Source organism: Micromonospora sp. NPDC023633 (genome assembly GCF_040640035.1).
Classification (GTDB): Bacteria; Actinomycetota; Actinomycetes; order Mycobacteriales; family Micromonosporaceae; genus Micromonospora.
Genome location: NZ_JBFABB010000056.1, coordinates 1 through 46,671 on the forward strand (window position 1 = coordinate 1; position 46,671 = coordinate 46,671).

Consider the following 46,671-nt stretch of genomic DNA (forward strand, 5'->3'; position numbering starts at 1 on the left):
CCCGGGGCCGGGTGGATGTCGAGCGGCTGCGCGCGAGCTTGGCGGCGCTTCCGCTGCCTCGCGCGGCCGACGGTCGGCTGGTTCTGGCGGTAGACGTCACCTGTTGGCTGCGGCCGGACGCGCACACCTCCGCGGAGCGGATCCTGTGCCACACCTACGGCCGCGGCAAGGACCAGCACGTCAACCCCGATCGGTACGACTACCGGCGGGCCGCCTGGGATGCGGTCCACTTCCCCCGGCTGCTCGATCGGTTCTGGCAGAACCTTGGCGGTGTGAGGGCTGGAACGTTCAGTACGCGGGCTGCGTCGAGCCTCAGCGCCGTCTCGCTCCACACGCTCACTTCGCCATCCGGGGGACCATCCCCCAGGACATCCTGCGCACCGTTGCGGCGGCGACGTACCACCAGGTGTGGTGGCCCTCGGTCGATGACCAGCAGTACACCGCCGACCGGCTACCGGTATGGGACGAGGACGCCTCGGCGTGGGTCGACCCGGACACCCACCGGCCGTTGACCACCTGGGCCGAAGCGCTCGACGCAATCGACGAGGACCCGGAGGCGGAACCGGTGCACGTGGTCCGCTTTGGCGCCCAGGTCGACGCGCGCGGCGTCATGCCCGGCACCGAGGACGCGGAACGCACCATCCGGTACGTCACGAAGTACATTACCAAGCACACCGGCGACTGCCACAAGATCACGAGCGGCCGGCAGCGTGCTCACCTCGACCGGCTGTGGCAGGAACTGCGCATCACCCCGTGCACCGACCGATGCGCGAACTGGCTGCTCTACGGCGTCCAGCCGAAAAAGGCACACGCCAAGCTCAGGCCGGGCCGCTGCAAGGGCAAGGTGCACCAGCGGGACACCCTCGGCATCGGCGGACGGCGCATCCTCATCTCTCGCGACTGGTCGGGCAAGACGCTGACCGACCACAAGCACGACGTACGGGCCTGGGTGCGGGCGTTGCTCGGCGTGACCGTCGGCCTGGATGGCGTCGACGACCAGGGCGCCGCCGTCGAACCGGTCCGGCACGCCTGGGAACTCGCCCGGCCCGACGATCCCGACGTGCCTGCCATGGCGCACCGGCTCCTGCGATCGATCAGCGAACGCGCCCGGTGGCGCTCCGAACTGCTCGCCGCGAAGGACCGGGCCGCACAGCCGCCGCCGAACCCATCACCGGACGGACCGACGCACGACACGGGGGAGGGGCAGCAATGAAGACGGTCGACGAGCTGTGGACGATCCGGGAGGTGTCGGCGTACCTGCGGGTGCCCGCCGAGACGCTGTACCGCTGGCGCAAGGTCAAGTACGGTCCGCCGGCGGCCCGGGTCGGTCGGCACCTGCGGTACGAGCCGGACACGGTTCGGGCATGGGTACGCGAGCAGGCGGCGGCCTGATGGGGCACGTAGAGGACCGCTGGTACAAGGTGATCCGGCATCCTGGCGGCCGGAAGGAGCGGATCAAGTCGGATCTGTTCGGCAAGGGGATGCGCTACCGGGTTCGGTACATCGGCCCGGACGGCAGGGAACGCAGCCAGTCCTTCCCGGACCGGGCCAAGCGCGACGCTGACGCCTTCCTCGTCTCTACGGAGACGGACAAGCTCCGGGGCTCGTACGTCGACCGTCCGCCGGCCGGATCACCTTCGCCGAGTACGCCGAGAGCTGGTTGCGTACGCGCTCCTTCGACGAGTCGACTCGGGAGAGCACGGAGTTCCGGGTACGGAAGCACCTGCTGCCGTTCTTCGGCTCTCGGCAACTGGCGTCGATCAAGCCGGGGCACATCCGGGAGTGGGATGCCGGGATGGTTGGCAAGCTGGCCCCGGCGACACGGGCCGTCGTCTTCGCTCACCTGCGGACCATCCTCGGCGCGGCCGTCGACGACGAGCGCATCGCCAAGAACCCCTGCTCGGCCGCCTCGGTCAAGCCACCCCGGCCGGTACAACGTCGTGTCGTTCCGTGGCGGGCCGACGAAGTTTCGGCAATCCGCGGTGGCCTCGCTGAGCGGTACCGCCCGATGGTCGACCTAGGCGCCGGCTGCGGGATGCGACAGGGCGAGATCTTCGGGCTCGGCGTCGAGGACGTCGACTTCGTGTCGGGCTGGGTTCACGTCGTTCGGCAAGTCAAGGTGGTCCGCTCCCGGCTGGTCTTCGGCCTGCCCAAGAACGATCGGGACCGTCGAGTCCCGCTGCCGGACTCGGTGGCACAGTCGCTCAAAGAGCACGCCGACAAGTACTCTCCGCTGTCGATCACTCTGCCGTGGGAAGACCCGTTCAGCGACGAGCGGGTGACGGTGCCACTGATCTTCACCACCACCCGGCGGGGTGCGATCAAGCGGGCCACCTTCGACGGGAAGAGCTGGCGTCCTGCGGTCGAAGCTGCCGGCATCGTCCCGACCCGGGCGACCGGGATGCACGCGCTGCGCCACTTCTACGCCTCGGCGCTGCTCGACGCGGGGGAGAGCATCAAGGCCCTTGCTTCGTACCTCGGGCACTCCGACCCCGGCTTCACGCTGCGGGTCTACACCCACCTGATGCCGGCCAGCGAAGAACGCACCCGCAACGCGATCGACAATCTGTTCGGGCCCGCTGCTGGGGTTTTGGGATCGCGCCCGTGACACAGCCGTCCCCGTAAGGCCAAACTCATCCGTGGAGTTCGTGTCGTAGTTGCCCGGCCCGGTGTCGTTCTCGGGACGGGTGACCTTGCTTCGTTAGGGCGTCGAACGCTGATCGATCACCCGAAGGGAGAAAGTTCATGCCCAATCTGCCGGACGGGTGGGTGCAGGTGTGGTTTCCCATGCCGCCTGGCAGCAATGCGACGAGCGGGGGGATGGGGGCGGAACTAGTAGCACCGGATCGGGTGCGGCTGCCGTGGGCGCCGTGGGGTGCGTTCGACGCCGCGAAGCACGACATCCTTCGTGTTGAGCGTGACCGCGACGGCCAGTGGTGGGTCAAGGAGAAGGTCACGGCATCGGGCTACTGCGCGATTCGCATCTGGGCCCCTGATGACAACTTTCTCGAACACTTCGAGAAAGTTGTCCTGGCTGACTTCGCCCCACTGCAGGTGAGCGGGACGGGCATGTTCGGACTTGTCGTCCTCGATGTTCCACCGACAGCGGATCTGTCACGGGTGCGGTGGCTTCTACGCGACGGTGAACACGCTGGCCGCTGGACCGTCGACGAGCTGTGTGTCACCGCGGCGTGGCAGGCAGCCGCCCCATGATCACGTGTTCGTCTGGAATCGGCCGTACCGGTGATCACTGGGCCCGGTGTCGCCACTGGGGTGGTGCCTCGTCGGTCGACTGGGTCTACGACTCCCTGACGGCCTGGCGACGGCCTGCAGCGGTTGTCGCATGTTTCCTCCCCTGGTCACCGGGGGTGCGGTGATCCTAATCCGGCGTACAGGTCGACTCGTCCGTCGCCACCAGGTCGCAGCCTCGATCAAGGCTGCGACCTGGTTGTATGTCGGGCTGTCTATGGGCGTCGGCGGTCATCATTGGTTGGCGTTCGACGCCCTGAAAACGCCCTGACGCCCTGGGGACGCCCTGATCTTGAGTCTGAAGCGTCAGTTTGGAAGAGCGTGCTCACCCGGCCGTGATGCCCGAAACGCCTGCGGGCAGCGGCAGAGCCGGATGCCGCTCGTGCCTCCTCATGACCGCTGGGCACCACGGTTACTGGCCGGTGGATGGCCCGGCCGATCCGATCCCATGCACGGTAGCTTCGGCGACCCGAGCACGGGCCGGCCGGACAGCGGGGCCGTGCGCTCGGTCCTAGTGTCCGTGCATGACCCTGACGCAGTATTTCGTCGCCATGAGCATCGATGGGTACATCGCCGAACCCGCCGAACAGCTTGACTGGCTCTCCCAGTTCAGCAACCTGGAGGGCAAACGGCGGCGCTATGAGCGGTTCTTCGATCAGGTAGGTGCCATCGCGATGGGGGCGCGGTCGTACGAGTTCATCTATCGCCATAACGCTCCCTGGTTCTATGGCGATCGGCCTACCTGGGTCTTCACCCATCGCAAACTGCCGTACCACGACGGCGCTGACCTACGCTTCACCGACAGCGACGTAACCGAGGTACACCCGCAGCTGGTCGAGGCGGCCAGGGGAAAGAACGTCTGGATTCTCGGCGGTGCGGAGCTTGCGACCCAGTTCGTGCAGGCCGACCTCGTCGACGAGCTTCACATCGGCGTCGCACCAGTCCTGGTCGGCTCCGGCACCCGACTGCTGCACGCAGAGGCGTACACGCCGTGGGCCTTGGCAGAGATCAACCAGTACGGGTCATTCCTCGCGTTGCGCTACGTCGCGCCCGGCCGTGACTCCTGACCGCCCGGGTTCAGCCGCGTCGCGCAGTGGTAGGCCATCCGTCTCTCGGCGGAAGGTGCCGCCAGTCTCCCCCCCCCATCCCCCGGATAGGTGCCAAAGACTGCGGCGCCCGGTCGGGGTCAAGGGTGGCCGTAGGCCATCGGCGTGCCGACGCGCAGCGCCCTTGACGCCGGGCGGGTGGCGTAGAGGATCGGGCACCCGGGGGATGGGTCACGCCCTGGTCCTCGTCGTCATCGAACCGCGGGCGGTGCCCACGAGAGTCCAGGGGCAAGCAGCTCCGCTGCGCGACAGCCGATCGCCCCAACCTCGACGGGGAGCAACCCCGACGGCGATCGTCCCGCCTCAGGATCCCGTCCATAACGCCGTCCGGTTGCTCACGCGCGTTAATGTGTCCCGTGATCGTATGGCTCAACGGCACCCACGGTGCGGGCAAGACGACGACCAGCGTCCTCGTGCAGCAACTGATCCCGGGTTCACGGGTCTTCGACGCCGAGAAGGTCGGCGAGACACTCATGGACATCACGCCGGGGCTGCCTGAAACTGACAACTTCCAGCACTGGCCGCCGTGGCGGCAGCTCGTCGTCGAGACCGCTCGCCACGTGCTCGACTACACCGGCGGCACTCTGGTGATGCCCATGACTGTCCTAGTCGAGCAGTACTGGCGCGAAATCAGTACGGGCCTCGCCCAACATGACATCCCGGTAAGGCACTTCGTCCTCCACGCTGACGAAGACACCCTCCGCGGCCGTATCGAGGGGGAACACCCCGTTCCGTCTCCGTTCCGTCTCAAGTACCTCGAGCCCTACGCCGAGGCGGCCCGCACGTGGCTGCATGCCGAGGCCGAGGTCGTCGACACCACGCACCTCACTCCCGCCCAGGCCGCCCTGCAGATCGTCCTCCGAGCTACCGGGGGAAGCTCAGCCGACGCCGGTGAGCGTCACGACCGGCCCACCAGCGAGATGGTCGAGGAGAACCGGCGGCTGCGCAAGTAAGTCGCTGAGCTGCGGCGGGCGAACGAGATCCTGAAAGCGGCGAGCGCGTATTTCGCGGCGGAGCTCGACCCGACCCGGCGACGGTCATGACGTTCATTTATGAACACCGTGACCAGTTCGCGGTCGCGCTCCTGCTACGGTCCTGAACATCGGCGCCTCGACGTACTACGCGTGGGTCAAGCAGGTCGAACAGCCCTGCGACCGTGACGTGGTCGACCTGGGGTTGCTGTCCAACATTCACGAGATCTGGGAGGCGTCCGGGCATACCTACGGCGCGGACCGGGTGCATCGGCAGCTGTGCCGTGACGGCATTCGGGTGGGTCGCAAGCGGGTGGAACGGCTGATGGCGGCGCAGGGCTGGCAGGGTGCGTTCCTGCGCCGAGGCTGGCGGGGCGGGGCCGCGGTGACCACGGAGGACGGGCCTTTCATGTCTTCCGTGCTTCCGGTGGCCGGGTTCGCCATCATCGAAGCAGCGACGCTGGCCGAGGCCATCGACATCGTGTCGCGTACGCCTTGCGCCGTTGCGTATGGCGTGGTCGAGGTGTGGCCGCTTCAGGAGCCGCAGTAGGCGACGTTCGCCCGGCGTGCGAGTGCACCGCCGCCAGCGTTCCCCGGCGGCGTGGGGGATTCGACTTGTGGGGCGTGTCCTGGTTTCAGGTCTGTTCGGCGGGTCGTCGATGAGGATGGGCCTGGCGGAACCCGGGTCCTAGGATCGGGCCATGGGAAGGACCGACCGCGCCAGCCGGGTGATCGCGGCACCACCGGCGACCGTCTACGGTGCCCTGCTCGACCGGGAGTCGCTGGAGGCATGGCTGCCGCCGGACGGCATGCGCGGGCGGGTCGAGCGGTGGGATCCTCGGCCTGGTGGCGGGTTCCGGATGGTCCTCACCTACCTCGACTCCGCCGACAGTCCCGGCAAGACGTCAGCGGCGACCGATGTCGTCGACGTGGGGTTCGCCGCCCTGGTGCCACCGGAGCGCGTGGTGCAGCGGGCCGTGTTCGAGGCCGACGACCCGTCGTACGCGGGCACCATGACGATGACCTGGCACTTCGCCGCCACCGACGGGGGGACCGAGGTGACCGTCACCGCCACGGACGTGCCACCCGGCATCGACCAGGCGGTCCACGAGGCCGGGATCGCCTCCTCGCTGGCCAACCTGGCGTCGTACGTCGAAGCGGCTGACTGACCCCCGCCCGTGATCTCCGCTGTGGAATCATGGTCGGCATGTCGAGTACCCGAAAGGCCCATGCCGCGTAGACGGCCTGTGCAACTCCGTACCGGCCGGCTCCGGCACCGGCCGCTGAGCATGAAATCCCGGGGCCTCCCACAGGCGGCCCCGCGCATCCCCGGGCTGTCGACGCGGGGCATGCGAGCAATTGAGCAGCTCGAACGTGTCCGGCTGCGGGATCGGGCTGTGTCTGATGCGCTGCGGACCTGGTCCTGGTTCGTCCGCCATCCTGATCACCCGCAATGGGATCCGGCGATGCGCTGCGGGATCACGGAGTGCTGTCCGAGCCCCCAAGGGGCGCGCCGGGTGCTGGAACTGGCGGTCTCTGTCCTGCCAGCCGCGGACGCCCGAACGCTGCGAGGGCAGATCGCTGCCTTCGACAGGTTGACGTGAGGCGCTTGCCGACACCCCCTGGCGCGGTGCGGGCCCGCCCTGCCCGGCAGTTCTCGTGGCCCACCGCTCCTGCACCGAGGCAGCCGCCGCACCCGGCCGGCTGCCCCCGACAGGCACCACGCGGATGGCCGCCCCCCCCGTTACTGTCGCGGCATGGTGAATCCGACCCCGCTGGCGTCGGGCCGAGACGCTGACGTCTTCGTCGTCGACGATCGACGCGTCCTTCGCCGCTACCGCGCAGGTGGGGACGTGGCGGCCGAGGCCGCGATCATGGCGTACGTGGCGAGTCTGGGTTTCCCCGTGCCCCGGGTGCACCAGGCGCGGGGGGCCGACCTCGTGCTGGAGCGACTGGACGGGCCCACCATGCTGTCGGCATTCCTCGCCGGTGAGCTCGGTGCCGTGGAGGTGGCCGGCTGCCTGGCGGATCTGCACCGCCGACTCCACGCGTTGCCGCCCCGGCTCAGCGAGTGCGAGGACGACCGGATCCTGCACCTCGACCTGCACCCGGAGAACGTCATGCTGACCTCGCGCGGGCCGGTCGTCATCGACTGGCGCAACGCCACCGAGGGACCGGCGGACCTCGATGTCGCGTTCTCCGCGGTCATCCTCGCCCAGGTCGCCGTCGAGGAGGCGCATCCTCTGGCGTCGTCGGCCGCGACGCTGTTGGCTGCCTTCATCAATTGCGTCGGCGGCGATCCGCTTATCGCGCTGGACCAGGCCGTGGCGATCCGGCGCAACGATCCGGGGCTGACCGCCGGCGAGCGGGAGCGGCTCGGCGCCGCTGCCGCACTCATCACCGGTCACCGGTGAAGCCGCGAGACGAGAGGGGCCGTCGGGCCGGCGGCACTGGTCTCGCACCGTTCACCGAGGTCTCCTGGGCCCGAGTTGCGTGACGCTGTCTGTGCTGTCCGCGCGTAGGGTCGCCCGGTGACCGCGTACGAGATCGCCGCCGAACTGCCGTCCATCGACGTGCTGCGGGACCGCTGCAAGGCGCTCGCCGTGCTGGAGTGCGTCGTGGACGGTGGTGAGCCCTACTACGCCTACGACCGCGCCTGGGGTGCGGAACCCGCATTCGGCGACGGGGAGGGGCAGTTCGTCGCCACCGCCGTGCTGTGGCGGCTCACCGGTGACGACCGCTGGCACGCCGGCGAAGGCATCGCGTTCCCCGCGCCTCGCGGACCGTACGACGACACCGACCCCGACGGTTCTGGCCTGCTCGAGATACTGCTCGACGACATCGCCGAGCGGTACGTCGCGTTCGCCGAGGACTACTACGACGTCGAGCTGGATCCGACGGCGGTCGAGCGGATCGTCGCCCAACTTCCACTCACCGGCCCCGTCGTGCAGGCCCTCAATCCGGCCGTGACCGTCGCAGGGCTGCACGAGGCCGTGACCGCGATCGGATACCCGGTCGCAACGGCCTGACCGGACCCAATGGCCCGCCGCACCCGGCCGGTCGATCGCGCAGTCGTGGTGCCCGCACAACAGGCGTCACGGCTTCCTCACCCACCACACCTACGTGGTCGACGAGCCGGGGTGGGGCGATCCTTTCGGGCACGGCATGTCGGGTCGGGCACCCGCCCGCGCGCCTAGCGTTGCGGCACGGAACAGGGAAGGGGAACCGGGTGCTGGAGCGGCTCAACGAGGCCATGGAGCACATCGAGCGGCACCTCGATCAGCCGATCGAGGTGACCGAGCTGGCGCGGATCGCGGTGACGTCGGAGTACCACCTCCGCCGGCTCTTCTCCGCGCTGGCGGGCGTCGGGCTGTCCGAGTACATCCGCCGGCGGCGGCTCACCGTCGCGGGCGCGGAGGTGCTCGCGGGGAAGCGGACGCTGCTCGACGTCGCGGTCCGCTACGGCTACGGCTCCACCGAGGCGTTCGCCCGGGCGTTCCACGCCATGCACGGCGTGGGCCCCGGCGAGGCCCGGCGTACGGGGGCGACGTTGCGCTCCCAGCCCCGGATGTCCTTCCGACTCGTCGTCGAAGGGAGCAGCAGCATGCGATACCGGATCGTGCAGAAGGACGGGTTCCGGCTGGTGGGCCGCAAGGCCCGCGTACCGCTCGTGCACGAGGGGATGAACCCGGCGATCGTCGCCTTCGTCAAGGGCATCCCGCCGGAGACGGTACGCCGGATCGAGGCCCTGTCCGACCAGGAGCCGCAGGGCATCGTCAACGTCAGCGCCAACGTGGCGGACAGCCGCGCGGAGGGCACCGAGCTGGACTACTGGTACGGCGTGGTGACGGGCGCGGACGCGCCGGAGGACCTGGACGCGCTGGCCGTGCCGGCGGGCGCCTGGGCGGTCTTCGAGACCTCCGGGGCGTTCCCGCAGGCGGTGCAGTACCTGTGGCGGGACGTGTTCACCCAGTGGTTCCCGTCCAACCCGTACCGCAGCCGGCCGGGACCGGAGATCTCGCGTACCCGCCTGTCGGCGGACGGCACGGAGGCGGACGCCGAACTCTGGATCCCGGTGGAGCCCGTCACCGGCTGACACCGTGGGGGCTCGGCCGAGAACCGGCAGGGCCCCCACCCTATGTAGAGTTTCGATATAGTACCTGCCGTGCGCATCACCATTCCGGTCGCGCGGGTGCTCGCGGCGCTGCTGGCCGAACCCGACGTCGAGCGCTACGGGCTGGATCTGATCGCCATGACGGGCCTGCCCAGCGGCACCCTCTACCCGGTGCTGCACCGGCTCTGCTCGGCCGGGTGGCTCACCGCCGAGTGGGAGGCGGTCGACCCGTCCAGCGTGGGCCGGCCGGCGCGACGCTACTACCGGCTCACGGCGCAGGGTGTCTCCGCCGCCCGGCGCGCGCTCGCGGAGCTGCGGGCCCTGACCCCCGACGCCCGTCCGTCCGGGGGCGCCATCGAGCCCACCGGGGCGCCGGCATGGTGAGCCGTCGCGTGGCCGAGGTGCTGCTCGCGGTCGCGCGACGCCGCTGGCCGAGGGAGCTCCGCGCCGACCTGGGTCGGGAGTGGGCCGCCGAGCTGCAGGTCCTCGCCGAGCGGAGGCAGCGGGTGCGGATGCTGCGCTTCGCCGCCAGCCTGGCCGTCCGCCGCTCCGGCGTCGCCGCCGACCGCGCGCCGATCGCCCGCCGACTGCTCCGGACCGCCCTTCCGCTCCTGCTCGCCCCGTCGGTCTGCGTCGGGGTGGTGCTCGTCAGCCTGGTCACGATGAACGCCGTGGTCGAGTGGCTGAGCCGGCGGTTCGCGTGGGCGTTCGACCTGCAACTGCCGATCGCCACCGTCCTGACCCTCTGTGGAGCGGTGGGGCTGGCCGCGCTCGCGCAACGGCTGGCCCGGGGCGCGCCCGCCGGAGGGTGGCGCGTGCCCTTCGGCATCGTGGTCCCCGTCGCGCTGACCGTCGCGGCCGCCGGGTACGCCGTGCTCGACGGCGTCGACGCGCTGGCCCGCGTCGCGCCCGGGCTGACGCTCTGGCTCGCCGCCCTGGCACTGGTGCTGCGCGCGACGACGAGGCTGGCCGGGCGCGGCCGGGTCCGACTCGCGTGGTGCGTCGGCGTGCTCGGCGCGATCGTCGTCGCCGACCTGGCGACGATCGTCGCCGTGCTGAGCCAGGTTCCGGCGGGCACGGGGACCGTCCTCGACGGGGTGTCGGATGGCGTGGATCCCGCCTTCGCCCCGCTGTGGCTCCTCGCCTGCTACACCGACTCGGCGCTCGGGCTGCCCGGTCCGACCGAACAGGAGATCTTCCTGATCACCGACGCGGTCCTGCTGGAGCCGCTGCTCTACCTTGCCTGCGCCCCCTACGCGCTGGCCTGGGCGATTCGCGCCGCCCGGGGCCGGCCGGAGCCGGTCGCCGACCATGTCCTCCCCGAGCCGGTCATTCGCCCGTCCTGACCCGATCGCGGGCCGGGCGACCGGTCCGAACGGCCGGCACCGCCATGCTTCGCCCGGCCCGTCCGTCACACCGCCCCTGCGCAGATCTCGTCCAGCACGTCGCGTTGGAAGGCGCGGGCCTCGGGACCGCTCGGCGGCGGCCCGCCGGCCCGCGCCGCGATCGACCGTGCGATCAGGTCGGCGGCCCCGCCGTCGCCGGTCGGCCCGGCGGTCGCGTGGGGCGGCCGGCCGTCGGCGACCAGCCGGCGGCCGGCGTCGACCTTCGACAGCCAGACCCCGTGGCGGACCTTGACCAGCGACCGGCAGGCGCCGAGCACCGCGTCCTCGGCCCCCGGGGCGGGAGCGTCGCCGGGCGGGGTCGGCAGGGCCAGCCACCAGCGCAGCGCGTCGGTCAGCAGGCGGCGCAGGTCGGCGGGGGAGAGGTCGGCGAAGGCCTCGGCGGCCGGCGGCCCGAGCAGGGCGTGCCCGCACTGGTGCAGGATGCTGCGGTCCAGGCCGTACCAGAACAGGCCGTCCTCGGCGGGGCGCTCGGCGGCGGCCCAGGTCGCCCGGAACGGCATCCGCGCCCCCGTGTTCAGTTCGACCTCGAACCCGGGTTCCGGCGTGCCGGAGCGGGCGACCGCCCGGCGGTACACGACCAGCTCCAGCCCGCGCGCGGGGCAGGGCAGCGCCTCGTGCCGCAGCCGCGCCACCAGCTCCCGCCTCCGCCCGAGGTCGAGGGCGTCGGCACAGACCAGCGCGACGTCGACGTCGCTGCGCCCCGGCTGGTACGCGCCCAGCCCGACCGAGCCGGCCGCGTACGCGCCGTCGAGGTCGTCGCCGAGGACGTCGCGGGCGGCGGCGACCAGGTCGGCGAGGTAGCGGCGCAGGGGCGGGTCGAACTCGGTCATCGGATCCGTCCCGGCGGGGCGGGAGCCACGCGGTCGGATGTCGTCCTGAACGCCCATCCGGCGACCCTAACCCGCCCCCGACCGGCGGGGCGCCGCGCACCCCGGCAGCCCTGTTTTCCCAGTTCCAGCACCTGGCGGCGGGAGCACGTCTACTGTGGAGAACGTCGGCGACTTGTGGTGTTCCGGTGGCGGCCGGGTGGTTCCCGGTGCACAGTGATCCCATGAGCGACAGCGGAAGCGGTGGGCACTTCTACTGGTGCACCCGACACCACCGGGTCGAGACCGATGCCGACGTGTGCCCCGCCAGGCACGTTCTCGGGCCGTACGCCTCAGCCGCCGACGCGGAGAACGCCCTGCAGACCGTGCGGGAGCGCAACGACGCGTGGGAGGCCGAGGACGCCCGCTGGGCCGGGGAGGACAGATAGGCGGCGCGGGATGGCCCGCGCCGAGGTGATCGGTGCTCCGCGAGGGCGAGAGCACTCCCCAGGAAGGGAACCCAGATGGCCGAAGCACAGCAGGCCACCACCCGCCCGGCCGCCAGCCGCACCACGACCGCCCGGAAGACCGCCGCGGCGGAGCGGACCGCGGGTACGACGCGGACCGCGCGCCCGTCGACCGCGACCACGGCGGCGAAGAAGGCGCCGGCCAGGAAGGCGACCGGCGGTGCGGGCCGGGCTCCGGCGAAGAAGACCACCGCCGCGAAGGCCCCCGCGAAGAAGGCGGCGACCAGGACCGCCGCCGTGGCGAAGAAGACGACGGCCGCGGCGAAGAAGGCGACCGCCACCGCCGCGAAGAAGGCCCCCGCCGCGGCGAAGCGGACGACGGTGGCGGCCAAGAGCACGGCGGCGAAGAAGACGACCTCGGCGAAGACGCCCGCCCGGCAGGCGGCGACGAAGGCCGCCACCACGGCGAGGAAGACCACCGCGCCGGCGAAGAAGGCCCCCGCCAGGACCACCACCGCCGCCCGCCAGGCCACCTCGACGACGAAGAAGACCGTCACGGCGGCGAAGGCCCCGGCGAAGAAGACCACCACGGCGGCGAAGGCCCCCGCGAAGAAGGCCGCCACGACGGCGAAGGCCCCCGCGAAGAAGGCCGCCACGACGGCGAAGAAGGCCACCGCCAAGAAGACGACGCCGGCCAGGAAGACGGCCGCGACCCGGCCCACCGGCGGCGCCCGCAAGGCCGCCGCGACGAAGGCCCCCGCCAGGAAGGCCACCGCGACCTCCTCGGCCACCACCCGCAAGGCGGCGGCGAAGAAGGCCCCGGCGAAGAAGGCGACCGTCGTCAAGGCGCCGGCCAGGAAGGTCACCGCCCGCAAGGCGCCCGCCCCGACGGCCGCGGCCCGGGCCACCGCTCCCCGGGGCGTCCGGGCGAGCGCGCGCAGGGCGACCGGCTGACCGCGGCGCGGGCGGCTGGCGCTCGCCGGGAAGCGGATCATCCGCCACACTGTCAGGATTGACCCCGTGGTGATCCGACGCGTACTCGCACCCCGCATCGCCTTCGGCGCGCTGCGCCGCGAACTGGGCCTGCCCGAGGGGTTCCCGGCCGCGGCGCAGCGCGAGGCCGACGCCGCGGCGGCCACGCCGCCCCGGCCCGTCGCCGACCGCACCGACGTCCCGTTCGTCACCGTCGACCCCGCCGAGTCGCGCGACCTCGACCAGGCGATGCACCTCGCCCGCCGCCCCGGCGGCGGCTACCGGGTGTCGTACGCGATCGCCGACGTCGCCTCCCACGTGCGCCCCGGCGGCGCGCTGGAGGAGGAGACCTGGCGGCGCGGGCAGACCGTCTACCTGCCCGACGGCACCGTGCCGTTGCACCCCGCGACCCTCAGCGAGGGCGCGGCGAGCCTCCTGCCGGACGTCGACCGGGCCGCCGTGGTGTGGACCGTCGACCTGGACTCCGACGGCGGCACCGTCGGGGTCACGCTGGAACGCGCGCTGGTCCGCAGCCGGGCCAAGCTGGACTACGTCGGTGTCCAGGCGTCCGCCGACGCCGGCCGGCTGCCCGACCCGATCGCCCTGCTGCCCGAGATCGGGGCGCTGCTCACCACCCGCGGCCTGCGCCGGGGAGCGATCAACCTGCCGCTGCCCGAGCAGGACGTCGAGGCCGACGGCGACGGCTGGCGGCTGGTGCTGCGCGGGCCGGTGCCGATGGAGGAGCACAACGCCCAGATCTCGCTGCTGACCGGGATGGCCGCCGCCGACATCATGCTGGCCGGGGGGATCGGTCTGCTGCGTACGATGCCGGCGCCGAAGCCCGAGGCGGTGGCGCGGCTGCGGGCCGCCGCCGCCCCGCTGGGCGTGCACTGGCCGGACGGGGCCGGCCCCGGCGAGGTGATCGCCGGCCTGGACCCCTCGCAGCCCCGGGCCGCCGCCTTCGTCGACCAGGCCGCCGAGTTGATGCGCGGCGCCACGTACACGGCCTTCGACGGCGCGCCGCCCGAGCAGCGGGAGCACGGCGGGGTCGCGGCCGCGTACGCCCATGTCACCGCGCCGCTGCGACGACTGGCCGACCGCTACGCCACGGAGGTCTGCCTGGCCCTGCACGAGGGCCGGACGGTGCCCGACTGGGCCCGCGCGGCGCTGCCCCGGCTGCCGGAGGTGATGGCCACGACCGACCGGACGGCCTCGGCGGCCACCCGGGGCGCGATCGAGCTGGCCGAGGCGGTGCTGCTCCAGCACCGGGTGGGGGAGACCTTCGACGCGGCGGTGCTGGACGTCGACGCGCCCGCGGACGGCAAGGCCCGACCGGGCCGGCGACCCGGCGGCACGGTGGCGTTGGACGACCCGCCGGTGCGCGCCCGCTGCCTCGGCGAACTGCCGCTCGGCGAGCGGGTCCGGGTCCGGCTGGTCACCGCCGACCCGGTCGCCCGCGCGGTGGCCTTCGAGCGGGCCTGACGCCGCCGGGGCCCGCGCGTCGAGCGGGCCTGACGCCGCCGGCGCCCGCGCGGCCCGGTCCGCTGGCAGCGGGGATTGTCACAGCGCCCGCCGCTGCTGCCGGTGCCGCCGGTTTGCGAGGATGGCCGCATGGCTTACGACGCGAGCACGCTGCCCGACGTGTCCGGGCTGACCGTCGGCATCATCGGCGGCACCGGCGACCAGGGGCGGGGCCTCGCCTACCGGTTCGCCCGGGCCGGCCAGTCCGTGCTGATCGGGTCCCGCTCCGCCGAGCGGGCCGCGCAGTCCGCCGAGGAGATCGCGGCCCTGCCCGGCGTACCCGCCGGGGCCCGGGTGGCCGGCGCCGGCAACGAGGAGGTGGCCCGGCGCAGCGACGTGGTCGTCATCGCGGTGCCGTGGGACGGGCACGCCGCCACCGTCGCCGCGCTCGCCGAGCCGCTCGCCGGCAAGATCGTCGTCGACTGCGTCAACCCACTGGGCTTCGACAAGCAGGGCCCCTACGCGCTCACGGTCGCCGAGGGCAGCGCCGTGCAGCAGGCCGCCGCGCTGCTGCCCGACTCCCGGGTCTGCGCCGCGTTCAACCACGTCAGCGCGCCGCTGCTGGCCGACCCGGAGGTCGACCGGATCGACCTCGACGTGCTGATCTGCACCGAGGACCGGGAGCTGGTCGGCGTGGTCGCCGCGCTCGCCGCGCGGATCCCCGGCATGCGCGGCATCTACGCCGGGCGGCTGCGCAACGCCCACCAGATCGAGGCGTTCACCGCCAACCTGATCGCCATCAACAAGCGCTACAAGGCGCACGCCGGCATCCGCGTCACCGACCTCTGACGGCGGGCCGCGTCCGCCGCTTCAGATCTTGGTAGGAACAGGCCCCTGGAGGGACCGTTTCCTACCAAGATCTGTTCGCGGGTCCGAGCGGGAGGCGGCCCACCGGCGTCAGAAGGTGTGCTCCGCGGCGGGGAAGTCGCCGCCCCGGACCTCGTCGGCGAACCGTCGGGTCGCGTCGGTCAGGGCACCCGCCAGGTCGGCGTAGCGCTTCACGAAGCGCGGCGCCTTGCCGGTACGCAGGCCGGCCATGTCCTGCCAGACCAGCACCTGGGCGTCGGTGTCCGCGCCGGCGCCGATGCCCACGGTCGGGATCGGCAGCTCCGCCGTGATCCGCTTGGCCACCTGCCCCGGCACCATCTCCAGCACCACGGCGAACGCGCCCGCCTCGGCCACGGCCCGCGCGTCGGCGATCACGTCGTCGGCCGTGTCGCCGCGCCCCTGCACCCGGTAGCCGCCGATGGCGTGCTCGCTCTGCGGGGTGAAGCCGATGTGCGCCATCACCGGGATGCCCGCGCCGGTGATCGCGGCGATCTGCGCCGCGCAGCGCCGGCCGCCCTCCAGCTTCACCGCGTGGCAGCCGCCCTCCTTCATGAACCGCACGGCCGTGCGCAGCGCCTGCGTCGGGCCCTCCTCGTAGGAGCCGAACGGCAGGTCGCCGACGACCAGCGCGTGCCGGGTCGCCCGGACCACCGCGCGGACCAGCGGGAGCAGCTCCTCGGCGGTCACCGGCACCGTCGTCTCGTAGCCGAAGACGTTGTTCGCCGCCGAGTCGCCGACCAGCAGCACCGGGATCCCGGCCTGGTCGAAGATCGAGGCCGTGTACTGGTCGTACGAGGTGAGCATCGGCCACCGCTCGCCGCGCTCCTTGGCGGCGACCAGGTCGCGGGTGCGGACCCGCCGGGTGGCCGGGCCGCCGTAGAGGGCGGTCACCTCGGACGGGGTGGACTCCACCATGACTCTCTCCTTCCTCGAGGCCGCGTGCGCGGTCCCCGGGTTCCGCCGCGATCGTCGCACCCGACGACCGGCCCGCGGCAGAGCGCAGTGGAGGATGTCACTCCCGGGCCGCCACCGGCCCGGGAGCGACCCGGTTCAGCCGTCCTCGCGCCACCGGTTCGTGATCGGCAGCCGCCGGTCCCGCCCGAAGGCCTTCATCGAGATCTTCGTGCCCGGCGCGGACTGGCGACGCTTGTACTCGGCGGTATCCACCATCCGCAGCACCCGGTCGACGACGGCCGGGTCGTGGCCGGACGCCACCAGCCCGTCCCGGCCCAGGTCACCGTCGACGTAGCCGATCAGGATCGGGTCCAGCACGTCGTAGTCGGGCAGCGTGTCGCTGTCCAGCTGGCCCGGGCTCAGCTCGGCGCTCGGCGGCTTGCCGATCGAGTTCTCCGGGATGGGCGGGGTCTCGCCCCGGCGGGCGGCGTCGGCGTTGCGCCACTTCGCCAGCCGCCAGACCAGCGTCTTCCAGACGTCCTTGACCGGGTTGAAGCCGCCGACCGAGTCGCCGTAGAGGGTGGAGTAGCCGACCGCCAGCTCGCTCTTGTTGCCGGTGGTCAGCACCAGGTGCCCCTCCTGGTTCGACAGCGCCATCAGGATCACCCCGCGTACCCGCGCCTGGAGGTTCTCCACGGAGACCCCGGAGAGCGACATGTTCGCCAGAAAGGTGTCCACCATCGGCTGGATCGGCTCGACCCGGTAGTCCAGCCCGGTCCGCTTCGCCAGGTCGGCCGCGTCCTCCCGGCTGTGCTCGGAGGAGTGCTGGCTGGGCAGGGACACGCCGACCACCCGGTCCGGCCCGAGCGCGTCGACGGCCAGCGCGGCCACCACCGCCGAGTCGATGCCGCCGGAGAGGCCCAGCACCACCGAGGGGAACCGGTTCTTGTTGACGTAGTCGCGCAGGCCGAGCACGAGCGCCTGCCACACCTCGGCCTCGTCGGCGACCGGGGCGATCGTCCCGCCGGTGGCGGCGGGCCCGGCGGGCGCCGGCGGCAGGTCCCCGGCCTCGGCGCGGACCACCCGCATCCCGTCCGCCAGCACCTGCTCCGGGCCGGCCGCCTCGCCGGCCGGGGGCAGCTCCACGTCGTGCACCAGCAGGTGCTCGACGAACTGCGGGGCCCGGGCGAGCAGCGCGCCGTCGGCGCTCACGATCATCGAGTCGCCCTCGAAGACCAGCTCGTCCTGCCCGCCCACCATGTTGACGTACGCGATGGTCGCCCCGGCCTCGGCGGCCCGGCGGCGGACCAGCGGCAGCCGGACGTCGTCCTTGTTCAGCTCGTACGGCGAGCCGTTGATGTTCAGGACCAGACCGACCCCGGCCTGGCGGGCGGCGGCGAACGGGCCGCCGGCCTGCCAGAGGTCCTCGCAGATGGTCAGCGCCACGTCCACCCCGCCGACGCGGACGACAGTCAGCGCGTCGCCGGGGAGAAAGTAGCGGTCCTCGTCGAAGACGCCGTAGTTGGGCAGGTGGTGCTTGAAGTAGGTGGCGACGATCCCGCCGTGGTGCAGCAGGGCCGCCGCGTTGCGGGCCCCGCGCCCGGGCTCGGCGTCGCCGCTGACCTGCGGGGGGCCGTCGGCGTCCAGGTAGCCGACCAGCACCGCCACCGAGCCCAGCCCGTCGGCGTCGAGGTCGGCGGCGAGACGTTCCAGCGCGGCCTTCGACGCGGCGACGAAGGACCGGCGGAAGACCAGGTCCTCGACCGGATAGCCGGTCAGCATCATCTCCGGGAACGCGACGATCTGGGCGCCGCTGTCGGCGGCGCGGCGGGTCCAGTCACGGACCAGGCCGGAGTTGCCGGCGAGGTCGCCGACGGTCGGGTTGACCTGGCACAGGGCGAGACGCAGGGTGGGCATGTGCTCATCTTGCCCCAGCCGTGCGGGCCCGACACGGCGGGCGGGGCGAGATGCGGGAGCCGCGGGACAGGGCGGGACGCCCGCCGGCCGGTCGCGTAACGTCGGCGTAACGAGGCCGGTGGAGACTGGTCGGTCAGGCCGGGTGAACCCGGTCGCAGGTGCGCAACGGTGTCGCGAGGGGTGGAAGTGGACCGTCAGCAGGAGTTCGTCCTCCGTACGCTGGAAGAGCGGGACATCCGGTTCGTCCGGCTGTGGTTCACCGACGTGCTGGGCACGCTCAAGAGCGTGTCGGTGGCCCCCGCCGAGCTGGAGGCGGCCTTCGAGGAGGGCATCGGGTTCGACGGCTCGGCGATCGAGGGCTTCGCCCGGGTCTTCGAGTCCGACATGGTGGCCATGCCCGACCCGACCACCTTCCAGGTCTTCCCGTTCGAGGGCGGGGTCAGCGGCGAGAGCGCCCGGATGTTCTGCGACATCCTGCTCCCCGACGGCGGTCCGTCCTGGGCCGACCCGCGGCACGTGCTGCGCCGGGCGCTGTCCAAGGCCGCCGAGAAGGGCTTCACCTTCTACACCCACCCCGAGATCGAGTTCTTCCTGCTGGAGAACGGCCCGCTGGACGGCTCGGTGCCGATCCCGGTCGACACCGGCGGCTACTTCGAACACACCACCCACGCCGTGGCGCGCGACTTCCGCCGGCAGGCCGTGCTGGCGCTGGAGCGGATCGGCATCTCGGTGGAGTTCAGCCACCACGAGGTGGCCCCCGGCCAGCAGGAGATCGACCTGCGCTACGCCGACGCGCTCACCACGGCCGACAACATCATGACCTTCCGGCACGTGGTCAAGGAGGTGGCGCTCTCCACCGGCGTGCAGGCCACCTTCATGCCGAAGCCGTTCACCGACCAGCCGGGCAGCGGCATGCACACCCACCTGTCGCTGTTCGAGGGGGAGCGCAACGCGTTCCACGACGCCGGCGACCCGATGAAGCTGTCCAAGGTGGCCCGGGCGTTCATCGCCGGGCTGCTGGTGCACGCCCGGGAGTACACGGCCGTCACCAACCAGTGGGTCAACTCCTACAAGCGGCTGTTCCCGCAGGCGCTGCCCGACCGGGTCACCGAGAGCCCCGCGTACGTCTGCTGGGGTCACCTCAACCGGTCCGCGCTGGTCCGGGTCCCCGCCTACGGCAAGCCGAACTCGGCCCGGGTGGAGGTCCGCTCGCCGGACTCAGCGGCCAATCCCTACCTGGCCTTCGCGGTGCTGCTCGGCGCCGGAATGAAGGGCATCGAGGAGGGCTACGAGCTGCCGCCGGGCGCCGAGGACGACGTGTGGTCGCTGACCAGCGCCGAGCGGCGGGCGATGGGCTACGAGCCGCTGCCGGAGAACCTGTCCGAGGCGATCGACGTGATGGCCGGCTCCGAGCTGGTCGCCGAGGTGCTCGGCGAGCACGTCTTCGACTTCTTCCTGCGCAACAAGCGGGCCGAGTGGGAGCAGTACCGTCGCGAGGTCACCCCCTACGAGCGGCAGCGCTACCTGTCGCTGTAGGGCGAGGGCTGCCGTGCTGGCGCCGTGCCGCTATCGTCTCGGTCACCGCGCCGGCATTCCCGCCGGGCGCAGAGTTCGGGAGGCAGTCGGTGCTGGAAGACCTGCTCAGCGGAGCCTGGCAGAGCGTGGTGTTCGGGGTCGTCGGGGTGGGCCTGATGGCGGCCGGGTTCGGGCTGGTCGACCTGCTCACCCCGGGCAAGCTGCGGGAGCTGATCTGGGTGCGGCGCAACGGCAACGCCGCGCTGCTGCTCGCCGCCAACCAGATCGGCATCGCCGGGATCGTGTTCACCGCGATCCTGACCAGCTACAGCGACTTCGCCAAGGGGCTCGCCTCGACTCTCGTCTTCGGCCTGGTCGGGCTGGCCATCATGGCGCTGGCGTTCCTCGTGCTGGACCTGCTCACCCCGGGCAAGCTCGGCGAGATCATCTGCTCGGACGAGCCGCACCCGGCGGCGCGGGTCAGCGCCGCCACGCACTTCGGCGCGGCGCTGATCGTCTGCGCCTGCATCGCCTGACCTTCTCCGTCACACCCCCGTCGTAGGTTGCGGGGGTGAACCGGACGGACCGTCTCTACGCCCTGGTCGAGGAGCTGCGCGCCGTGTCGCCACGGCCGCGCAGCGCCCGCTGGCTCGCCGACCGCTTCGAGGTGAGCACCCGCACCATCGAGCGGGACATCGGCGCCCTCCAGGAATCGGGGGTGCCGATCTGGGCCGAGCCGGGCCGCACCGGCGGCTACGCGCTCGACCGGGCACGCACCCTGCCGCCGGTCAACCTCACCCCCGTCGAGGCGGTCGCCATGGCGGTGGCGTTGCACCGGATGCGCGGCACGCCGTTCGCCGCCGCGGCCGGCACCGCCCTGCGCAAGCTGATCTCCGTGATGCCCGCCGCCGACGCCACCGAGGCGCACCGGCTGGCCGCGCGGGTGCACCTGATCGGCGACGGGCCGGTGACGCCCGTCCCGGCCGCCGTCGCCGACGCGGTGCGCGCGCGACGCGTGCTGCGCATCCGGTACGCCGACCGCGCGGGCGCCGGCTCGCTGCGTGACGTGGAGCCGCTGGGCTACCTCGGCAACCCCCGGCACTGGTACCTGCTGGGCTGGTGCCGGCTGCGTGACGGCATCCGCGCCTTCCGCACCGACCGGATCACCGCGGTCACCACCCTGGCCGAGCGGGTGCCGGAGCGCGAGCTGGCCGCCGACGACCTCGACATCCCCCGGCACCGGGTCCGCCGGCTCAGCCTGATCTGAAACGGGACAGCGCGCCCGTCCCGCGCCCGGCATGCTGTCCCTCCTGGACGCTTCCGCAGGAGGTCGCCGCGTGCCCGACGCGCTCAGCTACGCCGACGCCGTACGCCTGCTCGGCGGGGAGAAGAGCAGGGTCGTCGACTGGTTCGACAAGCTGACCGGGGGAGCGCTGCTGGCCGCCGCGGTGCCGGTGCCGGCGGTGCTGGGGATCTTCGACGCGAAGGCGGAGTTCGTCCGGCTCGGCCACGAGATGGTGGCCCAGATCGGCGAGCGGCGCTCCGGGCTGTCGAGGTACGGCCGTACGCAGCGGCTGGAGGCGGCGCACGCGGTGATCGCGGTGACCGCCTTCTTCGAGGCGCTGAACGAGATCGACCTGCCGATCGACATCGGCCGGGCGCAGATCACCAAAGCCGAACAACTGCGGCTCGCCGGTGCCACCACGATCGACGTCAGGTTCCTCGTCGAGTCGTACTTCACCACCGTCGCACCGGTCCCTGGCCCGCACCTGCCCTACCCGGCGCTCCAGCAGGCGGTGAAGGTCTTCCACGAACGGCTCGCCACTCAGCTCGTGCACTTCCTCGGCGCTCTGCACGTGTGGGAGGCGGCGCACGAGGGGCTGTGGCAAAGGACCGAGCGGGCGTTGCGGAACTCGCCCGACGTCGCCGCGAAGCGGTATCGGGACCTGCTGATCCGCCTTGCGGCGGACTTCCCCGAGGTGGCGTTCTGGCTCGGCCTGCACGAGCACGAGGCGACCCGGAACGAGGTGCGGTTGCTCGCCGTGGGCCTGGCGGAGCTGCGCGAGGCGCTCGCGGCCATCTCCACCGGCGGTCCGCCCGACGCGCGCCGAGCCGGCCTGGCCAGGTCGTACGCCGGTCTGCTGGACGCGCCGATCGTCGATTCCGGGGAGGTTCCCCCGGGACTGCGGGTGCCGACGCTCGGCGAGGCGTACGTCGCCCCGCCGTACCGCGTCGCGGCCCTCGGCGTCGATGCCCGACCGAGCGACGAGGCGTGGTGGAACGGCCAGGACGTGCGCGAGGACCTCTCCCGGTTCCTCACCGGCCACCTCACCTCACCGGGCGCCACCCGGGCGCCGCTGCTGGTGCTGGGCCAGCCCGGCTCGGGCAAGTCGGTGCTGACCCGCGTCGTCGCCGCCCACCTGCCGGCGGCCGACTTCCTGGTGGTCCGGGTGGTGCTGCGCGACGTCCACGCGGCCGGTGACCTCCAGGACCAGATCGAGCAGGCGATCCGCGACGACACCGGGGAACGGATCGACTGGCCGGCGCTGGCGCGCTCGGCGGGCGACGCGCTCCCGGTCGTGCTGCTCGACGGGTTCGACGAGCTGCTCCAGGCCACCGGGGTCAGCCAGACCGACTACCTGCGGCGGGTGGCCGCGTTCCAGCGCCGGGAGGCCGACCAGGACCGGCCGGTGGCGGTGCTGGTGACCAGCCGGACCAGCGTCGCCGACCGCGCCCAGCCGCCACCCGGCACGGTCGCGGTCCGGCTGGAGCCCTTCGACGACGCGCGGGTCGGGGCCTGGGTGGAGACCTGGAACCGGGTCAACGCCGCCGCCTTCCCGGCGCTCGGCGTGCGTCCGCTGGACCGGGCGACGGTGCTGTCGCACCGTGAGCTGGCGGAGCAGCCGCTGCTGCTGCTGATGCTGGCGCTCTACGACGTCGAGGGCAACGCCCTGCGGCACGCCGGGGAGCTGCGCCGGGGCGAGCTCTACGAGCGGCTGCTGCGCCGCTTCGCCCGCCGGGAGGTGGTCAAGCAGCGTGCCGGCCTGCCGGAGCGGGAACTTCACCGGGCGGTCGAGGAGGAGCTGCGCCGGCTCGCCGTGGTCGCGTTCGCGATGTTCAACCGGGGCGCGCAGTGGGTCACCTCGACCGAACTCGACGCCGATCTGGCCGCGCTGCCCCTGGGCGGGGTGCCGCCGGCCGAGCGTGCCGGGCTGCGGACCCCGCTGGCCGCGGCCGAGGTGGTGCTCGGCCGGTTCTTCTTCATCCACCGGTCCCGGGCCTCGCCGGACGAGGGCCGGCGCGAGACGTACGAGTTCCTGCACGCCACCTTCGGTGAACACCTGGTGGCCCGGCTCACCGCGCAGGTGGTGGACGACCTCGTCGCGCGGGACGCCGCCGCCAGCCTCTCCTGGGGCGGCGAGCCGGTCGACGACGACCTCCTGCACGCCCTGCTCTCGTACGCCGTGCTGAGCACCCGGACCACCGTGCTCGCCTTCCTCGGCGAGTGGCTGGCCGGGCAGGACGCCGCGCACCGGGCCGCCTGGGCGAGCCTGCTGCTACGGCTGTTCCGGGCCGTCCCGTACGCCGCCGGGGCCCGCCGGTTCGACGACTACCGCCCACGGCGGCTGCGGGTGCCCGCGCGGTACGCCACCTACGGCGCCAACCTGCTGCTGCTCGCCCTGGCGGCAGGCGGTTCGGTGACCGGGCGGGAGCTGTTCCCGGAGGCCGTCGACCCGGTGGACGAGTGGCGGGCCCAGGTGGGGCTCTGGCGTGCCCAGCTCGGCCCCGGGGAGTGGGACAGCCTCAGCGACCTGTTGGCGCTGGAACGCCTCGGCGACGGCGTGGACCGGGACGTCCGGATCTGGTGCGACGACCGGTTCGCCGCGCCGCCCGACCTGGACGTGCGGTGGTCGCTCGGCCTGCCGCCGGAACGGGCGAGGAGCAACGGTCTGCCGCGCGAGCTGCTCGCCCGACTGCGGCGCACCGCCCACCTGACCTGCGACGCCGACGCCGCCGTGGTGGTGCACGCCCTGGAGCCGATGTTCGACAAGCTCCCGACGGCGCTCGCCGCGTTCCACGAGGTGGGCGGCAGCGCCCCCACCTCGGCGGCGCGGGTGCTGCTCGACGCCTGGCTCCTGCCGTTGCGCCCGGCGAGCCGGCAGGAGCGGGAGGGCGTGTACCTGCGCGGCGTGCGACTGGTGGGCGGCCTGACGGGCGTGGTCCCCGACTGGGACCGGGCCGCGTTCCTGCGGCTCCTGCTCGACCGGCTCGCGCAGGACCGCGAGGCGTCCGCCGGCCTGGTCGCCGGCGTGCTGGCCGAGTGCGACACCGGGCTGCTCCGGGACCGCGAGGTGTCGGCCGCGCTGGTGCGCTGCGTACGGGCGACGCTGGGCGCGGGTGAGGAGTCCGACCTGGCCCTCGCCCAGACCGTCGACCACGTCTTCGACGCGCAGCTGCCGGCCGAGGAGCGGCTCGACGACGTCGGCGCGGAGGTGCTGGCCCGCCTGCACGAGCACGGCGTCCTGTCCCTGCCGGTCTCGGCCGCGGAGTTCGTCGACTTCGACCGCCGCTACGGCAGGCGGCGCCCGGACCTCGTGCCACGGCTCCGCCGGCTGGTCTGGAATGCCGCCGAACTGCCTGGGAAACACCGACAGGACGGTGTCGCGGGCGGGGCCGAGGCTGACTCCTGACGCGCCGGCCGGCCGGCCGGCGCGTGGAACGGGAGGCCACACATGACCATCGACAACGCCGTCACCTGGTTCGAGATCGGCACCGAGCGGCCGGACGAGGCCCAGCGGTTCTACGGCGACCTGTTCGGCTGGAGCTTCACCGAGGAGGGCAGCGCTCAGGCCCCGTACCGGACGACCGAGGGCGGCGCCGGGGCGGGGATCGGCGGGGCGGTCCGGGGGACCGGCGGGACGAGCCCGAACTACGCGGTCTTCTACGTGCAGGTGGCCGACGTGGCGGAGACCTGCCGGCGGGCGGAGGCGGCCGGTGGGAAGGTGCTGGTGCCGCGCAGGGAGAACGACAACGGGCTGACCCTGGCCCACCTGCTCGACCCGGCCGGCAACCACTTCGGCGTCTTCGCCCCGCCACCCGCCGGCGCGTGACCCGTCGCCCCGTCGCCCCGTCGGCGGGCGGCGCGTCGCCGGTTGACCGTCCTGTCCGCCGGCGCGTGGCCGGTTGCCCGTCCTGTCCGCTGGCGCGTGGCCGACTGACCGTTTCGTTCCCGGGTGTGGCGGTGTCCGCGGTTCCGGGCACCGCCACACCCGGCGGGTCGGGGGTTCGGGTCAGCCAGCCGTCACTTGCCGGCCGGCCCGGCCGGTCCGCCGTGGCCGCCCCGACCGCCCGGGCCGGGCAGGACGCCGGCATCGGCGGCGGCCGTGACGGCGTCGGCCTGCTCCTGGGTGAGCTTGCCGTCCTCGACGGCCTGCGCCAGGCGCTCCTTCATCGCGGCCTGCCGGTCGGCGGTATCGCCCTTGTCGCCCCGCGCGGGCCGGTCCGCCGGCTTGTGCTCCGCGCGCAGCTTCTCCAGCGCGGCCGTCACCTTGTCGGCGTCGAGACCCAGCTCCTGGGCCAGCTTCTCGGCGAACTCCGCCTGCCGGTCGGCCCGCTGCTGCTGGCGGTCGCCGTCCTCGGAGGCGCTGGTGCTGGCGCCCGGCGTCGGGGTGTCGCCGTCCGCGGCGAACGCGACCGTCGGGGCCGCGAGGCCCACGCCGAGCACGCCGGCCGCGGCCAGCCCGGCCAGCAGGTGCTTCTTCCTCGTGGTGCGGGACATGTCGTCCTCCAGCTCGTCGGTGGGTGGTGCGATGACCTCACCGACGGTGACCGCCCGGGCTGGGGGGAAGCCGTGGCGACCCTGTCAGCGAGCTGGCAATCCGGGCCCTCCGGCCGGGCAAACGGGTTGCACCGGGGCGCGCGGGCGGCGAGGGTATGCGGGCGGCAGCGCCCCGCCGGGGCGGAGCAGGTGACGGAAGGTGACCCCTCTTGACGACGTCCGCGAAGATCCGGGAAGTCCCGCTGACCGGGGCGGGCGCCGGCCCTTACGGCATCACGGTCGGCCCCGACGGCGCGCTCTGGCTGACGCTGGTCCATGCCGGCGGGATCGCGCGGGTGGGTACGGACGGCGACGTGCGCACCTGGTCGGTGGCGGCCGACAGCCGGCCGTTGATCATCACTCCCGGCCCCGACGGCGCCCTCTGGTTCACCCGCTCCGGCGACGACCGGATCGGCCGGATCACCACCGACGGCGAGCTGGGCGCCGTCGAGCTTCCGGCCGGAACCGGCCCCTGCGGCATCGCCGCCGGTCCCGACGGTGCCCTCTGGTACGCGGCGATGGGCGCCGACGCGATCGGTCGGGTCACCGTCGACGGGGAGCAGACGCGGTTCCCGCTGCCGGTGAGCGGCGGCTTCGCCTCGATGGTCGCCGCCGGGCCCGACGAGGCCGTCTGGTTCACGCTCAACCGGGCGAACGCGGTGGGCCGGATCGGCATGGACGGCGCGGTGACCCTGCACGCGCTGCCGACCGAGGGGGCCGCTCCGGTCGGCATCGCCGCCGGCGTCGACGGGGCTCTCTGGTTCGTCGAGATCGGCGCCGGTCAGCTCGGCCGGATCACCCCGGACGGGCGGATCACCGAGTACCCGCTGCCGGACCGGTCCGCCCGGCCGCACGCGATCGTCGCCGACCCGACCGGCGGCTGCTGGTACACCGAGTGGGGCGGCAACCGCATCGGCCACGTCACCCCCGACGGCGCGATCACCAACCACGACCTCCCGACCCCGGCCTCCGAGCCCCACGGTCTCACGGTCGCCCCCGACGCCACGGTCTGGGCCGCCCTGGAAACGGGCGCCCTGGCCCACCTCACCCCCTGACCACCCCGCCGGCCCTCCACTCAGCCTCTCCACCGGGTCGATCATGAGGTTGGCGGTGCGAAATGTCGGTGTCGCTGCCGCTAACCCCATGATCAACCCGGTGGACGCGAGGGCGAGCGCGGGGGCGGGCCCGCGCGGGCGGGTCAGCGGACGGCGGGGGTGATCTCCAGGGTGGCGGTGGTCGTGTCGAGGGTGGCCTCGGTGCCCACCGGGACGGTGAGCTGGCCGGGGCCGTGACCGATCGGGAGGCCGCCGAGGACGGGGACGCCGAGGTCGCCGAGGCGCTCGGCGAGCACGTCGGCGACGCCGACCGACCACCCGTCCGCGCAGCCGGTGAACTGGCCCACCGCCACCCCGGCCAGCCCGTCCAGCGCCCCGGCGCGGCGGAGCTGGGTGAGCATCCGGTCCACCTTGTAGGGCGGCTCCTGCACGTCCTCGACGAGCAGGACCGCGCCGGTCAGGTCCGGCATGTCCGGGGTGCCCAGGGACGCCGCGATCAGGCAGAGGTTGCCGCCCAGCAGCGGACCGGTGGCCCGGCCGGGCACGCGAACCCCGAAGGTCTCCTCCTCGGCGACGGCGGTCACCGTGACCGGTTCGGTGGTCATCAGGGCGGCGTGCAGCGACTCGGCCGAGCGCAGCGGCGTGCGCTCGTCCGACCAGGCCGCCCCCGGGCCGTGCACGCCGGCCAGCCGGGCGCCCCGCCAGAGCGCGAACTGCAGCGCCGTGATGTCGGAGAAGCCGGCGACGACCTTCGGGTCCCGGCGTACGGCGGCCATGTCGATCGCGTCGACGATCCGCTGCGCGCCGTAGCCACCCCGGGTGCAGATCACCCCGCGCACCTCGGGGTCGGCGAACGCCGTGTTCAGGTCGGCGGCGCGCAGTTCGTCCGCGCCGGCGAGGTAGCCCTGCCGGGCGTACGCGTGGGGGGCCAGCACCGGCCGCAGGCCCCAGCCGGTGAGCAGCTCGATGCCCCGGGCCACCCGTTCCGGCCGGGTCGGGCCGGAGGGCGACACCAGCATCACCGTGTCGCCGGGGCGCAGCACCGGCGGTCGTACGGCGGTGGCGGGAGTCGGGCGGGCGTGGTCGGGCACAGCGGCAGAGCCTAGTCGCGACGGGTCACCGGTCCACGTACCGGCCGGCCCGGTCCGCCGAGGGTGGGACGGGCGCGACGACCCTGCCGCGTCGGCCGGTCGGTGGCGGGGCGCCGCCGCGCCGGCGGAGGCGTTCCGGGGTCCGTCCGGGCCACCGGCTAGCCTCGACGTCGTGGCTACCGCGCTGGTGATCGAGAACGACCCGACCGACGACGTCCGCCGGCTGGGTGAGTGGCTGACCGAGGCCGGCCTCGACCTGTGGGTCGTCCGCGCCCACGCCGGTGACGAGATCCCCGCCGACCTGACGGGCTACTCCGCGCTGGTGGTGCTCGGCGGCGCGCTGCCGCCGTACCCGCTGCCGGACGGGTCGCCCGCCGCGCCCTGGCTCCCGGCGCTGGAGGGGCTGCTGCGCAAGGCCGTCCGGCACCGGGTGCCGACCCTCGGCATCTGCCTCGGCGCGCAGCTGCTGGCCACCGCGCACGCCGGCCAGGTCGAGCGCAGCGCCGCCGGGCCGGAGGTCGGCCCTTGCGTGGTCGGCAAGCGGGACGCCGCCGACACCGACCCGCTCTTCCGCTACGTCCCGCTGATCCCCGACGTGTTCCAGTGGCACGTCGACGAGATCACCGAGCTGCCCCGGGGCGCCACCCTGCTGGCCGCCTCGCCGAGCTACCCCCACCAGGCGTTCCGCCTCGGCGACCGGGCCTGGGGGTTGCAGTTCCACATCGAGTGCGACACCGCCATGATCGCCGACTGGGCCGCCGACTCGACGCTGCTGGCCGAGCTGGGCCACGACCCCGACCTGGTGGTGGCGGCCTGCCACGAGGTGATGGTCGACGTCGAGGAGGTCTGGCAGCCGTTCGCCGCCCGGTTCGCCGCGCTGGCCCTGGGCGAGCTGGACGACGCCGCGCCCCGCCGTAGCCTGCCCCTGCTCGGGCAGTGATGAGCCGGCCGGTCAGGGCCGCGGGACGGCTGGCCCGCTACGGCTTCGGCACCGACGGCGGCGCCGGCGTGACCCGCGCCGCCGACCTGCTCGGCCCGGACGGGCTCGGGCTGTGGCGGCCGGACGTGCAGGAGCCCACCGACGACCGCGGGGCGGAGCTGCTCGCCGGGCTCTCCCGGGCCGCCGACCCGGACCTGGCGCTGCGCCAGCTGCACCGCATCGTCGAGGCCGAGCGCCGCACCGCAGCGAGCGGCACCGGCCCCGCCACGGGCCGCCGCACAGCCGCCAGGGAAGAGGCCCGCCCCGGCAGGCCGGTCGAGGCCGAGCGCCGCACCGTCCCGGAGCAGGCGCCGTCGGCGCTGCTGGCGGCGCTCGCCGACGACCCCGGCCTGCGCCGCCGGCTGATCGCCGTCCTCGGTGCCTCCTCCGCGCTCGGCGACCACCTGGTCGCCAACCCCGACCAGTGGCCGGCCCTGCGCACCGCCCCGGACGGGCTGGCGCCGACCGCCGAGGGGCGGCTCGACCTGTCCGGCGACGGGCAGCCGGTGGCGGTGCTGCGCAGGGCGTACCGGCTGGCGCTGCTGCGGATCGCGGCGGCCGACCTGACCGGCGGCCGGGGCCTGGAGCAGACCATGGCCGCGCTCTCCGCGCTGGCCGACGCGACCCTGGCGGCGGCGTACGAGATCGCGGTCGGCGAGCTGCCGGCGGGCACCCCCCGGCCCCGGCTCGCCGTCGTGGCGATGGGCAAGTGCGGCGGCGACGAGCTGAACTACGTCTCCGACGTCGACGTGATCTTCGTGGCCGCCGAGGACGACGACCTCGCCGCGGCCACCACGGTCGCCACCCGGCTGATCCACGTCTGCGGGCTGGTCGCCTGGCCGGTCGACGCCGCCCTGCGCCCGGAGGGCAACCGGGGACCGCTGGTGCGGACGCTGGCCAGCCACCTCGCCTACTACCGGCGCTGGGCGCGCACCTGGGAGTTCCAGGCGCTGCTCAAGGCGCGGCCGGCGGCCGGCGACCTGGCGCTGGGCCGGGAGTGGATCGACCAGCTCGCCCCGCTGGTGTGGCGGGCCGCCGAGCGGCCCGAGGCGGTCGAGGACGTCCGCGCCATGCGGCGCAAGATCATCGACAACGTCCCGCCGAAGGAGCTGGAGCGCGAGATCAAGCGCGGCCCGGGCGGGCTGCGCGACATCGAGTTCGCCGTGCAGCTGCTGCAACTGGTGCACGGCCGGGGCGACGAGTCGCTGCGGGTGCCCGGCACCATCCCGGCGCTGCGCGCGCTGGTCGCCGGCGGCTACGTCGGCCGGGCCGACGGCGAGGCGCTGCTGCGCGGCTACCGCTTCCTGCGCGGCGTCGAGCACCGCCTCCAGCTCCAGGGGCTGCGCCGCACCCACACGGTGCCGACCGAGCCGGCCGCGCTGCGCTGGCTGGCCGCCGCGCTGGGCCACACCGCCACGCCGGGCCGCAGCGCCGTCGAGGAGTTCCGCGCCGAGTGGGTCACCCACGCCACCGAGGTACGCCGCCTGCACGCCAAGCTGCTCTACCGGCCGCTGCTGGAGTCGGTGGCCCGGGTGCCGGCCGACGGGCTGCGGCTGACCCCCGAGGCGGCCCGGCACCGGCTGGAGATCCTCGGCTTCGCCGACCCCGCCGGGGCGCTGCGCCACCTCCAGGCCCTCACCGGCGGGGTGAGCCGCACCGCCGCCATCCAGCGCACCCTGCTGCCGGTGCTGCTCAGCGAGTTCGCCGACGCCCCCGAGCCGGACCGCGGCCTGCTCAACTACCGGCAGGTCTCCGACAAGCTCGGCAGCACCCCCTGGTACCTGCGCCTGCTGCGCGACTCCGGCCCGGTGGCCCGCCGGCTGGCCCGGGTGCTCTCCTCCTCCCGGTACGCCGCCGACCTGCTGGCCCGCGAGCCGGAGGCGCTGCGACTGCTGGCCGAGGAGAGCGAGCTGACCCCCCGGCCCGGTGCGGTCCTCTGCGAGGGCTTCGCCGCCGCCGCGGCCCGGCACTCCGACCCGGTCGAGGCCACCCGGGCGATCCGCGCGCTGCGCCGCCGGGAACTGGTCCGGATCGCCTGCGCCGACCTGCTGAGCCGGGCCGGGTCGCTGGCCCCGTCGCCGCCCCGGCCCGACGGCGGGCGGGCGGCGCTGGGCCTGGCCGACGTGACCGCCGTCGGCACCGCCCTGGCGGACGTCACCGACGCCACCCTGGCCGCCGCGCTGCGGGCCGCCCGGGCGGCCCAGCCGCCCGTGCCGGGGCTGCGCTTCGCCGTGATCGGCATGGGCCGCCTCGGCGGGTACGAGTCGAACTACCTCTCCGACGCCGACGTGCTCTTCGTCTACGACGCGCCGGCCGGCGCGGGCGACAGCGCGGCCAGCGCCGCCGCGCGCGCGATCGCCGAGGAGCTGCGCCGGCTGCTCGGCGTGCCCGCGCCCGACCCGCCCCTCGGCGTCGACGCCGACCTGCGCCCGGAGGGCCGGCAGGGCCCGCTGGTGCGCAGCCTCGCCGCGTACGCGCAGTACTACGCCCGCTGGTCGAAGGTGTGGGAGGCACAGGCGCTGCTGCGCGCCCGGTTCGTCTGCGGCGACGCCGACCTCGGCGCCGAGTTCGAGGCGATGGTCGACCCGGTGCGCTACCCGGCGGACGGGCTGACCCGCGAGCAGGTGGTGGAGATCCGCCGGATCAAGGCGCGGGTGGAGCACGAGCGGCTGCCCCGGGGCGCCGACCCGGCCACCCACACCAAGCTCGGCCGGGGTGGGCTCGCCGACGTCGAGTGGGCGGTGCAGCTGCTCCAGCTCCAACACGCCGGGACGATCCCGGCGCTGCGCGGCACGCGTACGCTCGACGCCCTCGCGGCGGCCCGGGACGCGGGCCTGGTCGACCCGACGGACGCCGTGGAGATGGCGGCCGGCTGGACGCTGGCCGCGCAGGTCCGCAACGCGCTGATGCTGGTCCGCGGCCGGGCGGGCGACCAGCTGCCCCGGCACGGCGTCGAGCTGGCCGGGGTGGTCCGGCTGCTCGGCCGGGACGATCCGGGCGAGTTCCTCGACGAGTACCTGCGCACCGGCCGCCGCTCCCGGGCGGCGATGGAACGGGTCCTCGACGGCTGAGCCGGCCGGGTGCGCCGGCGGGCGGCCCGGCAGGGCGCTCGGCCCACCCGCGCCGCCGGGCCTCGGGCCGGGGCCGACCGGGTCCCGCCGCCGGCGCGGGCCTCAGAGGCGGCGGTGGACCAGCACCACGTGGTCGACCAGCTCGCCGGTCTCGCCGTTCGGGCCGGTGGCCTGGCGGCGCGGGGCGTCGAGCCGCTCGGCGTCCCACCGGTCGGGGTCGAGGTCGAGCGCGGCCAGGGTCTCCTGCGGAGTCGAGAAGCGCGCGTGCGCGTGGTCGTGCCGTCCCCACGGCGGGGCCTCGCCGTGGTCGACGACGAGCAGCCGGCCGCCGGGGGCCACGGCCCGGGCCGCCGACCGCAGCAGTCCCGCCCGGGGAAACTCCAGCGGCGACTGGAGGAACTGCGCGGAGACCAGGTCGTACTCGCCCGGCGGGAACGTCCGGGTGAGGTCGTGCCGGCGGAACTCGATGCGGGACGCCACCCCGGCGGCGGCCGCCTCCTCGGCCGCCCGGGCGAGGGCGGTCTCGGAGACGTCGACGGCGGTCACCCGCCAGCCCCGCCCGGCCAGCCAGATCGCGTCGCCGCCCTCGCCGCAGCCGAGGTCCAGCACGCTGCCGGCCGGCAGCGAGCCGGCGACGTCGACCAGGATCGGGTTCGCCCGGCCGCTCCAGACCCTCTCGTGCCGCCCGTAGTGCTCCTCCCAGAACCGCGCGGTCTCCTCGTCGACGTCCGGGTGGTGCCGACCGTCGGGTCCGGTGGCCGCCGTGGTGCCGTCGTGCCGGTGCTGCCCGGCCGTCGCGTCGTGGTGCACGTCTCGTCCTCCTGATGCGCTGCCTGCGTGCCCTGCCGCGTCGATCGTGCGCGCACCCGGCGGGAGGAGCAAGTAACGTTGCCGGATCGGCAAAAAGGTGGGCCGCGCCCCGGTCAGCTGCCGAGCCGGTACTGCCCGGCGCGCGGCACGGTCACCGCCGTCCAGTCGCCGGCGGCGGCGACCGTGGCCCCGCCCGAGGCGGTGAGCCAGCGGCTGTGCCGCACCCGGACGGGCACGGTGCCGGCGGCCGGCGTCCGGAACGTCACCGAGGCGCCGTCGTGCGCGACCAGCTCGGCCGGCGCGCCGACGATCGGGGCCGGGTCGGCCACCGCCCAGACCCGCCAGTGCGGGCCGGACCAGACGGGCGTCAGGTACGGCAGCCCGCCCGCGACCAGCTCGGCCTCGGCCCGCCCCACCCAGGACAGCGGGGCGTCCGGCACCGCGACGAACTGCACCGCGTTGTCGTCGAGCCAGTCCCGGTAGTTCGCGGCGGTCAGCGGCACCCCGGTGCCAACCGCCCCCGGCACGGTGGTGAAGAAAAGCGGGTTGCGGTCGATGTCGGCCTGCCGCAGCCAGCCCCGGGCCAGCGGCACCTCGCCCAGCCTCGCCGCCTCCCAGTAGTTGCGGGTCGGTGGGACCTCCACCCGGCCGCTGAGTCGCTGCCCGCCGAGGAACGCCCGCAGCGGCGCGAAGTAGGCGGCCCGGCTGGTCGGGTCGTCGACGCTGCGCAGGTCGGCGGGGGGCACCGGCGGCTGCCACCAGCACACCGCCGCCAGCAGCGCGGCCAGCGCGACGCCGCCCCGGACCCGCGTGCCGCCCCCGACTCCGGTCCGCGCGGCCTCGACGGGTCGCGCGGCGGATGACGCGGCGGTCCGGCCGAACCGGGCGAGCCACGCGGTCAGCCGGGCCGGGGGACGGGCGGCGGCGGCCAGCAGGGGCAGGGCGAACATGACGGCCAGCCGGGTGGCGTTCAGCCCGACCGGGGTGTGCACCAGCGCCGCCGCCAGCACCCCGGACGCCGAGAGCAGCGCCCCCGCCCGCACCGGCCGGTAGCCCACCAGCGCGGCCACGAGCAGACTGGTCAGCACGGCGCGCACGGTGTCGGTGCGGCTGATGTTCATCCAGCCGCCGTCGCCGAAGAGCAGGGCGGTCAGCCCGAGCGGCAGCGCGGCGGCGACGCCGAGCACCAGGCCGTCGGCGTACCGGCGGGTCAGCAGCAGCGCCGCGCCGGCCAGGCCGACGAAGAGACCCGCCACCGGGCTCGTCGCCGAGGCCAGCAGCGCCCCGGCCGCCGCCAGCCCGAGCCGCCCGAGCCGCCGGCGCCGCGCCCGCCGCTCCGTGCCAGCGCCGGCGCCGGCGGGGACCCGGGGGAGGGTGAGGGCGAGCAGCGCGCCGAGGCCGAGGGCCACCCCGAGGCCGTACGTCACCCGGCCCGAGACCAGGTTGCCGGCGATGGTGAGCACCCCGACGAGGCTGCCGAGCAGCGGGCGGGGCACCCCGGTACGCACCAGCAGCGCCGCGAACGCGGTGGCCGCCGCCACCAGGGCCAGCGCGCCGGTGACCCGCACCCCGAGCAGCGCCATCACCGGCTGGGAGAGCAGGCTGTAGCCGAACTGCTGCACGCCGCCGTACCAGCGCAGGTCCACCGGGGCGAGGCCGTGGGCGGCGGAGAAGTCGGCCCGCGCGACCTGCGCGGCGAGGTCGGAGCCGGTCGGCGGGAGGGCGACGTAGGCCACCCCGAGGAGCACGGCGGACGCGGCTGCCACCGCCACCACCCGACTGCGCCGCATGCCCACCTCCGTACCGCGACCACCGTACTGGCAGCATGTCCGGCGTGCCTCACCACCTCGCGCGCTGGCTCGGCCTCGCCGGCTCGACGCTGCTCGCCGTGGCCGCGTTCCTCGGCGGCGCGTTCCCCGACGGCGACCTGCGCCCCACCCCGGTCAGCATCTGGCAGGGCCCGCACGGCCCGCTGATCATCGCCACCTGGGCGGTCGGCACGGGCCTGATGGCGTACGCCTGGTGGGCGCTGCGCGACCGGGTGCCGTCGACCCGCTGGGCGCTGGTGACCGTCGGGCTCTGGCTGCTGCCGCTGCTTCTCACGCCGCCGCTGGGCAGCCGGGACGTCTACGCGTACGCCTGCCAGGGGGCCAGCTACTCGGGCGGGATCAACCCGTACGAGCAGGGCGTCTCGGCGCTGCCGTGCCCGTGGCTGGACACCATCTCGTACATCTGGCGGGACACCTCGGCCCCGTACGGGCCGCTGTTCGTGCTGCTCGCCGGGGCGGTGGTCGAGGCGACCGGGTCACTGGTCGGCAGCATCGTGCTGTTCCGGCTGCTCGCCGTCGTCGGGGTGGGGCTGACGGCGGCCAGCCTGCCGGTGCTGGCCCGGCGCTGCGGCGTACCGGCCGGCCGGGCGGTCTGGCTGGCGCTGGGCTCGCCGCTGATCGGGGTGCACCTGATCTCGGGGGCGCACAACGACGCGCTGATGGTGGGGCTGCTCGTCGCCGGCCTGGCGGTGGTGGTGTCCCGGCCAGGCCGCCCCGGCCCGCTGCTCGCCGGGGGAGTGCTGCTCGGGCTGGCCGCCGCGATCAAGGTGACCGCGCTGGTCGTGGTGCCGTTCGCCGCGCTGGCCGCGATCGTCGGGGCGTACTCGATCAGGGCGCTGGTGCGCGACGGCGGGTGGGTGGTCGGCGGGGCGGTCGCCGCCGTGGTCGGCGCGACCCTCGCCACCGGCCTGGGCTTCGGCTGGATCACCGGGCTGGAGCAGGGCGGCCTGGTGATCGCCTGGACCTCGCCGCCGACGGCGGTGGGACAGACCGTCGCCTACCTCGCCGCGCCCTTCGGCTGGCACGGCGACCCGCTGCCGGTCACCCGGGGGATCGGCATGGCGGCGCTGGCACTGGTGCTGCTCTGGCTGTGGTGGCGGGCCCGCCACCGGGAGCCGATCTGGCACGCCGGCCTGGCGCTCGCCGCCACCGTCGCCCTCGCCCCGCTCTTCCACCCCTGGTACTGGACCTGGCCGCTGGCCGTGCTCGCGGCCACGGCGCGGCGCACCGGCTGGTTCGCGGTGGTCGCGGTCGTCTCGTCGTTCCTGGTGCTCGCCGACGGCACGGGGCTGCCCCGGTACACCAAGACCGTCGGGGCGCCGCTGATGACGCTGTTCGTGATCGTGGTGGTGGTCCGCTTGGTACGGTCGGCCCGGGCGGCCCGTCGACCGGCCGCCGTGGACTGAGGAGAGGGCCGCCGGTGACCGCTCCCGGCACCCCGCCGGCCGCTCCCGGCACCCCGCCGGCCCCGCCCGGCGTCGCCCGGCTCGCCCGGTACGCCGGCCTGGTCGGGGCGGTTCTGCTGGCCGTCGCCGGTTGGCTCGGCGGCGCGCTGCCCGACGCCGCCTCGGCGCGCGGGCGCCGCGCGGACGAGCCGTGGACCGTCGCGCTGTGGCTCGTCGGCACCGCCCTGCTGGTCGGCGCCTGGTGGGCGCTGCGCCGGGGCGCGCCGTCGACGCGGTGGGCGTACCTGACCGCCGGGCTGTGGGCGCTGCCGCTGCTGGCCGCCCCGCCACTGGGCAGCCGGGACGTCTACTCCTACGCCTGCCAGGGCTGGGCGTACGCGCACGGCGTCGACCCGTACGCCACCGGTGTCGCCGAGGCCGGCTGTCCCTGGGTGGACGCGGTCGCGCCGATCTGGCGGGACACGCCGGCGCCGTACGGGCCGTTCTTCGTGCTGCTCGCCGCGCTCGCGGTGACCCTCGGCGGCGGCCTGGTGGGCGCGATCGTGGCGTTCCGGCTGCTCGCGGTCGTCGGCGTGCTGCTGGCCGCCCTCTGCCTGCCGGGGTTGGCCCGGGCCGCCGGCGTGCCCACCCGCCGGGCGGCCTGGCTGGCGCTGGCCGGCCCGCTGGTCGGGGTGCACCTGATCGCCGGCGCGCACAACGACGCGGTGATGCTCGGACTGCTGCTGCCGGGCCTGCTGGTGCTCCTCCGCCGGCCCGGCAGGCCGGGGCCGTTGCTGTTGGCCGGGGCGCTGCTCGGGCTGGCGGTGACGGTGAAGGCGACCGCCGTGGTGGTGCTCCCGTTCGCGGCGCTGGCGGCGGTGCGCGGCCGCCACACCCTGCGGGCGCTGCTGCGCGACGCCGGCTGGCTGGCCGGCGGGGTGCTCGGCGCGGTGGCGGTCACCTCGCTGCTGTCCGGCCTCGGCCTCGGCTGGGTGGGCGGGCTGACCCGCAGCGGTGACTCCGAGCAGTGGACGTCCCCGCCCACGGCGGTCGGCTTCGTCGTCGACTACGCGGGCGGGCTCGTCGGCCGCGAGCCGGGCGCGGTGCCGGTCACCCGCACGGCGGCGCTGCTGCTGCTCGCGGTAGCGGTGGCGGCGCTGTGGTGGCGGGCCTGGTCGGGGCTGTGCCGCCTCGCCGACGTCCGGCAGCGGCTGGGCCGCCCGGACGCCGCCCGCCCCCGGGTCGCCCTGCTCGGCGCCGGCCAGGCGCTGGTCGCCACGGTCGTGCTGGCCCCGGTCTTCCACCCCTGGTACGCCACCTGGCCGCTGGCGCTGCTCGCGGTCGCCGCGACCCGGACCACCTGGTTCGTGGCGCCCTGCGCCGCGGTGGCCTTCCTCACCCTGCCCGACGGCACCAACCTGGCCCGGTTCAGTAAGGCCCCGGGCGCCCTGGCGATGACCGCGCTGGCGGCCGGGTTGGCGGTGTGGGCTCTGCGCCGGGCCCGTGCCGCGCGTCCCGGCTGAGACTGCGGGCCGCGCGCTGTGGGGGACGGGGCCGTGCCGCGTGCTGCGGGTGACGGGTCCATGATCGTGGGATGAGCGCAGTCGAGGAACCGTTGGCGGGCAACGCCACCACCGGCGTGGTGCGCGTCGGCGACACCGTGCGGCGCCCGGTCGGCCCCTGGACCGAGGCGGTGGACGCCCTGCTGGAACACCTGCACGCGGTGGGATTCTCCGGCGCGCCCCGACCGCTGGGCCGCGACGCGCAGGGCCGGCAGGTGCTGGAGTACGTCCCCGGCGAGGTCGGCGCGGCGTCGGGCACGTACCCGGTGGCGGACCTGTGCGCGATCGGCCGGATGCTGGCCGAGCTGCACGCCGCGCTGGCCGGGTTCACCCCGCCGGCCGGGGCGGCGTGGCAGCGGCTCATCCCGCCGGACCGGGAGGAACTCGTCTGCCACAACGACGTGGCCCCCTGGAACCTGATCAGGGCGGACCGGGGCTGGGTCCTGATCGACTGGGACGCTGCCGCGCCGGGCTCCCGGCTCTGGGACGTCGCGTACGCCGCGCAGAGCATGGCCGGCCTGCGCCCGGACCGGCCGGTGGCCGAGTCGGCGGCCCGCCTGCGTGCCTTCGCCGACGGCTACCGCCTCGACGAGGCGTCCCGCCCGGCCCTGGCCGTCACGCTGGGCCGTCGCGCCCGGGCCATGTACGACCTGCTGCGCGAGGGCGCGGAGCAGCGGCGCGAGCCGTGGGTTCGGATCTGGACCGAGGACGGCCCGTACTGGCTGGCCACCGCCGACTACCTCGACGCCCACGCCGAGGCATGGGAGACCGCCCTGCGCTGACCGCCCCGCCGCCGCGCGAGCGGCCCTCGCGGCGAGTGCCGATCCGCGCCACCACCCGCCGCCATGCGCCGTCGCGGATCGGCCGGGGCGGGTGGAACGCCATGGTTGTCGAAACGCGCTGGTGACACCCCATGGCGTTCCACCCGCCGCGCGGGTGCCGCTGCCGCTGGTCTACGGGACCCGCTCGGCGGTGCGTCCGCAGGTCGGGCAGCGGTCGCCGGACCGGACCGGGCCGGGCCGGCGCATCCGCCTGCGCAGGGCGATCGTCAGCGGCAGCAGCGCGGGGCCGGCCAGGCCGACCGCGACGGCCGTCGCGGCGAGCGCGTCCCATCCCGGGTTGGGCGCGCCGCCCATGTTGCCGTCGACCGCGCCGGCCAGCGGGTCCAGGAAGAGCAGGCCGATCGGGGTCAGCAGCACCAGCAGCGCCCAGCCGCCCCGGTAATCGGCCCGCAGGGCCAGCCCCGCTCCGAGCAGCAGCACCAGAATGAGCAGGGCCACGGCGGCGGCGGGCAGCACCCCGCTCGCCGTCCAGCCGTGGTAGCTGAGGTAGGAGTCGTAGCGAGGTAGCAGGATGACACTCGTGAGGCCGGCGGCGACGACGGCGAGCAGGGGCGCCGACCGGACCGGCATGGGTGGCCGCTCCGGGAGGCCGAGTGCGACCAACCCCAGCCCGACCTGCGGCAGCAGCACGAACAGCGGCGGTCGGGGCAGACCGGCGAGGGCCGCGACCGGCACGACCGCCACCGTGAGCAGCAGGGCGAGGGCCACCGCGTGGCGGGTCCACCGACCCGGTGCCGCCGCGTGCACCGCCGCGGCGAGCAGCCAGGCGGCCCACACCCCGATCCCGAGCGAGACGAACGGTCCGGCGTGCGGCACGCCCCACTGCGCCATCGGCGGGTGCAGCTCCAGCCCCGACCAGGCCCCTGCCAGTGCCGTCGCGGTGAGGAAGGCGAGCACGGCGGCGAGGCGTACGCCCGGGATGAGGTCGGCGGCCCCGGCGGCCCGCAGCCGCTGGCGGAGGCCGCCGCGCAGCAGGTCCGCGGCGTCCGCGGGCGAGGGCCAGCGCCGCTCCGGGCCGGCCAGGTCGAGGTACGTGTCGACGATCTCCGCGCCGCGCGCCCGGCGGTAGTCGGCCGGGTAGGCCCGCAGCAGGCGGTGGTAGCGCCGCTCCAGCTCGCTCATGCCAGCCCCCCGGCGGTACGCGGGGCCAGCGGCCGGACCGCGCGGGCGCGCAGGCGGGCGGTGGCCGCCTCGACGTTGCGGCGCAGGCGCTCGGTCTCGGCGGTGAGCGTGGCGTCGCCGGCGGGGGAGAGGCGGTAGTAGCGGCGCAGCCGGCCGTCCACGATCTCCTCGCGGTCGACCTCGACCAGGCCGGCGTCGGTCAGCCGGTCGAGCGCGCCGTAGAGGGTGCCCGGCCGCAGCGACACGCGCCCGTCGGAGAGGGCGGCGACCTCGCCGATCAGGCCGTAGCCGTGCATCGGCTGGCCGGCCAGCGCGGTGAGGATCAGGAAGGTGGGTTCGCGCAGCGGTGTGTCCACGCCCTGCAATATAACGGATGCGAAGGTATGCCGGTGTCCGTTACGCGGCCCAGCTGTGGGAACGTCCCGGCCGCGCCGCCCGGCGGGCGCACAGACGGAAGGCCCCGGGCGGACCCGGGGCCTTCCTGTGGTCTTCTGCTGCGTCAGCAGTCGGAGTGCGTCAGCAGTCGAAGTACATGGCGAACTCGTGCGGGGTCGGGCGCAGGCGCACCGGGTCGACCTCGTTGGCGCGCTTCCACTCGATCCAGGTCGAGATCAGGTCGGGGGTGAACACCCCGCCGTCGAGCAGGTAGTCGTGGTCGGCCTCGAGGGAGTCGAGCACGGCCGACAGCGAGCCCGGCACCTGCTTGACGTCGCCCCACTCCTCCGGCGGGAGGTCGTAGAGGTCCTTGTCGATCGGCGCCGGCGGCTCGATCTTGCTCTTGATGCCGTCCAGGCCGGCCATCATCATCGCCGAGAAGGCCAGGTAGACGTTGGCCGACGGGTCCGGCACGCGGAACTCGACCCGCTTGGCCTTCGGGTTGCTGCCGGTCACCGGGATGCGGGTGCAGGCGGAGCGGTTGCGCTGCGAGTAGACCAGGTTGACCGGCGCCTCGAAGCCCGGCACCAGCCGGCGGTACGAGTTGACCGTCGGGTTGGTGAAGGCCAGCAGCGACGGGGCGTGGTGCAGCAGGCCGCCGATGTACCAGCGGGCCATGTCCGACAGGCCGGCGTAGCCGGTCTCGTCGTAGAACAGCGGCTCGCCGTTCAGCCAGAGGCTCTGGTGGGTGTGCATGCCGGAGCCGTTGTCGCCGAAGAGCGGCTTCGGCATGAAGGTGGCGGTCTTGCCGTTGGCCCAGGTCTCGTTCTTCACGATGTACTTGAAGAGCTGGAGCTGGTCGGCGGCGTGCAGCAGCGTCGAGAACCGGTAGTTGATCTCGGACTGGCCGGCGGTGCCCACCTCGTGGTGCGAGCGCTCCACGGTGAACCCGCTGTCGACCAGCCGGCGCACGATGCTGTCGCGCAGGTCGGCGAGGTGGTCGACCGGCGGCACCGGGAAGTAGCCGCCCTTGTACGCGGTCTTGTAGCCGCGGTTGCCGCCCGGCTCCTCGCGGCCGGTGTTCCAGGCGCCCTCGATCGAGTCGATGTAGTAGAACGACTGGTGCGCCGAGGTCTCGTGGCGGATGGAGTCGAAGATGTAGAACTCCGCCTCCGCGCCGAAGTACGCGGTGTCGGCGATGCCGCTGGCGGCCAGGTAGGCCTCGGCCTTCTTCGCCACGTTGCGCGGGTCCCGGCTGTAGGCCTCGCGGGTGAACGGGTCGTGGATGAAGAAGTTGAGCGCGAGGGTCTTCTGCGCCCGGAAGGGGTCGATGAAGGCGGTGGCGACGTCCGGGAGCAGGAGCATGTCCGACTCGTGGATCGCCTGGAAACCGCGGATCGACGAACCGTCGAAGGCCAGGCCCTCGGTGAAGAAGGCGTCGTCGACGGACTCGACCGGCATGTTGAAGTGCTGCATCACGCCGGGCAGGTCACAGAAACGTACGTCGACGAACTTCACGTCCTCGTTCTTGAGGTATCGCAGGAGTTCCTCGGGATTGGCGAACACACGTCCTCCTGGCACGTCCACGGGTGGCTAGGCTCCTGGCGACGCTATGGCCGCGCGGTTGCCCGGCCATGTCTTGAGTGTTTCTGCCGTGTTACGTCCCTCGCGGAGCGTCATCCGCGCCGCTAGGGCGGGCCGGGCCGCGCGGCGGGACGCCATCGGCTGTGCCATTCTATTGATACTTGCTCGCTTTCGCCCCTTTTTGCTGCCCGGATGCGGCGACCGTCCCCGATCCGTCCATCCGCCCTGGATACCCTTGACCGTTGTGACCAAGCCGCATGATCGCCCCGTACCGCCCGCGACGGATCCCGCCTTCACCCCGCCCAGCCTGGGGCGCCGGTTCGGGGCGCTGGTGATCGACTGGGTGCTCTGCCTGCTCATCGCCGGGGTCTTCGCCGACCCGGTCCGCGACGGGTGGGCGCCCGTGCTGGTGCTGATCGGCGAGTACGGCCTCTTCCTCGGGCTCTTCGCGCAGACGCCCGGCATGTTCATCACGAAGGTCCGCTGCGTCGCCTGGGTCGACGGCGGTCGCATCGGGGTGGCCCGGGCCCTGCTGCGCGGCCTGCTGCTCGCCCTGGTCGTGCCGGCCCTGCTGATGGACGGCCACCGCCGTGGCCTGCACGACCGCCTCGCGGGCTCCGTCGTCACCGACGCCCCCCGCCCCTGACACACGACAAGAGCCGGGCCCTTCGCACGGGCCCGGCTCTTCGCGTACGCGTCGGCGGTCAGCGACCGCGCGTCTGGCGGAACGCGCCGCGCGCGGGCCGCATGTTCTTCGGGATCGCGCCCTTGGGCATCTGCGGGCGGGCGGTGAGCGCCTTGAGCCGCTTGTCCAGCGAGTTGACGTCCTTGCCGCTGAGGTTGCGCGGCAGCCGCATCAACGTCATCCGCAGCTTGCGGATGGGCAGCTCGCCCTCCTCCTGGCCGATCACGTAGTCGAAGAGCGGGGCGGAGCCGATCACCTTCGCCAGCCGCCGCTTCTCCTGGCCGAGCAGGCCGCGTACCCGCTGCGGGTTGCCCTCCGCCAGCAGGATCACCCCGGGCCGGCCGATGACCAGGTGGACCATGTCCATCTGCGTGGTGGAGCTGACCGCCGGGGTGACCCGCCAGTCGCCGCGCATGCTCTCCATGATCTGGGCCGCCGCGCCGGGCTGCCCCTCGGCGGCGTTCATCATCGCCTGGTTGGACCGCAGGTTGAGCACGATCAGCAGGCAGAGCAGGGCGAACAGGATGCCCAGCGGCAGCCAGATCCAGCCCCAGAGCAGGACCGCGACCACGGTGAGCGCGAGCGGGATCAGCACCGCGGCGGCCGCCAACGGCGCGAACCACCGGTCCTGCTTGGCGGTGAACTTGAACACCATCCCGATCTGCTTCAGCCGCTGGCCGAACGAGACCTTCTCCTGGGGCTTTGCCATGCCGCAGAGTCTAGTGGTCGCCGCACGTCGCCTTGTCCGCGGCTGGGCTGAGTACCTTACGCGCCCGCATCGCCGACGAGGGCCGGGAGTAAGGAGGGGGAGCGGGCGAAGATCGGGCGGCACACCCATGCCCCGGGGGCACCTTCGCGCGCAGAGTCGGAGTCGACAGCCGACGACGACCGCAGGGAGCCCGCCATGTTCGGCAACGACGCAGACTTCATCCTCTCGATCCACCGTACGCACGCCGCCGAGCTACGCGCCGAGGCCGCGGTCGACCGGCTCGCCCGGGCCCTGCCGCGCCGCACCACGCGCGCCTGGCTCAGTCGACGAAACCATCCGGTACGCACCGGCGACGCCCGCCGGTGACCGTCCCCGCGCCCCCGGCGGTCGCCACCGACCCGCCGGGGGCCGACGCCGTGCTGACCGGCCAGCGAGAGGCAGACGCCGTGCGGATCGGCCCACGACCGGTCGACGCCGTGCTGGCCGGCCCGCGCCGGGCGCCGTCGGCTGACCGGCCGGTCAGCGGAGCCGGCGGCGGCGCGGGCCGTGTCATGCTCGGTGCCGTGACCGCACGCGCCGCCAGCACCGTCCTCGTGGGCCGCCAGCAGGAGCTCGCGGCCCTGCGTGACGCCCTCGGCCGGGCCCGTGCCGGGGAACCGACCGCCGTCCTGGTCGGCGGCGAGGCCGGGGTGGGCAAGACCCGGCTGCTGGAGGAGTTCGGCCGGTCGGCCACCGAGGGCGGCGCGCGGCTGCTGGTCGGCCAGTGCCTCGAACTCGGCGAGGCCGGCCTCCCCTTCGCGCCGTTCGCCGCCGCGCTGCGGGCCGTGCTGCGCCGCGACGGTCCCGGCGTCTTCGACGGGTACGAGGCCGAGTTCGCCCGCCTCCTGCCCGAGCTGGCCCGGGGGCCGGCCGGCATCGCCGCGCCCGCCGTCGCGCTCGTCCCGGACGCCCCGCGCGGCTACCTGTTCGACCTGGTCGCCGAGCTGTTCGAGCGGCTCGCCGCCGGGCAGCCCCTGGTGCTGGTGATCGAGGACCTGCACTGGGCCGACCGGTCCACCCGCGACCTGATCGCCTTCCTGGTGCGCGCCGCCCGCACCGCCCGGCTGCTGCTGGTCTGCACCTACCGCACCGACGAGCTGCACCGCGGGCACCCGCTGCGGCCCTTCCTCGCCGAGCTGGACCGGGCCCGCGGCGTCGAACGGATCGAGCTGGGCCGCCTCGACCGGGACGGCACCGGGGCGATCCTGACGGACCTGCTCGGCGCCGAACCGCTCGCCCGCGCGGTCGACGACATCCATCAGCGCACCCAGGGCAACCCGTTCTTCATCGAGGAACTGGCCGCGGCCGGCGACCCGATGGGCTGTGCCACGCTGCCGGAGACGCTGCGCGACCTGCTGCTGGCCCGGGTGGACCGGCTGCCCGACGCCGCCCAGCGGGTGCTGCGGATGGCCGCCGCCGGCGGCACCCGGTTCGCCCACCAACTGCTCGCCGAGGTCGCCGGACTGCCCGAGCCGGAGCTGGAGGACGCGCTGCGCGCCGCCGTCGCCGCCCAGCTCGTGGTGGCCGACCCGGAGGGCGACTACGAGTTCCGGCACGCGCTGGTCCGCGAGGCCGTCCACGACGAGCTGCTGCCCGGCGAGCACGCCCGGCTGCACGCCCGCTGGGCGGCGGCCATCGAGGCCCAGCCGCACCTGGTCGCCGCCGGCTGTGCCCCGGCCGAGACCGCCCACCACTGGTACGCCGCCCACGACCACCCCCGGGCACTGGTGACCGCCCGCACCGCGGCGCGCGCCGCCGCCGACCGGTACGCGTACGCGGAGCAGAGCCGGCTGCTGGAACGGGTGCTGGAGCTGTGGGAGCTGGTGCCCGACGCGGCCGAGCGGCTCGACATGGACCACCTCGCGGTGCTGGAGGAGACGCTCGCCGCCGCCACCACCGCCGGTGACTACCAGCGCGCGCTCACCCTGACCCGGGCCGCCCTGGCCGAGGTGGACGTCGGGGCGGAGCCGCTGCGCGCGGCGCGGCTGCTGGACCGGCGCGGCCGGCTGCTGGCCATGCTCGGCAAGAGCGACGGGGCGGCCGAGCTGCGGGAGGCGTACCGGCTGGCCAGCGGGGGGCCGGACGGGCCGGAACGGGTCCGGCTGCTCGCCGACGTCGCCGCGCAGCTGTTCCGGCTGGACCCCGAGCAGGTCGGGACGCTCGCGGCCGAGGCGGCGGAGGCGGTCGAGGCGCTCGGCGACGACCTGGAGCTGCTGCCGACCCGCATCGCCCTCCTGTGCCGCACCGAGGCTTCGCCCGAGCGCCGCCTGGCCGGGCTGCGCCTGGCCGAGGGGCGGGCCCGCGCCGCCGGCTCCGCGCCGGCGCTGGTGAGCGCGCTGGTCCACCTCTCCGACGTGCTGTTCGAGCTGGGCCGGTACGCCGAGTCCGCCGACGCGGCAGCCGCCGGGGCGGCCGAGGCGCGCCGGGTCGGCGTCAGCCGCTCCACCGGCGCGTACCTGCTGTCGAACCAGGCCGAGGCGCTGATCGCCCTGGGCCGCTGGGACGAGGCCGACGCCGCCTGCGCGGAGGCGGCCCGGATCGACCTGCCGGGCGTGTCCGGCCTGCACTGGCTGCAGCTTCGCGCCGGGCTGAGGCTGGCCCGGGCCCACCCCGCCGCCGAGGAACTGGTGGACCGGGCACTGGCCTTCCTGGCCCGGCCCTACCTGTGGCCGAACCACCGGCTGCCGCTGCGGGAGCTGCGGATCGAGGCGGCGCTGGCGGCCGACGACCCGCCCGGGGCGGTACGCGCGGCCCACGCCGCGCTGGCCGACGAGCGGCTGCCGCAGCTTCCCCGGGAGGGTTGGCCGGTGCTCAGCGCCGTCGCCCGGACCGCCGCGCGGAGCGGGGACGCCGAACTGGCCGGGGCGGTGTCCGCCCTCGCCGCCGCGCTGCCGGCCCGCCATCCGGCCGAGCGGGCGCACGCCGCCCAGGTGGTGGCCCTCCTGGCCGCCGGCGGCGAGGAGCTTCCGGCGTGGCGTACGGCGGTCGCGGCGTGGCGGGCCGACGGGCAGCCGTACCCCCTCGCCCGGGCGCTGCTGTCGCTCGCGGAGGCGGCGGCAGCGGTGGGGGAGCGGGACGAGGTGGCGGCGGCGGTCGCCGAGGCCGCCGCGCTCGCCGACGGGTTGGGCGCGGCGCCGCTCGCGGGGCAGGCCGCCACCCTGGCCCGGCGGGTCGGCCTGCGCGGGGCGAGGCGGGGGCGTCCCGGCGCGGACCTGCTCACCCTGCGCGAGCGGGAGGTGCTGCGGCTGGTCGCCGAGGGCCAGAGCAACAGCCGGATCGCCGAGCGGCTCTTCATCTCGCCGAAGACGGCCAGCGTGCACGTCTCCCGGATCATCGCCAAGCTGGACGTGAGCAACCGCGTGGAGGCCGCCGCGCTGGCGCACCGCCTCGGCCTGCTCGGCGAGCCCACCGCGCCGCGCTGACGGCCGTCCGGCCGGCGGCCCGCCGGCGTCGTCCGCACCGCGGAGCGCACCGGCCCCGGCCACGCTCGACACCGTCCGGGTGGAGGTGCAGACCTTCGGGCGGTGCGCGCGACCGGGGCGAGTGCGCGGGGTCAGCGGCGGGGCAGGTAGATCCGCCAGCCGGGGACGGTGACCAGGTCGAGCGCGGCCGGATCGGTACGCCGGCGCTCGTCCAGGCGGGCGGCCAGCGGCGAGCCGGCCAGCGCGACCCAGGCCGGCGCGGCGGACCGCAGCACCGCCCGGCGGTACGGCAGGTACCGGTCGTGCCCGGGGCGCAGGTCGTCGTCGACGACCGCGCAGAGCACGTCCTCGCGGGTGGCGAAGATGAGCCGGTTGCAGGTCCAGTAGCCGCCGTACACGTGCCGGACACCCCGCTCGCGCAGCGCGGCGACCAGCCCGGCGTCGTCACCCTCGACGGCCACCCGGTGGCGGGCGCCCGGCACCGGCTGCCCGCCGCCGTCCGCACCCGCGTCGCGATCCTGTTCCAG

Annotated in this window: 40 protein-coding genes and 3 pseudogenes; 30 read left to right on the top strand and 13 right to left on the bottom strand. The window is 74.5% G+C overall.

The window, feature by feature from the left end; all coding sequences use genetic code 11:
• From AB0G13_RS18785 to AB0G13_RS18850, 14 genes and pseudogenes are all read left to right on the top strand, one after another.
• Positions 1 to 176: pseudogene (locus AB0G13_RS18785) on the top strand (transposase); the annotation flags it as partial.
• 3 nt (positions 177 to 179) lie between these two features.
• Positions 180 to 1,213, top strand: a pseudogene (locus tag AB0G13_RS18790) (replication initiator); the annotation flags it as partial.
• Positions 1,210 to 1,392: a helix-turn-helix domain-containing protein gene (locus AB0G13_RS18795; protein ID WP_357875772.1), complete on the top strand. Its 183-nt coding sequence runs from the start codon at positions 1,210 to 1,212 to the stop codon at positions 1,390 to 1,392. The pseudogene AB0G13_RS18790 and the gene AB0G13_RS18795, both read left to right, overlap by 4 nt.
• 268 nt (positions 1,393 to 1,660) lie before the next feature.
• Complete coding sequence (locus AB0G13_RS18800; RefSeq protein WP_357875774.1) at positions 1,661 to 2,608, top strand: site-specific integrase; 948 nt, start codon at positions 1,661 to 1,663, stop codon at positions 2,606 to 2,608.
• A 137-nt stretch (positions 2,609 to 2,745) separates the two neighbouring features.
• Positions 2,746 to 3,213, top strand: coding sequence for a DUF4265 domain-containing protein (locus AB0G13_RS18805; RefSeq protein ID WP_357875776.1), 468 nt, complete (start codon positions 2,746 to 2,748; stop codon positions 3,211 to 3,213).
• A gap of 560 nt (positions 3,214 to 3,773) precedes the next feature.
• Complete coding sequence (locus AB0G13_RS18810) at positions 3,774 to 4,316, top strand: dihydrofolate reductase family protein (RefSeq protein WP_357875778.1); 543 nt, start codon at positions 3,774 to 3,776, stop codon at positions 4,314 to 4,316.
• A 395-nt stretch (positions 4,317 to 4,711) separates the two neighbouring features.
• Positions 4,712 to 5,308 (top strand): AAA family ATPase, encoded by a 597-nt coding sequence (locus AB0G13_RS18815; RefSeq protein ID WP_357875780.1) that lies wholly within the window; start codon positions 4,712 to 4,714, stop codon positions 5,306 to 5,308.
• A 208-nt stretch (positions 5,309 to 5,516) separates the two neighbouring features.
• Entirely contained in the window at positions 5,517 to 5,876 is a 360-nt protein-coding gene (locus tag AB0G13_RS18820) for an IS3 family transposase (RefSeq protein ID WP_357875782.1), read from the top strand.
• A 151-nt stretch (positions 5,877 to 6,027) separates the two neighbouring features.
• Positions 6,028 to 6,495 carry an SRPBCC family protein gene (locus AB0G13_RS18825; protein WP_357875784.1) on the top strand — a complete coding sequence of 156 codons (468 nt, stop codon included), beginning with the start codon at positions 6,028 to 6,030 and terminating at the stop codon, positions 6,493 to 6,495.
• Between the two features lie 588 nt (positions 6,496 to 7,083).
• A complete protein-coding gene (locus AB0G13_RS18830) occupies positions 7,084 to 7,740 on the top strand; it encodes a phosphotransferase (RefSeq protein ID WP_357875786.1) in 657 nt (218 codons plus the stop codon).
• A 117-nt stretch (positions 7,741 to 7,857) separates the two neighbouring features.
• On the top strand, positions 7,858 to 8,355 hold the full coding sequence (locus AB0G13_RS18835) for a hypothetical protein (RefSeq protein WP_357875788.1): 498 nt from the start codon (positions 7,858 to 7,860) through the stop codon (positions 8,353 to 8,355).
• Positions 8,356 to 8,555: 200 nt separating this feature from the next.
• Entirely contained in the window at positions 8,556 to 9,422 is an 867-nt protein-coding gene (locus AB0G13_RS18840) for an AraC family transcriptional regulator (protein ID WP_357875790.1), read from the top strand.
• Between the two features lie 69 nt (positions 9,423 to 9,491).
• On the top strand, positions 9,492 to 9,824 hold the full coding sequence (locus AB0G13_RS18845) for a PadR family transcriptional regulator (protein ID WP_357875792.1): 333 nt from the start codon (positions 9,492 to 9,494) through the stop codon (positions 9,822 to 9,824).
• Entirely contained in the window at positions 9,818 to 10,786 is a 969-nt protein-coding gene (locus tag AB0G13_RS18850) for a hypothetical protein (protein ID WP_357875794.1), read from the top strand. Before AB0G13_RS18845 ends, AB0G13_RS18850 begins: the two co-directional genes overlap by 7 nt.
• Before the next feature lie 65 nt (positions 10,787 to 10,851).
• Here AB0G13_RS18850 and AB0G13_RS18855 read toward each other — a convergent pair whose 3' ends face one another.
• Together AB0G13_RS18855 and AB0G13_RS18860 are read right to left on the bottom strand one after the other, a co-directional pair.
• On the bottom strand, positions 10,852 to 11,733 hold the full coding sequence (locus tag AB0G13_RS18855) for a nucleotidyltransferase domain-containing protein (RefSeq protein WP_357875796.1): 882 nt from the start codon (positions 11,731 to 11,733) through the stop codon (positions 10,852 to 10,854).
• A 193-nt stretch (positions 11,734 to 11,926) separates the two neighbouring features.
• Positions 11,927 to 13,114: a hypothetical protein gene (locus AB0G13_RS18860; RefSeq protein WP_357875798.1), complete on the bottom strand. Its 1,188-nt coding sequence runs from the start codon at positions 13,112 to 13,114 to the stop codon at positions 11,927 to 11,929.
• A 25-nt stretch (positions 13,115 to 13,139) separates the two neighbouring features.
• On the opposite strand from AB0G13_RS18860, the gene AB0G13_RS18865 reads away from it, so the two are divergent.
• Positions 13,140 to 14,573: an RNB domain-containing ribonuclease gene (locus AB0G13_RS18865; protein WP_357875800.1), complete on the top strand. Its 1,434-nt coding sequence runs from the start codon at positions 13,140 to 13,142 to the stop codon at positions 14,571 to 14,573.
• 129 nt (positions 14,574 to 14,702) lie between these two features.
• On the top strand, positions 14,703 to 15,401 hold the full coding sequence (gene npdG / locus AB0G13_RS18870) for an NADPH-dependent F420 reductase (protein ID WP_357875802.1): 699 nt from the start codon (positions 14,703 to 14,705) through the stop codon (positions 15,399 to 15,401).
• A gap of 108 nt (positions 15,402 to 15,509) precedes the next feature.
• On the opposite strand, the gene panB is transcribed toward npdG, so the two are convergent.
• Positions 15,510 to 16,355: a 3-methyl-2-oxobutanoate hydroxymethyltransferase gene (gene panB / locus AB0G13_RS18875; protein WP_357875804.1), complete on the bottom strand. Its 846-nt coding sequence runs from the start codon at positions 16,353 to 16,355 to the stop codon at positions 15,510 to 15,512.
• Positions 16,356 to 16,490: 135 nt separating this feature from the next.
• Positions 16,491 to 18,251, bottom strand: coding sequence for an NAD+ synthase (locus AB0G13_RS18880; protein ID WP_357875806.1), 1,761 nt, complete (start codon positions 18,249 to 18,251; stop codon positions 16,491 to 16,493).
• A gap of 186 nt (positions 18,252 to 18,437) precedes the next feature.
• Here AB0G13_RS18880 and glnA (AB0G13_RS18885) point away from each other — a divergent pair, with 186 nt between their 5' ends.
• The 5 genes from glnA (AB0G13_RS18885) (at position 18,438) to AB0G13_RS18905 (ending at position 24,877) form a co-directional block, all read left to right on the top strand.
• The gene (glnA, locus tag AB0G13_RS18885) at positions 18,438 to 19,787 is read left to right on the top strand and encodes a type I glutamate--ammonia ligase (RefSeq protein ID WP_121400411.1); all 1,350 of its coding nucleotides are present in this window, start codon (positions 18,438 to 18,440) and stop codon (positions 19,785 to 19,787) included.
• An 89-nt stretch (positions 19,788 to 19,876) separates the two neighbouring features.
• On the top strand, positions 19,877 to 20,302 hold the full coding sequence (locus AB0G13_RS18890) for a DUF350 domain-containing protein (RefSeq protein ID WP_357875808.1): 426 nt from the start codon (positions 19,877 to 19,879) through the stop codon (positions 20,300 to 20,302).
• A gap of 35 nt (positions 20,303 to 20,337) precedes the next feature.
• Positions 20,338 to 21,033, top strand: coding sequence for a WYL domain-containing protein (locus tag AB0G13_RS18895; protein WP_357875810.1), 696 nt, complete (start codon positions 20,338 to 20,340; stop codon positions 21,031 to 21,033).
• A gap of 70 nt (positions 21,034 to 21,103) precedes the next feature.
• A complete protein-coding gene (locus tag AB0G13_RS18900; protein ID WP_357875812.1) occupies positions 21,104 to 24,457 on the top strand; it encodes a hypothetical protein in 3,354 nt (1,117 codons plus the stop codon).
• Between the two features lie 42 nt (positions 24,458 to 24,499).
• Complete coding sequence (locus tag AB0G13_RS18905; protein ID WP_357875814.1) at positions 24,500 to 24,877, top strand: VOC family protein; 378 nt, start codon at positions 24,500 to 24,502, stop codon at positions 24,875 to 24,877.
• 191 nt (positions 24,878 to 25,068) lie between these two features.
• Here the strand turns inward: AB0G13_RS18905 and AB0G13_RS18910 are convergent, their stop codons facing one another.
• On the bottom strand, positions 25,069 to 25,545 hold the full coding sequence (locus AB0G13_RS18910) for a hypothetical protein (RefSeq protein ID WP_357875816.1): 477 nt from the start codon (positions 25,543 to 25,545) through the stop codon (positions 25,069 to 25,071).
• A 209-nt stretch (positions 25,546 to 25,754) separates the two neighbouring features.
• Here AB0G13_RS18910 and AB0G13_RS18915 point away from each other — a divergent pair, with 209 nt between their 5' ends.
• The gene (locus AB0G13_RS18915; RefSeq protein ID WP_357875818.1) at positions 25,755 to 26,639 is read left to right on the top strand and encodes a virginiamycin B lyase; all 885 of its coding nucleotides are present in this window, start codon (positions 25,755 to 25,757) and stop codon (positions 26,637 to 26,639) included.
• A 143-nt stretch (positions 26,640 to 26,782) separates the two neighbouring features.
• On the opposite strand, the gene AB0G13_RS18920 is transcribed toward AB0G13_RS18915, so the two are convergent.
• The gene (locus AB0G13_RS18920; protein ID WP_357875846.1) at positions 26,783 to 27,658 is read right to left on the bottom strand and encodes an LD-carboxypeptidase; all 876 of its coding nucleotides are present in this window, start codon (positions 27,656 to 27,658) and stop codon (positions 26,783 to 26,785) included.
• A gap of 244 nt (positions 27,659 to 27,902) precedes the next feature.
• On the opposite strand from AB0G13_RS18920, the gene AB0G13_RS18925 reads away from it, so the two are divergent.
• On the top strand, positions 27,903 to 28,670 hold the full coding sequence (locus AB0G13_RS18925; RefSeq protein WP_357875820.1) for a type 1 glutamine amidotransferase: 768 nt from the start codon (positions 27,903 to 27,905) through the stop codon (positions 28,668 to 28,670).
• On the top strand, positions 28,670 to 31,780 hold the full coding sequence (locus AB0G13_RS18930) for a bifunctional [glutamine synthetase] adenylyltransferase/[glutamine synthetase]-adenylyl-L-tyrosine phosphorylase (RefSeq protein ID WP_357875822.1): 3,111 nt from the start codon (positions 28,670 to 28,672) through the stop codon (positions 31,778 to 31,780). Before AB0G13_RS18925 ends, AB0G13_RS18930 begins: the two co-directional genes overlap by 1 nt.
• A gap of 102 nt (positions 31,781 to 31,882) precedes the next feature.
• Here the strand turns inward: AB0G13_RS18930 and AB0G13_RS18935 are convergent, their stop codons facing one another.
• On the bottom strand, positions 31,883 to 32,590 hold the full coding sequence (locus AB0G13_RS18935; protein WP_357875824.1) for a class I SAM-dependent methyltransferase: 708 nt from the start codon (positions 32,588 to 32,590) through the stop codon (positions 31,883 to 31,885).
• A 113-nt stretch (positions 32,591 to 32,703) separates the two neighbouring features.
• A complete protein-coding gene (locus AB0G13_RS18940) occupies positions 32,704 to 34,380 on the bottom strand; it encodes a hypothetical protein (RefSeq protein WP_357875826.1) in 1,677 nt (558 codons plus the stop codon).
• A gap of 44 nt (positions 34,381 to 34,424) precedes the next feature.
• On the opposite strand from AB0G13_RS18940, the gene mptB (AB0G13_RS18945) reads away from it, so the two are divergent.
• The 3 genes from mptB (AB0G13_RS18945) to AB0G13_RS18955 all read left to right on the top strand — a co-directional run bounded on the left by mptB (AB0G13_RS18945) (position 34,425) and on the right by AB0G13_RS18955 (position 38,148).
• Positions 34,425 to 35,825 (top strand): polyprenol phosphomannose-dependent alpha 1,6 mannosyltransferase MptB, encoded by a 1,401-nt coding sequence (gene mptB / locus AB0G13_RS18945; RefSeq protein WP_357875828.1) that lies wholly within the window; start codon positions 34,425 to 34,427, stop codon positions 35,823 to 35,825.
• 14 nt (positions 35,826 to 35,839) lie between these two features.
• Positions 35,840 to 37,327 (top strand): polyprenol phosphomannose-dependent alpha 1,6 mannosyltransferase MptB, encoded by a 1,488-nt coding sequence (gene mptB / locus AB0G13_RS18950; RefSeq protein ID WP_357875830.1) that lies wholly within the window; start codon positions 35,840 to 35,842, stop codon positions 37,325 to 37,327.
• Positions 37,328 to 37,398: 71 nt separating this feature from the next.
• Positions 37,399 to 38,148, top strand: a complete 750-nt coding sequence (locus AB0G13_RS18955) for a phosphotransferase (RefSeq protein ID WP_357875832.1) — start codon at positions 37,399 to 37,401, stop codon at positions 38,146 to 38,148.
• A 171-nt stretch (positions 38,149 to 38,319) separates the two neighbouring features.
• Here AB0G13_RS18955 and AB0G13_RS18960 read toward each other — a convergent pair whose 3' ends face one another.
• From AB0G13_RS18960 to glnA (AB0G13_RS18970), 3 genes are all read right to left on the bottom strand, one after another.
• The gene (locus AB0G13_RS18960) at positions 38,320 to 39,330 is read right to left on the bottom strand and encodes a hypothetical protein (protein WP_357875834.1); all 1,011 of its coding nucleotides are present in this window, start codon (positions 39,328 to 39,330) and stop codon (positions 38,320 to 38,322) included.
• On the bottom strand, positions 39,327 to 39,686 hold the full coding sequence (locus AB0G13_RS18965) for a helix-turn-helix transcriptional regulator (RefSeq protein WP_357875836.1): 360 nt from the start codon (positions 39,684 to 39,686) through the stop codon (positions 39,327 to 39,329). Before AB0G13_RS18965 ends, AB0G13_RS18960 begins: the two co-directional genes overlap by 4 nt.
• Positions 39,687 to 39,846: 160 nt before the next feature.
• Positions 39,847 to 41,271: a type I glutamate--ammonia ligase gene (gene glnA, locus AB0G13_RS18970; RefSeq protein ID WP_357875838.1), complete on the bottom strand. Its 1,425-nt coding sequence runs from the start codon at positions 41,269 to 41,271 to the stop codon at positions 39,847 to 39,849.
• Positions 41,272 to 41,596: 325 nt separating this feature from the next.
• Here glnA (AB0G13_RS18970) and AB0G13_RS18975 point away from each other — a divergent pair, with 325 nt between their 5' ends.
• Positions 41,597 to 41,935, top strand: a complete 339-nt coding sequence (locus tag AB0G13_RS18975) for an RDD family protein (RefSeq protein WP_357875848.1) — start codon at positions 41,597 to 41,599, stop codon at positions 41,933 to 41,935.
• A gap of 58 nt (positions 41,936 to 41,993) precedes the next feature.
• Here the strand turns inward: AB0G13_RS18975 and AB0G13_RS18980 are convergent, their stop codons facing one another.
• On the bottom strand, positions 41,994 to 42,683 hold the full coding sequence (locus tag AB0G13_RS18980; protein ID WP_357875840.1) for a DUF4191 domain-containing protein: 690 nt from the start codon (positions 42,681 to 42,683) through the stop codon (positions 41,994 to 41,996).
• 195 nt (positions 42,684 to 42,878) lie between these two features.
• On the opposite strand from AB0G13_RS18980, the gene AB0G13_RS18985 reads away from it, so the two are divergent.
• Both AB0G13_RS18985 and AB0G13_RS18990 read left to right on the top strand, forming a co-directional pair.
• A complete protein-coding gene (locus AB0G13_RS18985; protein WP_357875842.1) occupies positions 42,879 to 43,049 on the top strand; it encodes a hypothetical protein in 171 nt (56 codons plus the stop codon).
• Positions 43,046 to 46,144, top strand: a complete 3,099-nt coding sequence (locus tag AB0G13_RS18990) for an AAA family ATPase (RefSeq protein ID WP_357875844.1) — start codon at positions 43,046 to 43,048, stop codon at positions 46,142 to 46,144. Before AB0G13_RS18985 ends, AB0G13_RS18990 begins: the two co-directional genes overlap by 4 nt.
• A gap of 131 nt (positions 46,145 to 46,275) precedes the next feature.
• Here the strand turns inward: AB0G13_RS18990 and AB0G13_RS18995 are convergent.
• Positions 46,276 to 46,671: pseudogene (locus AB0G13_RS18995) on the bottom strand (hypothetical protein); the annotation flags it as partial.

What these genes read in the sequence shown, in the direction of transcription:
- AB0G13_RS18795 (WP_357875772.1), top strand. Translation starts at nt 1,210, where the DNA reads ATGAAGACGGTCGACGAGCTGTGGACGATCCGGGAGGTGTCGGCGTAC.
- AB0G13_RS18805 (WP_357875776.1), top strand. Translation starts at nt 2,746, where the DNA reads ATGCCCAATCTGCCGGACGGGTGGGTGCAGGTGTGGTTTCCCATGCCG.
- AB0G13_RS18810 (WP_357875778.1), top strand. Translation starts at nt 3,774, where the DNA reads ATGACCCTGACGCAGTATTTCGTCGCCATGAGCATCGATGGGTACATC.
- AB0G13_RS18825 (WP_357875784.1), top strand. Translation starts at nt 6,028, where the DNA reads ATGGGAAGGACCGACCGCGCCAGCCGGGTGATCGCGGCACCACCGGCG.
- AB0G13_RS18830 (WP_357875786.1), top strand. Translation starts at nt 7,084, where the DNA reads ATGGTGAATCCGACCCCGCTGGCGTCGGGCCGAGACGCTGACGTCTTC.
- AB0G13_RS18850 (WP_357875794.1), top strand. Translation starts at nt 9,818, where the DNA reads ATGGTGAGCCGTCGCGTGGCCGAGGTGCTGCTCGCGGTCGCGCGACGC.
- AB0G13_RS18855 (WP_357875796.1), bottom strand. Translation starts at nt 11,733, where the DNA reads ATGGGCGTTCAGGACGACATCCGACCGCGTGGCTCCCGCCCCGCCGGG.
- AB0G13_RS18860 (WP_357875798.1), bottom strand. Translation starts at nt 13,114, where the DNA reads ATGATCCGCTTCCCGGCGAGCGCCAGCCGCCCGCGCCGCGGTCAGCCG.
- npdG (WP_357875802.1), top strand. Translation starts at nt 14,703, where the DNA reads ATGGCTTACGACGCGAGCACGCTGCCCGACGTGTCCGGGCTGACCGTC.
- panB (WP_357875804.1), bottom strand. Translation starts at nt 16,355, where the DNA reads ATGGTGGAGTCCACCCCGTCCGAGGTGACCGCCCTCTACGGCGGCCCG.
- AB0G13_RS18880 (WP_357875806.1), bottom strand. Translation starts at nt 18,251, where the DNA reads ATGCCCACCCTGCGTCTCGCCCTGTGCCAGGTCAACCCGACCGTCGGC.
- AB0G13_RS18905 (WP_357875814.1), top strand. Translation starts at nt 24,500, where the DNA reads ATGACCATCGACAACGCCGTCACCTGGTTCGAGATCGGCACCGAGCGG.
- AB0G13_RS18910 (WP_357875816.1), bottom strand. Translation starts at nt 25,545, where the DNA reads ATGTCCCGCACCACGAGGAAGAAGCACCTGCTGGCCGGGCTGGCCGCG.
- AB0G13_RS18920 (WP_357875846.1), bottom strand. Translation starts at nt 27,658, where the DNA reads ATGCTGGTGTCGCCCTCCGGCCCGACCCGGCCGGAACGGGTGGCCCGG.
- AB0G13_RS18930 (WP_357875822.1), top strand. Translation starts at nt 28,670, where the DNA reads ATGAGCCGGCCGGTCAGGGCCGCGGGACGGCTGGCCCGCTACGGCTTC.
- AB0G13_RS18940 (WP_357875826.1), bottom strand. Translation starts at nt 34,380, where the DNA reads ATGCGGCGCAGTCGGGTGGTGGCGGTGGCAGCCGCGTCCGCCGTGCTC.
- AB0G13_RS18955 (WP_357875832.1), top strand. Translation starts at nt 37,399, where the DNA reads ATGAGCGCAGTCGAGGAACCGTTGGCGGGCAACGCCACCACCGGCGTG.
- AB0G13_RS18960 (WP_357875834.1), bottom strand. Translation starts at nt 39,330, where the DNA reads ATGAGCGAGCTGGAGCGGCGCTACCACCGCCTGCTGCGGGCCTACCCG.
- AB0G13_RS18980 (WP_357875840.1), bottom strand. Translation starts at nt 42,683, where the DNA reads ATGGCAAAGCCCCAGGAGAAGGTCTCGTTCGGCCAGCGGCTGAAGCAG.
- AB0G13_RS18985 (WP_357875842.1), top strand. Translation starts at nt 42,879, where the DNA reads ATGTTCGGCAACGACGCAGACTTCATCCTCTCGATCCACCGTACGCAC.